We start from the raw sequence: 56,966 nt of genomic DNA, 5'->3' as shown, positions 1-56,966 counted from the left end.
GGCCTGCCATTACGGGCCCCCGTTGCCGGCTCCCATTAACGGCTCCGGACGAAGGCCAGGACGTCGCGCGGCACCCGCCTGCTCGATCCCGCCCGGAGATGGCCCCACCGCTCGTAGACAATCAGGGTGCAGTCTGGAATCAATCGCGCGGTCTCCTCCGCAACCGTCCTCGGGAAGAACGCGTCCCGCCCGCCGCAGAGCAGCAGGACGGGCGGGCGAATGAGCGGCAGCACCGCCCGTGCGTCGAACGCCAGCTCGGCACGCGACTCCGTCAGGATGTCCGCGGCGGGGCAACCGGCGGGGTCCAGCACGCGCCTGCCGACAACAGGTCCCAGCAGTTCCCGCAGCCACCGGGTCCGCGGGCCGGGTAAGAGGTACTCGGCCAGGACCGTGCCGGCGCGGCCCGGGTCTCCGGCCGCGACGGCGGCGGCCATCCGCTCGTCCACGTCCTTGCCCCACGCGCTCAGTTCGGCCGCCGTGACCACCATCGCGATGTGCCCGAAGGACCGCGGATGGCGGGCGGCCAGGTACTGCCCGATCATCCCGCCGAATGACTCGGCCACCACCAGGTCAACCCGGCCGCCGAACTCCTCGGCGATCAGCCGGGCATAGTCGGCCGCCATGTCGGCGCTGGTGTGCGACTCCGGCATGTTCCGCCGGCGGGTGACAATCCAGATGGCGTACCCGGCCTCCTGATAGGCGGCGAACTCCCGCCGGAACACCCCGCGCAGCACCCCCTGGGGCACAAAGCTCCCCGGTCCGCCCTGGACGAACAAGAGCGTCTTCGGGCCCTGGCCCCACGTCAGGTAGTCCATCCCGTTGGGGAACGTCCCGCTCCGGTATTCCCGAACCCGCCGGGCTGCCCGCGCCATGACGACGCCTGCCTACGGCGTCGTCGTGGGCTGCGGCTGCGGCTGCGGCTGCGGCTGCGGCTGCGGCTGCGGCTGCCGCAGCAGTACCGCGAACTCCGCCGGCCGCGATGCCGGCCACCAGTGGCCGCTGTCCACCCGGATCACCGTGAGGTCATCCACCCAGGATTCCAATCCCTCCACGAGGTCCGGCGACAGGAAGGAATCCTTCAACGGCACCACCACCTGGACAGGCAGCGTCACGCGGCCGCCCGGCGGCCAGTTCACGGCCGAGAAAAAATTGGCGCGGTAGAGGGCCAGGCCGCGGATGGGATCATCGCCGACGTCGCGCTTCGCTGTCTGCGCGTAGCGTTTGGTGAGGAACAGGCGCCAGGCGGCCTCCGGCAGCTTCGGCACAAGGAACGCGGCGATGTACCAGCTGCGGGCCAATTGACCGGCCAGCTGCGGCCACGCCCGTGGACGTGCATACCGGCTGCGCACCCAGCGGGCGAAGTGCCGCAGGTCCGGGCCGGAGATGGACGTGTACCGGCCGATCAGCCCCGCGGCCCTGGGGTCCTGGACTGCGGCCCAGCCCTGGATCGATCCCCAGTCATGGCCCACAAGATGGACGTCCCTGGCTCCGACGGCGGCCAGCACGGCGAACATGTCATCCACGAGCGTCTTCAGGGTGAAGTCCCCGGGGAGGCCGGTGACGGCGGACGCGCCCGCGTTCCGGGTGTCGTAGGCGACCACGTGGTGGCTTCGGGCCAGATCACGGATGGCCGGCAGGTAGACCTGATGGTTGTCCGGATAGCCGTGTACCAGCAGCAGCGTCGGCACGTTCGGTCCCCGCTCCCTGCCATACTCAAACACGGCAAGCTCGGCCCCGTTGGACGCGACGGTGCGCCGCCGTTCGTTGATCATCTCCATGCCGCCCTAGCTTAGGGCCCCGGGGTGAGAATAAGCTCATGGGCGCCCGCCGCCGCGGCGCCCATCGACTCCAGCACGGCCGTGGTGCGCCGGCGCGTGGCCGCGTCCGCCGCCGTTCCGGCACAACGGCCCTGCGGCGCGTCGGCCGCCACCGAACACCAGCGGTAGGGCCCGCGGACCATCACCGACGGCGCCCAGGCCAGGTCCGAGGCGGCCCAGGACCCGGCCGCGTCCTGGCTGAACTGCACCCGGACCAACAGGCCCTCGTTGTTGACGACGAACGACGGCGAGAGCTCGGTGATCCCGTTCCCGAGCCCGTACACAATCCAGGTTCCCTTGTACTTCTCGATCGGCAGCACCGAGTGGCTGTGGTGGCCGTAGACCAGGCTGAACAGGCCGCTGTCCACGAGCGCATGGGCGACGTCGCGCTGCTGGGCGTCGGGCCCATTGGACTACTCCTGTCCGGCGTGCATGACCCCCAGCACGATGTCCGCGCCCAAAGCCCTGGCCTTGCGTGCTTTGGAAATCATGGCATCGGGATCGAGCAGGTCAACCTGCCAGGGCTGCTCGGCGCGCCGCCCGTTGAGGCCATACGTGGCATCAACGACGGCGATTTTGGCCGCGGCGGTCTGCAGGATCAGGATGCCCTGCGACTCCGCCTCGGTCCGGTACGAGCCCGTGTGCCGGAGTCCGGCGGCGTCGAGGGCGTCCAGGGTGCGGATAAGTCCCGCGGTGCCGCGGTCAACGGTGTGATTGCTGGCCGTCGTGCAGGCCTGATAGCCCACACCCCGCACGGCGGTGATGATCTGCGGCGGAACGTTGAAGGAGGGATACCCGGAGTACGGACCGTCCGGGCCGGCCACCGGTGTCTCCAGATGGCAGATCGCCACGTCGCTCTGCTCGATGTAGCGCCGCTGGCCCTCCAGCAACGGGCCGAAGTCCAGCCGCGCCGCGCCGGCAGCGCGGGCGTCCTCGCTGGCCTGCCGCCAGAGCTGGGGGTGGACCAGCATGTCCCCGGTGACGAGGACGGAGGTGCACCGGGCGGCCGCACAGCCTGGACCCTGCCCGGGCGTCGGGGTGGCAGTCGGTGTGGCAGTCGGTGTGGGCGTCGGGGTGCCCGACGGCGGCCGGGCAACGTCAGCCGCTCCCCCGGTACCGCCGGCTCCCGCCGTCGGACCCGGGGGGTTATCCGGCCCGGCAAAGAGTCCGCAGGATGCCAGCAGAAACGCGAGAACAACGGCCGCGGCGACAGCCAGCATCCGGCCCCGCTGCCTTGCGGTCGTGTTCCCCATGCCGCTCATCCTATGGTGGCCGGCATCACAACACACGGAGGCGATCGTTGAGAAGCGGCCGCCTGCATGAAAGAGTCATTTCATGACCAATCCCCTCCTGAGCCCCAGCACCCTGCCCTACGGACTGCCGCCGTTCGCGGATATCGAAGACGCGCACTACGCCGAGGCCGTCGAGGCTGGCCTGGCCGAGCACCTTGCCGAAATCCAGGCCATCGTGGACACCCCGGCGGCCCCGACCTTCGAAAACACGGCCCTCGCCATGGAGCGCTCCGGCCGGCTCCTGGACCGGGCCGCCGCCTCCTTTTTCACCCTGGTTTCCGCGGACGCCTCAGACACCATCAGGGACCTCGAGACCCGACTGTCCCCGCTCTTTGCCGCCCACCAGGACGCGGTCTACCTCAACCGCGGGCTCTACGAGCGCTTCGCGGCGCTGGACGCAACGGTCCTGGACGCGGAGTCCGCCCGGCTCGTCGAGGAATACCTCAAGGAGTTCCGGGCCTCCGGCATCCAGCTCGACGACGCCGGCCAGGAGCGCCTCAAGGAAGTCAACGCCGAGCTTTCCCGGCTCGGCACCGAGTTCGGCCAGCGCGTCAAAGAGGGCATGAAGTCCGCTGCCCTGCTGCTGGATGACGCCGCCGACCTCGCCGGCCTGCCCGCCGACGACGTCGCCAGCGCCGCCGAGGCTGCCCGGACCGCCGGGCACGAGGGTAAGTTCCTGCTGACCCTGATCCAGCCGAGCAACCAGCCCGCCATGGCCGCGCTGGCGAACCGGGATGTCCGCCGTCGCCTCTATGAGGCCTCCATCGGCCGCGGCAGCGACGGCGGCAGCTTCGACGTGCTCGATCTGGTCAAGGACATGGTCCGGCTCCGCGCCGAGAAGGCCAAGCTCCTGGGGTTCGCGAACTTCGCCGAACTCAGCGTGGACCGGCAGACGGCGCCGGACTTCCAGGCCGTTCAGGCGATGATGAGCCGGCTGGCCCCGGCCGCCGTCCGCAATGCCGATGCGGAGGCTGAGGCGCTTGCCGAGGCCGCCGGCCACCCCCTCGAGGCCTGGGACTGGGCGTATTACTCGGCCAAGGTCAAGCGGGAGCGGTATGCCGTGGACGAGCAGGCCTTGCGCCCCTACTTCGAGCTTGACCGGGTTTTGAATGATGGCGTGTTTTTCGCGGCGAACGCCCTGTACGGCGTCACCTTCCACGAACGCGCCGACCTCGCCGGCTACCACCCGGACGTGCGCGTCTGGGAGGTGAAGAATTCCGACGGCACGGACCTGGGCCTGTTCCTGGGCGACTACTACACCCGTGACACGAAGCGCGGTGGCGCGTGGATGAATTCCCTCGTGGAGCAGTCCGGGCTGCTGAACACCCGTCCTGTGGTGATCAACAACCTCAACATCTCCAAGCCGCCGGCCGGCGAACCCACCCTGCTGACGCTGGACGAACTGCGCACCACCTTCCACGAGTTCGGCCATGCCCTGCACGGCTTGTTTTCCGCCGTCACGTATCCGCGGTTCTCCGGTACGAACGTGCCGCGGGACTTTGTGGAATACCCTTCGCAGGTCAACGAAATGTGGATCATGTGGCCTGAGGTCCTGGCCAACTATGCCCGGCACCACGCCACCGGCGAGCCCCTGCCGCAGGAGACCGTGGACAAACTCAACGCCGCGCAGCTGTGGGGCGAAGGCTTTGGCACCACGGAATACCTCGGCGCTGCGTTGCTGGACCTGGCGTGGCATGTCCTGGACGGCTCCGACATCCCGGACGACGCCGTCGAGTTTGAAGCGAAGGCCCTGGCTGCGGCCGGCGTGGCGCACAGCCTGATCCCGCCGCGCTACCGGACCGGCTATTTCCAGCACATCTTCGCGGGAGGCTGGTACGCAGCCGGCTACTACTCCTACATCTGGAGCGAGGTCCTGGACGCCGACACCGTGGAATGGTTCAAGGAAAACGGGGGCCTCAGCCGCGCCAACGGCGACTTCTTCCGCGCCGAACTGCTTTCCCGCGGCAACAGCCGGGACCCGCTGGAGTCCTTCCGCGCCTTCCGCGGCCGGGACTCGGATCTCGGGCCGCTGCTGAAGCGCCGCGGCCTCGACTGACCCGTCTCTTCTGACCCCTCATCGACTGACCCGTCTCGACTGACCCCTCATCGACTGCCCCCTCATCGACTGCCCCGTAGATGCCCTTTTGAGGCCCGATAACGGCAGTTACGGAGCAATCGACGGGGAAAACGAACGACGCCGGGCGGCCACCCAAGAAGGTGACCGCCCGGCGTCGTGGTTATTGCTCTGGCGAGAATCGCGCCCAACTCTCTTGGCTTAATAAGAGAGGGCGCAGAGGCTCAACGTTCGGGGCGCTCAGCGCCACGAACGTTGAGAAGCGCCCGAACGCTACCAGCCGCGCTCGGCGAGGCGGTGCGGCTGGGGGATCTCGTCGACGTTGATGCCGACCATGGCCTCGCCCAGGCCGCGGGAGGCCTTGGCGATCTCGTCCGGGTCGTCGTAGAAGGTGGTGGCCTTCACGACGGCGGCGGCACGCTGGGCAGGGTTGCCGGACTTGAAGATGCCGGAGCCGACGAACACGCCGTCGGCGCCGAGCTGCATCATCATCGCGGCGTCGGCCGGGGTGGCGATGCCGCCGGCGGTGAACAGCACCACCGGGAGCTTGCCGGTCGCGGCAACTTCCTTGACCAGTTCGTACGGGGCCTGCAGTTCCTTGGCCGCGACGTAGAGCTCGTCCTCCGGCATGGAGGCGAGCTTCTTGATCTCGGCGCGGATCTGGCGCATGTGCGTGGTGGCGTTGGAGACGTCCCCGGTGCCGGCCTCACCCTTGGACCGGATCATCGCCGCGCCCTCGTTGATGCGGCGCAGGGCCTCGCCCAGGTTGGTCGCACCGCAGACGAACGGAACGGTGAAGTTCCACTTGTCGATGTGGTTGGTGTAGTCGGCCGGGGTCAGGACCTCGGACTCGTCGATGTAGTCCACGCCGAGGGACTGCAGAACCTGCGCCTCGACGAAGTGACCGATCCGGGCCTTGGCCATGACCGGCACGGACACGGCCGCGATGATCTTGTCGATCATGTCGGGATCGGACATGCGGGACACGCCGCCCTGCGCGCGGATATCGGCCGGAACGCGTTCCAGCGCCATCACGGCCACGGCACCGGCGTCTTCGGCGATGCGGGCCTGCTCGGCGTTGACGACGTCCATGATGACGCCGCCCTTGAGCATCTCAGCCATGCCGCGCTTGACGCGGCTGCTGCCCGTGACGTTCTTCGCGGACGCGCCGGCTTCGCTGCTTACATCAGGTGTAGACACAAAAACCCCTATGGGTAGATAGATGACCTCGCCGGGGGCGCGGACGGCACGTTCATGCCGCGTCTCGCACACACCGGATTACCGGATCCATTGGCCGGTAAGGCTAATACTATCCCCCGGCCGGGGCACGGCAGAATTCGGGTTACAGCAGTCGAATCCCGCGCGGGTACAGGGATTCGGCGCGGCCGTCAGGGCACCGTGTGGCGCGCTCAGGCGGGACGTTCCGTGGCGGTACCTTCGGGTTCCCCAAGCGACTGGCGGTGCACTGTCACGATGCGCTGGATCACTGTCACCAGGCTCGCCGTCGCGAGCAGGCACAGCGTCACCAGCAACACCACGGAGGGCAGGCCCAGGCCGGTGAGACCCGTGACCACCAGCACGGACACGAGGCGCTCTGCGCGCTCGGCGATGCCAACGTTGGCGTGAAAACCCAGGGCTTCGGCCTTGGCCCGGGCATAGGAGACCACCATGCCAAGCACCAGGCAGAGAATGGCGGCGACGGCGATCGCCGGGTTGGCGCCGCCGGTGAAGAACCAGACGGCGACGCCGGCGAACAGGGCGCCGTCGGCCACGCGGTCAAGGGTGGAGTCCAGGAAGTTGCCCCACCGGCCGCCGCGCTGCTGCATCCGGGCCATGATGCCGTCGATGACGTCGGAGAAAATGAACGCCGTGATGAACACGGTCCCCCAAAAGAGCTGCCCGAGCGGGTAGAACACGAGGGCGCCGACCACGACGCCGAGCGTGCCGACCACCGTCACGGCGTCGGGAGAGACCCCGATCCTCAGCAGCCAGCGGGCAACCGGGGAAAACAGGGCGGTGAAGAAACCCCGGGCGTGCCTGTTAAGCATCCTTCTCCCCGGCGGTTTCCTGGTGCGCTGGTATTTGCTGCTTTGGTGTTTCCTGCGGCGCGGGCGTTTCCTGCGGCCAGGCGTCGGCGACCTGCTGTCGGACCTCGCCGAGGGTCTGCGTGACCGCCTTGGTCTGGGCAATGATGGGGAAGAAATTTCCGTCCCCGCCCCAGCGCGGCACCACGTGCTGGTGCAGGTGGCCGGCGATGCCCGCCCCGCCGGTGACTCCCTGGTTCATGCCCAGGTTGAAACCGGAGGGGTTGGCGACCTTCCGCAGCACCCGCATGGCCGTCTGCGTCAGTTCGGCGAATTCCGCCGTTTCCTCGACCGTGAGGTCCGTGTAGTCGGGGATGTGCCGGTAGGGGCAAACCAGCAGGTGGCCCGGATTGTAGGGAAAAAGGTTCAACACCACGTAGCTGGTGCGGCCCCGGTACACGATCAGGGAGTCCTCGTCCCCCCGCTCGGGTGCGGCGCAGAACGGGCAGTCGTTGGGGTCCTTGAACTGGTGCTGGCCGCCCTTGATGTACGCCATCCGGTGCGGGGTCCAGAGGCGCTGGAAAGCGTCCGGGACACCGGCCAGGCCGAAGTCGTCCGTCACGGCGTGGTCGCCCGGATACTCCGGCCCGGCCCCTGTCGATTCCTGCACGCGCTGCCCTTCCGTCTGCCTAGCTGGTCCGGTTGCGGACGGCGTCGACGATCCGCTGGACGGCCTCGGCGACGGGCACACCGTTGTCCTGGCTGCCGTCGCGGAAGCGGAAGGACACCGCTCCCGCCTCGGCATCGTCCCCGCCGGCGATCAGAACGAACGGGATCTTGTCCTTGCTGGCCGTGCGGATCTTCTTCGGGAAACGGTCCGAGGAGATGTCCACCTCGGCGCGGATGCCGGCCGCCTTGAGCTGGTCCACGACGTCGAACATGTAGTCGTTGAAGGCCTCCGCGACCGGGATCCCCACCACCTGGACGGGTGCCAGCCAGGCAGGGAAGGCGCCGGCATAGTGTTCGGTGAGCACGCCCATGAAGCGTTCCACCGAGCCGAACAGGGCGCGGTGGATCATCACGGGCCGCTGCCGGGTGCCGTCGGCGGCCTGGAACTCGAGTTCGAAGCGTTCGGGCAGGTTGAAGTCCAGCTGGATGGTGGACATCTGCCAGGTGCGGCCGAGTGCGTCCTTGGCCTGGACCGAAATCTTGGGGCCGTAGAACGCGGCTCCGCCCGGATCAGGGATGAGCTCGAGCCCGGAGGCTTCAGCCACCTCGGCAAGGGTGCGGGTGGCTTCATCCCACGCGGCGTCGTCGCCCACGAACTTGTCTTCGTTCTTGGTGGAGAGTTCGAGGTAGAAGTCGTCCAGGCCGTAGTCCTTGAGCAGGCCCAGGACGAAGTTCAGCGTGCTGGTGAGCTCGTCCTTCATCTGCTCGCGCGTGCAGTAGATGTGGGCGTCGTCCTGGGTCATGCCCCGGACGCGGGTCAGGCCGTGCACCACGCCGGACTTCTCGTAGCGGTAGACCGAGCCGAATTCGAAGAGCCGCAGGGGCAGTTCGCGGTAGGACCGGCCGCGGGAGCGGAAGATCAGGTTGTGCATGGGGCAGTTCATCGGCTTGAGGTAGTAGTCCTGGCCGGGCTTGCGGACCGTGCCGTCCTCGTTCAGCTCCGCGTCGATGTGCATCGCCGGGAACATGCCCTCCTTGTACCAGTCCAGGTGGCCGGAGACCTCGTACAAGTGGCCCTTGGTGATGTGCGGGGTGTAGACGAAGTCGTAGCCGGCATCGACGTGGCGCTGGCGGGAGTAGTCCTCCATGGCCTTGCGGATGATGCCGCCCTTGGGGTGGAAGACCGGCAGGCCCGAGCCGAGCTCGTCCGGGAAGGAGAACAGGTCCAGCTCCGCGCCGAGCTTGCGGTGGTCGCGGCGCTCGGCCTCGGCAATGCGCTCCTGGTAGGCCTTGAGCGCGTCCTTGGTGGGCCAGGCGGTGCCGTAGATGCGCTGCAGCTGTTGGTTGTTCTGGTTGCCCAGCCAGTAGGCCGCCGAGGACCGGGTCAGCGCGAAGGCGTTGGAGATCAGCTTGGTGTTCGGCAGGTGCGGGCCGCGGCACAGGTCGCACCAGACGCTGTCCCCGCTCTTGCGGTCCACGTTGTCGTAGATGGTGATGTCGCCGGCGCCGACCTCGACGCTGACGCCCTCGCCGGCATCGGCGGCGACATTCTTCTTACCCAGCAGTTCGAGCTTGTAGGGCTCGTCCTTCATCGCCTCGCGGGCCTCGTCCTCGGTCACGACGCGGCGCACGAACTTCTGGTTCTGGTTGATGATCTTCTGCATCATCTTTTCGAGCTGGCGGAGGTCTTCCGGGGTGAAGGGTTCAGCGACGTCGAAGTCGAAGTAGAAGCCGTCCGTGATGTAGGGGCCGATGCCGAGCTTCGCGTCGGGGCGCAGCTGCTGCACGGCCTGGGCCATGACGTGGGCCGTGGAGTGGCGCAGGACGTTGAGCCCGTCCGGGGAATCAATGGTGACGGCCTCAACGTTGGCGTCCTCGGGAAGGGGCTGGTCCAGGTCCTTCAACTCGCCGTTAACGCGGGCCACAACGACGTCGCGGCGCTCAAAGAAGAGTTCCGCGCCGGTGGTCCCGGTAGTCACCTTGGTCTCTTCGCCGTCGACGAGAAGGGTGATCTGCTGGGCATCTGACACGGGTGTCTCCTATTCAAAGTTAAGGCTTCGTAGCTTGTGGCGTACGGGGACCACAGCCAGCCTCGTCCATGCTATCGGTTTCTCCGGAGGCCAACCAACGCGCCACGGGCGCGGCCGCAACCCAGCAGCGGCCCCGCCGCGGGCCGGTCAGCCGCCCAGCCCGGTGATGGCGAGGTTCCTGCTGATCCCGTCCAGTGGGCCGGACAGGTGGCCGGACAGGGGGCCGGACAGGGGGCCGGACAGGTAAGGCTCCTGCTGGCCGTCGACGCCGGATTCCGGGGCCGGGAACGGCAGGCTCTTGGGGCGGCTGAGGTCCCAGGCCATGGAGGCGCTGATACTGATCCCCCGCGGCCCGGTCCGGCGGGTGGTGCCGCGGATCAGCAAAAGGCGGGTGCCGAACAGCAAGGATCCGGACTGCTCCTGCGCTTCGTGGAAGAAGACCGAATCCACGCAGCCCGTGCCGTCGTCGACGCTGATGAACACCACCCGCCGGCCGCCGCGCATGGGCGGAGTCTGGGTGGCCACCCGGACCCCGGCAACCAGCACCTCCGTGCCGTTGCGCAGGCCCAGCAGCTTGTCCGCGGTGGTGACGCCGAGCCGGTCCAGCAGCGGGCGGTGGCTGGTCATGAGGTGCTCGCTGACGTCCACGGCCATAAGGTCCAGCTCCGCACGGACGTTGTCCACCATGCTGGGTGCGGGCAGCGCCGGCAACAGGTTCGTCAGCTCCACGTCCCCCAGCGGCAACGCCAACTGGCCCTCAATGACCTCCACGCCCTTCCGCAGGGGGCGGGCCTGGAGTTTCTGCAGGTGCTGGACCAGATCCGCCCGGTTGGCGTCTCCCCCGGATGCCCGGTGCAGCGAATCGAAGGCCCCCAGCTGGGCCAGTCGTTGGATGCTGGGCCGGCTGAGCCGCGACCTGGCCCGCAGGTCCGCCAGGGAGTCATAGGGCTGGCCGGCCACAATCCGTTTCAGCTCGGCGCCGGAGAGTCCGAAGATGCCGTTCAGGCTCAGGCGGATGCCCAGCCTGCCCCGGTCCGGCCCGGATTCCACCCGCTCCACCCGGTACTCGGCCTGGCTCCGGTTGATGTCGAGGGGAAGGATGGGGATCCCCAGCCGGCGGGCCTCGGCCACGAGCAGGCGCTTGGGGTACATGCCGGGGTCGTGTTCCCAGAGCCCGGCGAGGAAGGCCTCCGGGTGGTGTGCCTTCAGCCAGGCGGACTGGTAGGTGGGCACGGCGAAGGCGGCGCCGTGGGCCTTGCAGAACCCGAAGCTGCCAAAGGCCTTCAGCGTGCCCCAGACCTTGTCCACCACCTCGGGACCGTAGTTCCTGGCCCGCGCCTCCTTCCGGAAGAACTCCTCCACCCTGGCCTCAAGCACCTCATTGCCCAGCGCACGGCGGAATTCGTCGGCGCGCGCCAGCCCGCACCCGGTCATGACGTCGAAGGTCTTGAGGATTTGTTCGTGGAAGACCGTGACCCCGTGGGTCTCTTTCAGGACCGGCTTGAGGTCGGGGTGCGGGTAGACCTCGGGGGCGAATCCGTGCCGGTGCTCCAGGAAGGGACGGACCATGTCGGATTTCATCGGACCCGGCCGGAACAGCGAGATGTCAATGATGAGGTCGTTGAATTCCCGGGGGGCCAACTTTCCGATCAGTTCGCGCTGGCCCGGGGACTCGATCTGGAAGCAGCCCAGGGTGTGGGTGCTGCGGATCAGTTCAAAGGTTGGCTCATCATCGAGCGGGACCGCGTTGAGGTCGATGTGCCCGTCCCCTGAGATGTAATCCGGCCCGGTCCCGTCAGGGCCGGCCGGATGCGCTCCGGCGGCCACCACCTCGGCCTTGGAGGGGTGGAGCCGGATGACTTCCCGGACGGCGAAGGCCATGGCGCTCTGCATCCGGACGCCCAGGACATCGAGCTTGAGCATGCCCATGGGGTCCATGTCGTGCTTGTCGAACTGGCTCATGGGCAGGCCCAGGCCGCTGGGCTGCACGGGGGTGCGGTCCAGCAGGGTGGCATCGCCGAGGATGACCCCGCACGGGTGCATGGAGATGTGGCGGGGCAGCCGGTCCAGCCGCTCCGTGAGGTCCACCAGCAGGTCCAGCTGCTGGTTTTCGGTGAAGCCGCGCTGCTCCACCCGGTCCGCGAATTCCTTCAGCTCGGGTTTCTCCACGAGGGCTTCGCGGAAGTGCCGGGCCGAGAACCGCCACAGCTGCTTGGCGATTTCCCCGACCTCGCCGTCGTCCATGCCCAGGGCCAGGCCGGCGTCGCGCACGGCACCGCGAGCGCGGTAACCGTTCTGCATGCTCATCAGCGTGACGCGTTCGGCTCCGAAGCGCTCAAAGATCTTCCGGTAGACGTTGTGCCGTTCTGCGCTTTCGACGTCGATGTCAATGTCCGGCAGCGTGGCGCGGTCCCGGGAGAGGAAGCGTTCAAAGATGAGGTCGTGCTGGAGCGGGTTCACCTGGCTGATGTCGATCAGGTAGTTGACCAGGCTGGAGGCGCCCGAACCGCGCGCGGCCGCCCGGACGCCCAGGTCCAGGATCATCCGGGAGACCTCTGCGACGGTCAGGAAGTAGGAGGCGAAGCCGAGTGAGTCGATGATCCGGAGCTCGTGCTCCAGCCGGGCCCGCAACTGCTGTTCCCGCTGCCCGGAAATTCCCGGGAAGCGGCGGCCGATGCCGGCCTCACAACGCAAGGTCAGTTCGGCGAGCGCGTCGCCGTCGATCCCGATCACGGAGGCCTCCGGGACCACGGGCTGTTTCCAGCCCATGTCGGCTTCTGGATCCATGCGGCAGCGGTCCGCGAGCGCCTCGGTCTGGGCCAGGAGCCGCTTGAGGTCCGCCGTGCCGTAGCCGGCGGCGTGGATGATCTCCTTGCCCAGCTGCAGCATCTGGGCCGCCGATTTCAGCCAGCCCTGCCCGTTGGGCTGCAGCAGCGGGGCGGCGGAGAGCTCGGGGAGGGATTTCAGGGTCCGGGCCGAGTCCAGCACATCGGCGGTGGCCGCGCCGTCCTCGGCCACATACCGCACGGCGTTGCTCAACACGGCGGGCACCCCGTGTTCTGCGGCGAGTTTAAGCATGCGCACCGCATGGGCGGTGCTCAGCGGCTCCCCGGGCGGGCTGAGCTGGGACACAACCTCCGCCGCGAGGGTTCCGGGAGGCATGGCGTCCAGCCAGCGTTTGAACAGGGTGCGGGGCCGCAGGTAGCGCCGGCCGCCCATGGCCCGGCCGACGTCGGAGTCCGGGCCGATCAGCACTGTCAGGACCGGTTGCAGGGTTTCCGGGTGCAGGGTGCGGGAGGCCAGTTCCGCCCGGGTGACGGCCACCGGCACTATTCCCCCGGCCTTGCCCGTAGTGCGGGCATGGGCGTCGGAGATCAGCCGGCACAGCGCCCGGTAGCCGGCGCCGTTGTTGTGTCCATGCGCCAGCACGACGACGCGTCCCCCGAGCTGGGTGCGGTGGTCGCCGTCGTCGTCGAAGACCGCAAGGTCCACCCCGACGACCGCATCCAGCCCGGCGGCCATGCACGCCTTCAGGTGCTTGACGGTCCCGTACAGGCCGTCACGGTCCGTGCAGGCCAGCGCTGTGGCGCCGTCTGCGGCGGCCGCGGCGGCGAGTTCATCCGGCCAGGAGACGCCATAGTGGGCGCTGAAGGCGGTGGAGACGTGCAGATGGGTGAAGTTCATGCTGATTCGGACTTCCGGAGGGGCTGCAGGGCGTCGTGGATCTTCAGGAGCCGCCACCGGCCGCTGCCTACGTGCCGGGTCAGGTCCAGGGTGAGGGTCGAATCCGCGGCGTGATCCCCGGCGGCTCGCACCTGGACCCGCCAGATCTCGTAATCCACCAGGCCAGGCCCGCTCCCGAGCGGCGCCCGGCGTTCCTCCGCCCACCACTGGCGGCGTTCATACCAGCGGACGGGTTCCGCGCAGACCGTATAGCGCCGGCCGGCCCAGTCCAGGCGCAGGGGCTGGCCGGAGGGCGTGCAGACGACATCCACGGACTCGCTGAAAATGCCCACGTTGCCTCCCGACCCAGTCCGGGCTGGAGCCGGCCCAGTCCCCGCTTCGACTTCCTACGTCTATTCCGCTTCCAGCGCCTTGTGTTTCAGCGCCTTCTGTTGCAGCGCCTTCTGTTTAAAGCCCTGTATTTATTCGAACATATCTTCGAATAAATACAGTCTACGTCGGAGAGGCGACAAAACCCAGATCGGGGGTGGACGGACGATTGCACAGGTAGCAGGATTGAGCCATGAGCTCCCATATCGCACTCCTGAAGCACGTAAAGATCGCCGCCAAGAATTCAACCTTGGTGGCGACCTTCGATATAGACGGAAATATCCCGGGGCAGGGCGCCTACGTGGTGGGCCTACTGGCAGCCGGGCCGGATTACTCCCATCAGCGCAGACTGGGCATTGAGTTCATGAACGGCGAGGCCGTGTCCTTCTACTACTTCAACCATGACGGCACGGAAGAGAACTTCGACCTCAAAGGCGTGGAACACTCAGGAAACACCATCACCGGGAACTTCCCCATTGCAACTGTGCTTGGCCTGCCCAAGGGCCATCTCATGACGGCCTTCAGCGACTGTGACGGCCGGGATTACCAAGCCAACGTGCCTGTTGAAGAGGCCCTCTAGGCAACTTCTTATGGGCTCCCGCTAGGAAGTGGACTTGTACACTTCCAGCTCGAGCGTGATGAAGGCATCGATCATCGCCCGGTAAGTCTTCTCGACAAGTTCGACGTCGATGTCCTTCTTTTCCGCCGTGGCGCGGACATGTTCGATGACCCGCTCCACGCGCCCGGGCGCACGGACCTCGGCGCTGTCCGCCTTGAGGGTCCCCGCGATCCGGATCAGCCGCTCGCGGCGCCCGATCAAGGACACAATCTGCTCGTCCACCTCGTCAACAGCCACCCGCACGGCGGCGAGCTGTTCGCGGTCGGCCTGGGCGGCCTTGTCGTCTGCGTGATTTGTGGGCATGTGCATGACATTATCGAAAGATGCAGCCACGAGTCGACTTCATATCGCTAGGTGTCCGCAGTGTTGACGCCTCACGCCGGTTCTACGTTGAGGGCCTCGGCTGGCCCGCCCACCGGGAAGTCCCCGAGGAGGTGCTCTTCATCCAGGTCAACCATGGGCTCATCCTCTCGCTCTGAGACGCGGGCCAGATGCAGTCCGAAGCGGCCACCGATCCCCCTGCCGGCATTGCGAGCATTACGCTCAGCCACAACCTGGCCAGCACGGCGGAAGTCGACCGGGTGATGGCCGAAGCCGAGACCGCGGGAGCCCGCATCGTTGCGGCACCGAGGACCCAGCCCTGGGGCGGCTATACAGGCTACTTCGCCGATCCCGACGGCTACCGCTGGGAAGTCGCCTTCAACCCCGGCTGGTCGGTCGACGGCGGCGGCAAAGTGACGCTCTGACCTCAGGTGCCAACGCCTCCACGCGGGGCGGTCAATAGATGTGCCGGGGCAACCGCTAGAACAGGCTCCCGACCGGCTGGATGAGTTCCGGTGAGTCATTCTTGACGTTCCCGACGGCGGTGCCGACGGCGTCGATCGTCCAGCCTTCCGCCACGTCGTGCGCCCCGGCCCGGACCAGATCCACGAGGCCGGCCGCGTCATCGGCCTGCGGGTCCAGCCAGGTCTGCATGGTCTCGCGGTTCATGGGCAGCGGAACCCTGTCGTGCAGCGCGGTCAGCTCGGCCAGCATTCCCCCGGCGTAGCCCTCCGGCGGCGAGTCGGTGGTCATGATCGAGGTCGAGAGCATCCAGCGCTCCGGGTCGCCCTCCGCCTTGGACGGGTCCCGCCACCACTCATAAAGCCCAGCGAAGACAATGGGGCGTCCGTCCTTGGGATGGACGTAGTAGGGCTGCTTGGTGCGGCCCTCCCCCTTCCACTCGTAGTAGCCGTCCGCCGGGACGGCGCAGCGGCGTGCGCGGGTCGCTTTCCGGAAGGCAGGCTTCTCCAGCACGGTCTCGCTGCGGGCATTGATCATCTTGGACCCGATGCCCGGGTCCTTGGCCCAGGACGGCACCAGGCCCCAGCGCGCAATGTGCAGTTGACGGACCGGCTCCCCCTCCACCAACCGTTCGAGCAGGATCGGCACATCCGCCGTCGGAGCCACGTTCCACGACGGTGGAATCGCGATCTCATCCTCCAGCCCGGCATCGAATTCGGCCAGCAGGTCTCCGACGGCCCGGGCCATCACGTAGCGTCCACACATGGCACCAGCATGCCACCGCACCCATCCCATGTCATCCGCCCCAGCCTCCCGGCTGGGCCCCGCCGAGGTCGCCGGAAACCTGCGATTTCGCCGGAGCTTTGCGGCGACTCCGCTGCTTTCCCGCGAATTCGCATCCGCCCCAGCCTCCGTCACGCGCCTGCGGGAATAGCGGGCTGCGGGGTACGGTTGTTGGCAGTGACGTACGACTTCAGTGGGCGCCCGGCCCGACATGCCGGCCCCAACCACTTACTTGAGGAGAACTTCGTGGATTTCACCCCCGAATCCGGCACCATCACCATGTTTTCGACCACGTGGTGCGGCTACTGCAACCGGCTGAAGAAGCAGCTGGACGCGCAGGGCATCGGGTACACCGAGATCAACATCGAGGAAGTCGAAGGCACCGCCGATCTCGTCGAGCAGCTCAACGGAGGCAACCGCACGGTCCCCACCGTGCTGTTCCCGGACGGCACCGCCGCCACCAACCCCTCCGCAGCAGAGGTCAAGAGCCGGCTCGCCGCCTAGGCCCATCCTGCATCCAAGGACACCACCAAACCACGACGGCGCGGCCTCCCAAGGGCCGCGCCGTCGCCCGTTGCGCCAGTATGTTGCGCCAGCAACCAGTAAGTTGTGCCAGTAATCCGCGTTCCAGAGCAGAGGAGCTTGTTTCATGGTCCATAAAGTCAAGGCCGCAGTAGTCCGTTCCAAGAATGCCGACGTCACCCTGGAGACAATCCTGGTGCCGGACCCCGGCCCCGGCGAGGCCCTCGTGGACATCCTGACCTGCGGTGTCTGCCACACCGATCTGCACTACAAGCAGGGTGCCATCAACGACGACTTCCCCTTCCTGCTCGGCCACGAGGCCACCGGAGTTGTCAGTGCCGTCGGACCCGATGTCACCGAGGTCGCCCCCGGGGACCGCGTGGTGCTGAACTGGCGGGCCGTCTGCGGCGAGTGCCGCGCCTGCCGCCGGGGCCAGCCGCAGTACTGCTTCAACACCCACAACGCCACCCAGAAGATGACGCTGGAGGACGGCACGGAGCTGACGGCCGCGCTGGGCATCGGTGCCTTCGCCGAGAAGACCCTCGTGGCGGCCGGCCAGTGCACCAAGGTGGACCCCGACGCCGATCCCGCCGCCGTCGGCCTGCTCGGCTGCGGCGTCATGGCAGGCATCGGCGCGGCGATCAACACCGGAAACGTCCAGCGCGGCGATTCGGTCGCCGTGATCGGCTGCGGCGGAGTCGGCGTGGCCGCCGTCGCCGGCGCTGCGCTCGCCGGAGCCACCACGGTGATTGCCGTCGACATCGACGCCAAGAAGCTCCAGCGCGCCAAGGACCTCGGCGCCACCCACACGGTGGACTCCTCCGCCGGCGACCCCGTCGAAGCGATCCGCGAACTGACCGGCGGTTTCGGCGCCGATGTGGTGATCGACGCCGTCGGCCGCCCGGAAACCTACAAGCAGGCCTTCTACGCCCGGGACCTCGCCGGCACGGTGGTCCTGGTGGGTGTGCCGAGCCCCGAGATGACCCTTGAACTGCCGCTGCTGGATGTTTTCGGCCGCGGCGGCTCACTGAAGTCCTCCTGGTACGGCGACTGCCTGCCTTCGCGCGACTTCCCCACACTCATCAGCCTCTACCGGCAGGGCAAGCTGGACCTGGACGCCTTCGTGACGGAGCGGATCACGATCGACCAGATCGAGGAAGCCTTCACGAAGATGCACGCCGGCGCCGTGCTGCGCTCGGTGGTGGAGCTGTGAACGCCGGCTCTGAGAGCATCCGGATCGACCGGCTGGTGACCTCCGGGACGTTTTCCCTCGACGGCGGGACCTGGGATGTCGAGAACAACGTCTGGATCCTCGGGGATGACACCGAATGCGTCATCATCGACCCGGCCCACGATCCCGCTGCCGTGGCCGCCGCCGTCGCGGGCAGGAAGGTCACGGCAATCCTGCTCACGCACGGCCACGATGACCACATCCGCGCCGTGGGCGAGGTCCGGTCGCTCGTAAACGCGCCCGTGTACCTGCACCGGGACGACTGGATGCTGTGGGAGCGGGTCTTCCCCGGCACCGAGCCGGACCACGCCATTGCCGACGGCGACACGTTCGACGTCGCGGGGGCAAGGCTCGTGGCACTGCACACCCCCGGCCATTCGCCCGGGTCGGTGTGCTTCCTTCTCGAGAGCGAGGGCACCGTGCCTAGCGAAAAAACGGTGTTCAGCGGGGACACGCTGTTCCAGGGCGGCCCCGGGGCGACGGGCCGCTCCTTCAGCGACTTCCCGACCATCATCGAGTCCATCCGGGCCCGGCTTCTGCCGCTCCCGGCCGGCACGACGGTCCGGACCGGCCACGGGGATCCGACGACGATCGGCGCCGAGGCACCGCACCTTGAGGAATGGATCGCGCGGGGACACTGACCGCATCCAGGCAAAGGCCCGGTCCACTGCTTCCGGACCGGGCCTTTCCGCCATAGGATGTGACGCCATGAGCTCTCTCCCCAGCAAGGATCCGGCAGTACTGACCGCGGACCTACGGACCCAGTTCGATGCGTTCCTCGATGAGCATCGTGCGGACCTTCACGCCTGCCTGGACGGGCTCACCGAAGAGGAGGCCCGGGCCTCGCTGGTGCCGTCGCGGACCACCCTGCTGGGGCTGGTCAAACACGCCGCCTTCGTGGAGAAGGTCTGGTTTGATGAGGCCATCACGTGCCGGTCCCGGGCGGAGATCGGCATTCCGGCCACCCCCGACGAATCGTTTATCCTGGCGGAGGAAGACACCATCGCGGGCCTCCAGGCCGCCTACCTCCAGGCCTGCGAGGACTCACGCCGTCGGGCCGCTTCCCTCGATCTTGACGACCTTGTCAGGGGCAACCGGCGCGGACCGCTGCCGCTGCGGTGGGTCTACCTGCACATGCTCAGGGAACTCGCCCAGCATTGCGGCCACGCGGACATTTTGCGCGAGCAGATCCTCGCAGCGCGCACCTGACGGCACCGGCCCCCGGGCCGGGATCTACACCAGAAGAGCGGCAATGCACAATGGGTGCGGGTGAGCGCGGATGCGGCCACCCCCGATTGGTTTTCACAGGGCCGCATCCGCGCTGGTCTAGGGAAGGCCGGGTTCAAGCTCTAGTCCCGCGTGCCGGCGGCGTAATCGCACCCCGGTCGGCTCAGACACCACAGTGGGGGCACGCAAAGAACCAGGCCGGCCGGATGTCGTGCGCGATCCAAAGACGAACGCCGTGAACGGGGCGACGGCACTGCCGGCGACATCGACTCTGGTGGCCATGAGATAGGAACTCCCGCAACGAAGTGAGCGGCCTCTGCCTGACCAAAGTCAGAATATCAATTGCATTTGCCGCACAAAAGGAAAAGAGAGTAACAATCAATAGGCGGATTTTCCGGCCGGAAAGCCTGTAGCTCCCCCGTGCCGGCCTTCACCATCCGCCGAACAGACAACATGCTCCGTACTTCCTCGTCAGAAGACCGGGTGCTGTTCCAGACCCCAGCGCGAGCAGTGGAGTGAGCGCCACGGCTGCAATTCCAGTTTTCGTTCCCTTATTCGTGGTTCCCCAATTGGCCAGAAATATGTTGGCGAGCCTGCTGCACGGGTGTCAGGTTTCCCGGGCGACGGTGATTTCCCACTCGGGCGTGGAGTTTCAGCAGTTTGCCTCGCGGGAATCTCCAGTTCGGTCTTGATCGACTCTGCGGCCGTGGGAAACAATGTTCGCGGCGTAACGGTCCCCGGTGGAAGGGTTTTCAATGACAGCGCGGGATACCTCCTCAGTCGGTGTGCCGTGCTGGTGGCCGGCATCGGACAGGCGCCGCCGCAATCGCCGCCGGGGTGGATCACCCATGTGCGTGTCGACGACGTCGGGGAAGCCCTGGTGCGTGCCGAACGGGCGGGAGGCAAGCGCTTGGCGCCGTTTGATGCCCGCGCGGATGACCGTCTTGCTGTGCTCGTCGACGCCACCGGTGTCCCGTTCTGCTTGCGTAAGGCAGGCGGGAACGACGGCGCCGAACTGGCGAACGAGGCGAATTCCTGGGCCATGAGCTCGCTGCGGGGCGGCACCTTTGCTGTCAGCGCAGCCGCCGGCTGACGCTTGCTGGAGAGCATGAGCGCCACACCCGATTTGCGGCGCTGGTAGGGTCAGCGCATGGATGAAATTTTGGGGAAGTTCATCGACAATTTCGCACGGCTCGTGGAGCTTGCGCAGTCCGGGCAGCAGCGGGTGCAACCGGGAACCCAGCTGCTGACTACGCTGACCGAGCATTTGGCGGTCCGGGCCGAATCAGTGTCCGTAGTGGTTGAGGAGATTCCGCCGCACCGGTTCGTGGACGCAGACATCCTCATGGAGGAGCTCGCCGCGGAGGATCCTGAGTTCCGGCTCGTGGGCATCGGCGGCGGCGACCAGCGCCACCATCACTCGCTGAGCGACATGCTGCAGCAGTCCCAGCTATTTCCGCAATTCCCCCTGTCCCAACCGGACTACGCCAACCTCGCTGTCGGGCCGGACGAACAGCGGCAGGCCGTGGCCCTGGGGCTGTGGCTGTTCAGCCATGGAGGCAGCCCCATCGCCGTGCTGCAGCGGGACGCCAACCCCCGGTATGGCCGGCAGTCAGCGTCCCTTGAAGTTTTGGCCGGCGCCACAGATAGGGCCGCCCTGTTCCTCTCGGAGTTCCGGCGGCGGATGCAGCACCGCAGCGTGCTCAAGGGGCAGGTCATTTCCCTGGTGATGGGTGAGTATGGTCCCAGCGCGGCCGGGGTGACCTTTCATGCGCGGCCGGTCCTTGCCGCGTCGGATGTCATCCTGCCGGACGGCCTGCTGGAGAAAGTGTCGGACCACGCACTGGGTATCGCCGAGCACCGTGAGTCCCTAATCAAGTACGGCCAGCACCTCAAACGCGGCGTCCTGCTCTATGGCCGGCCGGGAACGGGCAAGACCCATACGGTGAGGTATCTGTTGAGTCGGAGCGAAGGTGTCACAGCAATCCTTCTTTCGGGGGGATCGCTCGCCAGAATCTCAGAAGCCGCCACCATGGCCCGGGCACTGCAGCCCTCCATCGTGGTTCTTGAGGACTGCGACCTCATCGCCGAGGACCGCAGCTTCGGGCACGGACCTCAGCCGCTGCTGTTCGAGGTGCTGGACGCCATGGACGGTCTGGCCAGCGACGCCGACGTGGCGTTCGTCCTCACCACCAACCGCGTGGACATGCTCGAGCGCGCCCTGGCACAGCGCCCGGGCCGCGTGGACCTGGCCGTGGAAATTCCCATGCCTGCCCAGGCGGAGCGGGTTGCGCTGATCAAACTGTATGCCCGTGGTATTCCCTTCAGCCCGGGCGCGATCGAGAATGCTGCAGCCCGCACGGATGGTACAACCGCGTCGTTCGCGCGCGAACTCGTCCGCCGGGCCGTGGTGGCTGCAGCATTGGACGGCGTGCCGGTGGCGGACATGCATCTCGGAAAGGCAGTGGATGACCTGATGGCCGACAGCGCCGCCCTCACTCGAAGCCTCCTCGGCAGCGGCGCCGGGAGCGACGCTGAGGGCATGGGAGGACCGTTCCCCGGACCGCCGGCGACCTTTCATCCCGGGGGCTCGGAATGACCGCGCCCAGTGTCTGGGCCGTCAGCGCCGCCACCGGTACGGCGTGGTTGTGGACACCCGGCGCAAACCATAGCGCTCCAGGATTGGTCGCGAATATTCGGTCGAGTCACTGTGGATAAGAGTCTTGCCGAGCGCTAGCGCGGCCCGGGCCCGGGCGGCGGTGAGGGCCCGGTAAATACCCTGGCCGCGCCATTCGGCCCGGGTTGCCCCGCCCCAGATGCCCGCGAAGTCCGTATCCGGTACCGGCTCGAGGCGGCCCGCGCTCACGATCGCTCCTTCGTGTTCGGCGACCCACAGTTCCATGCCGTCCTCGCGTGCCACGCGCCGCAGGATTGCGTCGGCGTTTCCGTCGGAGGCGTCCACGCCGAAAACCTCATCCTGCATTGCGCTCATGGCGCGGATGTCCCGTTCTGCACTCACCCGCCGCAGGCTGACGCCGGGCGGGAGCTGAACCTGCACATTCAGCGAGTGGGCCGGCCCGATCATGATCGATTCGGTCTCATCAGGTTCAAATCCGTTGTCGAGCAGTGCGCCATGGAGTCCGGGCGCATGATCGTGACCACGGGTTTTCCACTCGACCCGCGCGATCGCGGGATCGCTGCGATAAAACGCGAGCGCTTCGGCCACCCAATGCGAGATCGTGCGGGCGCTGGCACCAGCGAGGTCCTGATACGTCACGAAGCCACGACCGCCCGCGAAGGTCACCAGGCGCAGCGGGCCCAGCCGTTCAATGCCGATGGCACTGGGTGTCTCGGCATCTGTCCGGAGCTGCCGGTCGTAGGCCATCAGAAGTTCTTCAGAAAGAGTCATCGGCCTCCACGGTACAGCCAGAGAACTACCTCTTCCACGGCCAGCCCCCGGGGCTTAGACTCGATTCGCTTGACCAAACAGGGAGAAGTCCGGCATGAGGCTCGTCGTCGATCTCACAAAATGCCAGGGTTACGCACAATGCGCCTTCCTCGCCCCGGACGTCTTCACCATCCAGGGGGACGAGGCCCTGACGTACGACCCCGACCCTGACGACGCCCAGCGCACGAGGATCCGGCGGGCCGCCGCGGCCTGCCCTGTACAGGCCATCCGACTTGACCAGCTTGAGGAGCCGCCCAGCCCGCGGCCTCCCATAGAAGCCCCGGGAACGGCCGCCGCAGGCGCGGGCAACGGGGGCATGTTCAAACGATCCGGAAGGATCGTCATCGTGGGCACGTCACTGACCGGGCTCCGCGCGGCGGAGCGGCTGCGCGAGGAAGGGTTCGCAGGCTCGCTGACCCTGATCGGCGAGGAAACGCACGAACCCTATGACCGGCCGCCGCTGTCGAAACAGGTCCTGACCGGTACGGTGCGCTCCGATGACACGTCGCTGCCACGCCGCCGGACAATCGACGCAGACTGGCGTCTGGGCGTCGCCGCCACCGGTCTGGATCTGGCCGCCAGGCAGGTGCATCTCGCCGACGGCAGCCGGATCGGATTCGACAAGCTGTTGATCGCCACCGGTGTGCGGGCCCGTTCCTGGCCAAACGCGGCGGAGGCGGCGCTGGCAGGCGTGCTGACCTTGCGGACCCGGGAGGACGCCGCATTGCTTCGGCAGCTCCTGGCCGCCCACCCTCGCCGGGTCCTGGTCATTGGCGCCGGGTTCATCGGCTGCGAAGTCGCTTCGGTGTGCCGCGAACTTGGCCTGCCGGTCACCGTGGCGGAGGCTGGTCCGGCACCGCTCGGCGCGGCGCTGGGCAGCGTGATCGGTGCAATTGCCGGAGAGCTGCAGATCGAGAACGGCGTGGATCTGCGCTGCGGCGTCAGGGTCGTCTCGCTGGAAGGCGATGCCGGCGGACAGCTGCGCCGCGCCCGCCTCTCCGATGGCACCACCCTTGACGTGGACATCGCGGTCGCCGCGCTCGGGACCGTCCGCAACGGTGACTGGCTCGCCGGTTCCGGGTTGGCGAGCGGTGTGTGGGGCGTCGCGTGCGACGCCGGCTGCCGCGCTTTCGACGCCAACGGGCTGGTCACCGATGACGTCTTCGTCGCCGGCGACGTGTCCCGCGCCCCGCAGCCGATGTTCGGCTACCAGTTCCTCGCCGTCGAGCACTGGGGCAACGCGATCTCCCAGGCCGAGGTTGCGGCGCACAACATGGTGAGCGGCGAGACCGAACGGTGGCCGCACCTGGCGGTGCCTAAGTTCTGGTCCGTCCAGTTCGGCACCGAAATCAAGAGCGTGGGCGTACCCTCGGTCGCCGATCAGGTCGCCATCGTGCAAGGATCGGTGGCCTCGCGCCGGTTCCTGGCGGTTTACGGCTACAAGGGCCGCATCGTGGCCGCGGTGGCCTTCAACCAGAACAAATGGCTTGACTTCTATGAACCGCTGATCGAGCAGGCGGCGTCCTTCCCACCCTCGTTCCACCATGTTGACGAGCCCGCCGATGCGCAGCCGGTGCCGGCCGGGTTCCAGCCCGCCGCCAGCCCGACCCAGGATGCGACCGTCGTGGTGACCGGCCACTATCCCAATGAGCGGCGCGCCAGATTGACTGACCGCCGCCTCCCGTAACGCGCCGCCCGGAGACCGGCACCCACCGGCCCCACGACCCTAGGAGCCTTCGCCATGGCCCAACCCACCATCTGGGAGCAGATCCTCGACACCGCCAACCGGGCGAACCCCTACCCTTACTACGAGGAGCTCCGCAAGACCCCTGTGACACGTCTTCCGGACGGAAGCTATCTGGTGAGCACCTACGCGGAAATCGCCGCCCTGTTGCACGATCCGCGGGTCAGCTCAGACATCACCAAAAACCCGGCAGCCGCCGCGGCGGGCGCCGCCGCCACCGGCGAGGACGGGGACGGGGACGGGGCGGGCATGACGCCGACTTTCCTCAGCATGGATCCGCCAGATCACGACAAGTTTCGACGGATCACCATGCGGCACTTCGGCCCGCCTACGACTCCCGGCAGGGTGGCCGGGATGGAGGAGCGGATGGCGGAAATTGTCACCGACCTTGTCGACGACATGGCGGACCGCAGCCGGATCGACGTCGTCGATGATCTGGCGTATCCGCTGCCCGTCACGGTGATCTGCGAACTTCTCGGTGTGCCCCCAGGCGATGAACAGCGCTTCCGGATCTGGGTGGACGTTGCCCTGCAATCCACGGATCCAGGTCTCGATCCCGAGACCCAGCAAAAGAAGAGACTCGAGGCCGGCAAAGAACTGCGTGCATTCATGCAGGAACTGGTCGACACCCACCGGCGGGCACCGGGGAATGACCTGCTTTCAGCGATGGCCACCGATGATGGCCCCGAAGGGCGCATGCCGGACGAACAACTGGTGGGCACCGGGCTTCTGCTGCTCATCGCCGGACACGAAACCACCGTGAACCTGATCTCCAACGGCGCACTGACGTTGCTCCGTCACCCCGCCGAGCTCCAGAGGCTGCGCGATGACCCGGGTCTGGCCATCCCGATGGTCGAGGAACTGCTCCGCTACGAGCCGCCCGTCCATTTCATCCCGTTCCGCACCGCGCTCGACGACATCGAGATCGCCGGCACCACCATCCCGGCCGGCGCCTCCTTGACCCTGGTCCTGGCCGCGGGCAACCGCGACCCCGCCCACGTCACTGACCCCGGCCGCTTCATCCCAGACCGGCGCAACAACCAGCACCTCGGCTTCGGTGGCGGCGTCCATCTTTGCTTCGGGGCGCCGCTGGCCCGTCTGGAAGCGCAGATCGCCCTCACCCAGTTCGCCACCAGGCTGGAGAACCCGCGGCTGGTCTCCGACCCGCCGCCGTACCGGCCGAGCCCTTTCCTACGCGGCCCCTCCCACCTTCCAATAGACATTGACGGCGTCCTCGCCCCTGGCCATACAAGCTAGTCGCAGGCGGCAGCGATCAACTGTCGCGCCAGGGCGAGTCCCTGCCTGGCCGGGCCGTCCGCCCCCAGGACGGCGGCCGTTGACAGGGTGCCGTTGAGTACCAGCAGGAGTTGCTCCGCCAGGACCTGCGGGCTGTTTGCGCCGGCGCTCTCAGCGAGGGCGCGGAACCAGTCGCAGACCTGCCGTTTGTGGACCACCGCTACGGCGTGGGCGGGGTGGGCCGGATCGGGGAACTCCGTGTGGGTGTTCAGCATCGGACATCCCCGATACATCGCGCCGCTGATATCCCCCGCCGTGACCTCGAAGACGGCCAGGATCTTGCCGCGGGGATCTTCCACTTCGTCGGCAGCCGCGTGCATCCGCTCGAACCAGGCGTCCGCGCGCTCCTGGACGTAGGCCGTCGCCAGATCGTCCTTGGTGGGGAATTGACGGTAAACGGTGGCGTTGCCAACGCCGGCTTCCTTGATGATCTGGTCCATGCCGACTGCCCGGATGCCCTGGCGGTAGAACAACGGGCTTGCCGAGGCCAGCACATGCTGTCGGTTTTCTGCGGCCGTCTTGCGCGCCATGCTCTTCCCTCCGTCTCTCTGGGTCACTGTCTTCGCTCCCCTCCGGCCCGCGCCGGGCGGAAGAAGTTCTCCTACAGTTTGACAGACGGAACGTTCCGTCACAAGATGAATGAGAACGTTCCGTCACATAGTCGGAACGCAACCGAACTGAACGGATTCCTTTCCATGACTGCTGTTTCACAGAACCTGCCCTCCGCCCCCGTTCTGGCGGGCAAGCACGTCGTCGTCGTCGGCGGCACCTCCGGCATCGGCCGAGCCGCCGCGGAACAGGCCTTGGCTGCCGGCGCGAGCGTCACGGTTGCCAGCCGTGACCCGCAGCGCGCAGAGTGCACCTTCAGCGCGCCCGTGCGGACCGAGCAGGTCGACATTTCGGACACCGCCTCGGTTGAAGCACTGTTCGAACGGATCGGTGCGTTCGATCACCTGGTCCTGTCCGCCGGGCCGGGCGCGATGGGTTCGGTGCGCGAACTTTCTTCCGCCGCCGCCCGGCCGTTCATGGACATCAAGTTCTGGGGCTACTACGACGCCGTCCGGGCAGCGTCCGGCGCGATCGCCCAGGACGGGTCGATCACCATGGTTGGCGGCGGCGCCAGCCGCAAGCACGCCCCCGGCCGGCCCGTCATGGCCGCCGTGAACGCCGCCCTCGAGGCATTCGGCAAGGCGAACGCCCTGGACCTGGCCCCGGTCCGCGTCAACGTGATCGCCCCCGGCCTCGTCGACACCCCGGCATACGCCGGCATGCCCGAGGAAATGCGCCAGGGCATGTACGCCGGCTACGGCAGCGCCGTTCCTGCCGGCCGCGTGGGCAACGCCCAGGACGTGGGATCCGCCGCGCTGTTTCTGATGACCAACACCTTCGTCACGGGGACGGTCATCGACGTCGACGGCGGCGTGCACGTCAGCTGAGGCTCCCCACCGACCCTGCGCCACACCACCTGCACCCCGAATGGAGAACCCCCTCATGACCCAGCCCAAGATCGCCGTGATCGGCGCCGGCATCATCGGACGCACCATCGCCCGCCGCTGGACCGAAGCCGGCTTCCCGGTGACGTTCGGCGCCCGCTCCCCTGAGGACGCAGACCTCACCGACTACGCCGAAAGCATCGGAGCTGCACGGGACACTATCAACGCCGCGATCACCTCTGCAGACGTCGTCCTCCTTGCCATCAACGGTGCCGCCATGGAACAGGCCGCACCTGCCATGGCCGCCGCCATGGGCCACAAGATCGTCATCGACGCCACCAACAACACCGGCGGCACCACCATTAGCAGCATTGCCGTGATCAACAAGCATGCGCCGGCCGCGCGTGTCTACCGGGCGTTCAACAGCCTCGGCTGGGAAAACTTCGCCGACGCCAACTACGACGGCGTGAACGGCGACATGCTCTACGCCGGCCCCGCGGGCCCCGGCCAGGAAACGGTGGAACAGCTCATCAGCGCCACCGGCCTCCGGCCCATCCGCGTCGGCGACGCCGCCAAGGTCGGCATCGTCGATGACTTCGTCAAGCTCTGGTTCGCCCTGGCATTCGAACAGGGCCTGGGCCGCGGTGTGGGCTTCAAGATCCTCACCCGGGACCTCAAGGAGTAAGCCTCTGCTCGCGACACCCGCTGGGGAGTGGACTTCAGCGGGTGACCGTCAGGGGCTTCATTGGCGCCGCACAGGACACCAGTGCAAAGCCGACCTCGCCAGCGCCTGCCACGCGGTTGTTCCTGCCGGTGTCATCGCACCAGTCAACGTTGTAGGGCATAGCGGTTACGACGGCATCCCCCACGGCCGTCCGGGCGGGTACGACAAATGTGTACGTGAACCCGCCGGTGTCGTTCATGGCGGCGGTGGTGTTGACGACTTCCACCCCTGTTGCGTCGGTGACGCTCACCTGGATGCGCGCGTTCTTGCCGTAGCGGGGATTGCAGTCAGCGTCCGGCGCTGCGACCGTCACGCTTTGCCCAGGCGCGGCCGTCGTCGGGGTCAGCGAATAGGCGGGCGGGAAACACGGCGGCTCCCCGTCAGTGGAGGACGCGCACCCCGGGATCGAGGCGAGGAGTGCCAATGCGCCCACCGTGGCACTGATCGCGGAGCGCCGACCACGGTCCTTCCAATGGAGAGCCATCCCGTCAGTGTCGCTGCTACGGCACCCGCCGCCTACTGCTGTGCTGAATTCGTGCCCGGATCGTTGCCTGCGCGTGTCCGCCACCGGCTGATTGCGCTCATCACCCGCCCGCATAGCGCCCAGTAGGCCACGCCCGCGGCCAACGAGCCAGCCACGGCCAAGGCGGGGCTGATCGCTGCCAGCGGCGGGTAGACCACCCAGTGGACCAGATACGCGTAGAGGGAGGCGCTGGCGAGCACCACCATGAGGCGGCGGAGGACCTTCGGCACCGGAATGCTGGGCAGCCAGATGAGCAGCAGGATCCCGGCGAGCAGCGTGGCCTCCCGGCCCGGATTCTCGAAGAATCCCGGAACGGTCGCTGCCGCAACGACAGAGACGAGGCAACGCTGGGCGATGGTCCGGGACCGTGCAATAGCCCAACCCAACGCGAAGAGCCAGAGCGCAGGCGCCGTGTGCGGCACCCCGGGGTTCACCAGCTCATACCGGGTCAGGAGCCCCACGCCGGTCAGCGCCAGCGGAAAGAGCAGGGGGAAGCGCCGCTCGGCGCGGTCCGCCCACGGAATGGCCAGCAGTGCCGTCGCCGCGAGAAGCAGGTAGAGGAGAATTTCGATGAACCAGAAATGCCACTGGGTGGTCACCGCCTCCGGCCCGAGGACGGCGTTGAGCAGCAGGATATTGGCGGGTGCGTAGTTGTCGGTGGTCAGGTACGCCACCGCAATGAACGCCATGCTCGGCACCACGATTCTTGCCACACTCGACAGCTGCCGCCGCAGCCGCGGGACCCGCTTCCCGGAGAGCTGGAAGCGGGCGAAATTGTAACCGGCTACCGCCATGAGCACGTGGGCCGCACCCTGCCAGCTGAACAGACCGACGTGCGTGCTGACGATCAGGACGATCCCGACGGCCCGCAGCACGACGCTCGTTTCCACGGGCGCAACGAACCGCCGGCGCTTCCGGACCGGTGCAGTGCGCGGCGGCCGCTCCAGGTCCCGGACCGGCGTCACGTGCCAGTTGGGCGGGAGATGGCCCAGGGCCTGTTCCAGCCGCACCGAGGCGGCCACGTAGGACAGTGAGTCCCCTCCCAGGGACACGAACGTGTCATTGGGCGCGATGTCGGCGCACTCCAGGGCGTCCTGGAAGATCCTCCGGACGCTGTCCGGAGGACTATTGTCCGGGCCGCCGGTTTCCGCCGTGGGGGCGGGTGCCGGCCGTGACAGGGCCAGGACGGCCTGGTAGTCGAGCTTGCCCGTTGCCAGGCGCGGGAGATGTTCGACGGCGTGGACCTCCAGGGCCGCCCGCGGCAGCCCCATGCCCTGGGCGAGGACCTTGCCCAGCAGGTGCGCGTCGTGGTCGCCTTCGACGGCGACGACGACGCCGTCGTCCGTCCCGGCGCTGGCAGCCTGCACACCGAGGTCGGCCAGGAGCCGCTCGACCTGTCCCAGGTCAACGCGCAGCCCCACGATCTTGACGAACCGGCTGCGCCGGCCCACGACTTCGTAGACGCCCGCCGGGTGCAGCCGGGCGAGGTCGCCGGTGCGCAGCTCCTCAACGGACCGGCCCGCGGCGAGGTCCGCCGGGCATTCGGCATAGCCAAGCATGACGTTGGCGCCGCTGTAGACAAGTTCGCCGTGTTCCAGCCCCGGCACGGGGTCGATCCGGAACGAGCCGCCGGGCACCGGGATGCCCACCGCGCCCGGGACTTCGGCCGCCAGTTCCGGAGGCAGGTACGCCATCCGGGCCGTCGCTTCGGTCTGGCCGTACATCACGAAAAATTCCCAGCCGTTGCGGCGGCCCAGTTCGGCGTATTTCCACACCGATTCCGGCCCCAGCCGGCCCCCGGCCTGGGTGACGTAGCGCAGGCCGGGCAGGTCCATGTCCGCGAACCCGACCCGTTCCAGCAGGTCAAAGGTGTACGGAACTCCCGCGAAGGACGTAGCTGCCCGGCGTCGGAAGAGCTGCCAGAAGCATGGATCAACCACGGAAAGGTCGGTCAGGACCAGCCCGGCGCCGCGGAGCAGGTGGCTGTTGATCACGGACAGTCCGTAACAGTAGGACGTCGGCAGCGTCGTCGCGGCACGGTCGTCGGGCCCGATGTTCAGGTACTCGGCAATGGACTCGGCGTTGGCCTGCAGGTTCGCATGAGAGAGCCGGACGAGCTTGGGCGAGCCTGTGGATCCGGACGTGCTGAGCAGGAGGGCCAGGTCCGGGTGAAGCTCGTGGCGGGTGCCGGTCCGGCGTTCGTCCATCAGGAGCTGCCCGGTGCCGGACCGGACAACGACGTCGGGGTCGTAGGCCGCAACGAGGGACTCCAGGGCGGCCGGCTTGTCCTCCGGCAGGAGAATCAGCGGGTGGCCGCCGGCCAGGGCCGCCAGATAGACCACAAGGGAGTCGAGGTCGTTGGCGGCGGCGAGCGCCACGAGGCGCCTTGTGGCGCCTAGACGGAGGGAGAAGGCATCGACCCTCTCCGCCAGCTCCCGGTACGTCATTGCCAGGGTGTCGGTGAGGATGGCAGGGCTGTCCCCGTGGCTCGCAAGATCGGCGGCAAAGGGCACCCGCATGAAGTCAAGCTGCGTGGTCACCCGGATGACTTTATTAGATTAGGCTTACCTAAACCAAATTAGGGTATGAAAGGTTTGCGTAATCCCCGCCGATGGGTATCCTCCTTACTTAGGGGTGCCTAAGTAAGGCTTGCGTCGGCGGTATTGCCGAGGGAAGCCCACACGGTCCCCCACCCCCGGCTTCCGCACTCCCGCACAGCACTGTTCCACCCGTCCGATCCAAGGAAAGACCCATGCCCAGCATCCCCCTGCCCAAAACCACTCCCCGGCTCCGGAAGACGCTTGCCCTGTTGGCCGCGGCAACCGCCGTTCCGCTTGCCCTGGCCGGCTGCATGGACACCCCAAAGACCCCGGGCGACGCCGCCGCCGGCCCCGTCCAGGTCAGCAGCAGTCCGGCCGTCGACGCCAAACTCCAGGCCCTGCTGGACACCGGCACCCGGCAGTACTCCGCCTATGTCAAGGACCAGACCGATCAGCTGCTTGACGGCACGAAGGCGTTCGCGGCCGCTTACGCCGCCGGGGACGCAACGAAGGCCCGCGGGCTCTATGCCGAGACGCGCATGCACTGGGAGCGCATCGAGCCGGTGGCCGAGTCGTTCGGGGACCTCGACCCCAAGCTCGATGCCCGTGAAGCCGACCTCGAACCCGGCCAGGAATGGACCGGCTGGCACCGGGCCGAAAAGGACCTGTTCCCGCCGGCCGGCTACACCCCCCTCACCGCGGCGGCGCGTGCCGCCATCGCTACGCAGCTCGTTGCCGACACCGAGGACCTGGCCCAGCGGACCCGCACCGTGGAACTCTCCGCGGACAAGATCGGCAACGGCGCCAAGGAGCTCCTGGACGAAGTAGCTACCGGCAAAGTCACCGGGGAGGAAGAAATCTGGTCCCACACCGATCTCTGGGACTTCCAGGCGAACGTTGACGGAGCCCGGACCGCCTTCGACAGCCTGAAGCCGGTGCTGGCGCAGAAGGACCCGGCCCTGGCCGCAGCGCTCGAGACCAAGTTCGCAGCCTTGCAGGCCGGGCTCAAGCAGCACTCCACCGGCGACGGCTTCACCTACTACAACAAGCTCAGCCAGGCCGAAGTCCAGCAGCTCGCCTCCCTGGTGGATGCCCTGGGCGAGCCCCTGGCCAGGCTCACGTCGGCAGTAGTCCTGTGACCGGCTGCCCCTTCGGCGGCAGCCCCGGCCAGACCCCCGACGGCGGCACTCCGGAATCAGCCAAGGCACCGGGAGCCCCGGCCTCGCCCGCGCCGCCCGCAGCCCCCGGTCCGGGAAAGGGCCGGCTGTCCCGCCGCGGGCTCCTGTCCCTCGCAGGAGCCGGCGGCGCGGGCGCCGTCGCCGGCCTGGCGGCGGGCCTCCTCAGCCACGACGCCGTGACGGCAGCGGCCGCGCCGCTGGCGGCGCCCGGCGACATCATCCCCTTCCACGGTGACCGGCAGGCCGGCATCGTCACCCCGGCCCAGGACCGCCTTCACATTGCAGCCTTCGACCTCGTCACGGAGGACCGCGCCGAGCTCATCCGGCTCCTGAAGGACTGGACGGCGGCCGCCGCGGCCATGACCGCGGGGCGCAGCACCGGCAACAGCGGCGCCGTCGACGGCCCCTACGACGCCCCGCCCGAGGACACGGGAGAAGCCCTGGACCTGGGGGCCGGCAAACTCACCCTCACCTTCGGGTTCGGCCCCGGCCTGTTCGAGAAGGACGGCAAGGCCCGCTTCGGACTCGAGGGGCGCCGCCCGGATGCCCTGATCGACCTGCCGCACTTCTCCGGCGACGACCTCCAGCCCGGACGCACCGGCGGCGACATCGTGGTGCAGGCCTGCGCCGACGACCCCCAGGTGGCCGTCCACGCGATCCGCAACCTTGCCCGCATCGGCTTCGGGCAGACCCGCGTCCGCTGGTCCCAACTGGGCTTCGGGCGGACGTCCTCCACGTCGCGGGCCCAGACCACCCCGCGGAACCTCTTCGGCTTCAAGGACGGCACCAACAACCTCAAGGCAGAGGACACCGCGCTGCTCGAGGAGCACGTGTGGGCCGGCCGGGGAACGCGCCCGGAAGAGGGCTGGATGGCCGGCGGCACCTACCTCGTGGCGCGCCGGATCCGGATGCACATCGAAATCTGGGACCGCACCTCGCTGCGCGAACAGGAAGCGCTGATCGGGCGTACCAAGGGCGCAGGGGCCCCGCTCTCCGGCGGCGAGGAATTCACCGCCCCGGACTTCGAGGTTCCGGGGCGCAGCGGGGAACCGCTGATCCCGCTGGACGCCCACGTCAGGCTCGCGCACTCAAGCCAGAACGACGGCGTCAAGATGCTCCGGCGCGGCTACAACTACACCGACGGCTCGGACGGCCTGGGGCACCTCGACGCCGGACTGTTCTTCATCGCGTTCGTCACGGACCCCAGGACCCACTATGTGCCCATGCAGCTGGCCATGGCGAAGGAAGACACCTTGGCTGTGGAATACCTCAAACACACCGGCTCGGGCCTGTTCGCGGTTCCGCCGGGCACCAGGGCGGGAGGCTTCATCGGCGAAGGTCTCTTCACATGACGGATTACTTCGGCGACCGCACGGCAGGAAAGGTCCGGCTGTGGCGTCTCTCGGCCACAGCCGGATCGAAGCTCGTGTCTTCCAGTGTCCCGCCGTCGTCGAGCCACCGGCGGTTGGTGTAGAAGCTGATGGCCCGGTCGTTGCCTTTCTCCACCCAGAGAAAGGCCCGGTCGTAGCCGAGGGCGATAAGCTGTTGTTCCGCGGCCGCGAACAGGACGGAACCGACGCCCCGCGCCCACCAGTCCGGGTGCACATTGATCGCGTGGAGCTGACCGGTTCCCGGGTCCGCGTCGCCGGCAGCTGGGCCGAGGATGGCGAACCCTGCAACCTCATCGGCACTTTGGACGACGAGGTGAATGGTGGTCCCTTGCCTGGGTTCAAGGATGTTTCGGCGCCAGGCGGAGGCTGCGCGTCCGACGTCGAGACCGTCAAGGTACTCATCGGTCATCACGCCGCGGTAAGTGGCCCGCCAGGCTGCAATGTGGATCTCGGCCAGCCGTGCGGCGTCGTGCACGGTTGCGGCCCTGACGCTGATGTCCGGAGTGGTCATGGTCCAGAATCTATCAACTGGGGTCACCGGTGCCGTGCATCGCGCACAAGGCGGCGGGCCAAGTAGCCGATGACGACGACGCTGGCTGCGGCGAGGAGCCACGTGCCCGCGGATCCAAGGGCTGGGCCGCTCGCACAAGGGCCGCTTCGTTCAGCGCGGTACCCTGCATTAACACCGTGCCGGCCTCCCCCGGCCAAGTCGCCCTCCTGCGGTCCCGACCGGCTAACGGAACCGTTTCTTGGAAAGGTCCACGCAATGTCAGAATCTGATCTTTCGGCACTCCGGGAGCGGGCTGCCCGCGGTGACAACGACGCCATCGGCCAGCTCATCGAGCTGGCCGCGGAGCGGGAAGACTTCGACGAGCTGCGGCGCCTTGCGGACGGCGGCAGCAAAGACGCTGAGGATCAACTCGTTGAACTCGCAGCCGAGAAGGAAGATTTCGAAGAGCTCCGGCGCCTGGCATCCGCCGGCAATACGGACGCCGCCGACATCCTGGCCGAACTCAATGAGTAAGCACTCCCGTGCCCCGGGAGAATCTCCGCAGCTGAAAATTGACTAGGTGAATATTCGCTGAAGCACCTATGCTGCGCTGAGTCGTAAACACGGCATCGATACTGGGGGTTTGAAATTGGATCTTGGCTTGCTCGTTGCGGCCCTTTACTGGGCTTTTCCCGTGGCAGCGTTTTTCGTTCTGGCGCGAACCGTGTTCCGGCTGAACACGTTTCTGAAGTTGCGGATCGCCCAGCTTAGAGCCGAAACAGAGTCCGTTGAAAAGGCCCGGCTGCCGCAATAATTTCACTTCACCCACTATGTCGGCGATGGCTCAAGGGAAAGGAGCGCCCGTGACTCCTAAAGGGCTGGTGGTGCGCGCAGCGAGGGCTGAAGACGCGGCCGAGGTGCGCCGGTTGTCCATTGCATTCACCCCAGCCGCACAAGAGGTTCCGCCGGGAGTTTTCCATAGCCGTTTCGCTCAGTTCGTGGCCGACGCTTCATGGTGCCTCCCCGTGGCACACGCACAGGCAAGCGGCAGTCTGATCGGCTATGGCCTGGCGCAGGATTTCGGGCCAGGCCTGCGGGCTACGTACACCACAGGTCGCGTACATGACCTCTTTGTCGATCCTGACACACGCCTGGGCGGCACCGGCAGGGCCCTCATGGACTTCATCTTCGACTGGTCACGCGCCAGACCGCAGCCAATGATCCTGGACTGGCAGGCAAGTCCCTCCGCCATCGGCTTCTACGGGGCCCTTGGGTTCACGGCCGATCGAGTTGGCGACTTTCCCGAGTACCCGGGTTTCACCCTTGACCACCGAGTCGGACACCGCGTGCGGTAGATTGCACTCATCCCGGCCAAGGCTCGGGCAATGGAGGGGGACGATTGAAAGCATCACAAGAGCAGCAGCACCCGCCGCAGGCGGGCCGTGCGGGCTCCGCCCGTGGAGGCAAAACGCACCGCTCGGCGTCGGGCCGCCCAGTGGCCGCTGCCGTTTGGGCCGCGGCCGCGGGCACCCTGTGGTGGCTGATGGCCGGCGGAGAAACCCGGGCCGCGATGGACGCTGCACCTTGGCTGGTGCTGGTGTCCTGGTTGGTCTATGTAGCCCAGTGGCGGCCGTGCCTGCGCGCTGATGGCGGCGGCTTTACGCTGATCAACGGCCTCCGCGACCACCGGATACCTTTCGAAACGGTCCAGGACGTCGAAGTCCGCTACGCCGTCACTGTCAGGGCCGCCGGCAAGAAGTATGTGAGCTGGGGCGCTCCCACCCCGCCGGGCTCGTTCGAATCCGGCTTTGAGCACGTCAGCGACCTGAAGAGCCGGCCCCACAGCATCTCGCCTAGCAATGAACGGTTCAGGCCGGCACAGCCCGCGGTGACCACCGGCCGAGACGAGATCGCCCAGGCGTGGCAGGACGCCCGCGCCGCCGGGCTCCGCTCCTCCGACGGCACAGAGACCACAACCACCGTTGCCCCAGCCACCGTATCCACGACATGGAACCGCCCGATGATCGCCCTTGGCGTCGTGGTGCTCCTCTGGGTGATCGCTGCCCAACTGTTCTAGACCGAGCGGTACCGGAGCGAGCCGGGAATCTCGCCGCGGGACCCGAGGCCTTCCCCGTAGGCGAACCGTGCCCACAGTGCCCGCATCGCCCGGCCGTGGGCATTGATCTCGTCCCACGTCGCTCCCGCCAGGAGCCCGGCACCCTCCCACGTGCGCTGGTGGCCGAACAGCAGGGGCAGGTCTACCGTGTGCGCGGCGCCGTAGAGATTTCCCGGCGCGCGCCAGGACAACAGGTAGCTGTGCGCCCGGCCGCCCGCCCGTACATGCCGCCTGGCGAACTGCCTGGCCGCCTTGCCGTACACCATTTCCGTGACCACCCATGTGACCGCCTTGAGCACCGCGCTGCCGACCACGGGAATCCTCGCCACCCGGCCCAGGCGCGGGCTGCGCGGCAGAAACAGCCGGGCCTCCTCCGCTGTGTAGCCGATCAGGATGTCGATCGCCGGGGCAGCGGCATTCCAGGCCCGGTCAAGCCCGGACTCCTCGGGCAGGGGTGAATGCCCGTACTGGATCCCGAACGGCATGGCAGCCATCAGCCCGAACTTCCTCGCCGCCCGGGCCACGTCCTCTTCGAGAGCGACGACGTCCATCGCCGGAGTCGCGGCGGTAACCGCCTCGGCGGCCACCCCCATGGCGGCGTTCATCCGTTCCCGCCCCCGGGTGATGCCCAACGGAGCACTTTGAATGATGGCGCGCTGGAAGAGCGACGCCGCGTCAGGGGTCGCCATGAGGTGCGCGACGGCGTCGCCCCCTGCGGATTGCCCGAACGCCGTAACGCGGCCCGGATCGCCGCCGAAGGATGCGATGTTGCGCTGCACCCACCGGAACGCCTCGATCTGGTCCAGCAGGCCCAGATTGGCGGGCCGGCCGGTGCTGGTGGACAAATATCCGAAGAGGCCCAGCCGGTAGGTCACCGAAACGACAATCACCCGGGTTTCGGCAACCAGCGCGGCCGGGTCGAAGATCGCCAGATCCCCGGAACCGGACGTGTAGGACCCGCCGTGCAGCCACACCATGACAGGCAGCCGTTCACCGTCGTGGAGATCGGCAGGCAGGGTGATGGTCAGGCGCTGGCAATCCTCGCTGCCCGGAAGTTCGCCGTAGCGGGTGCCGAGCACGTCATCCAGGAATGGCACCGGCGCCTGCGGGCACGCCGGAGACAGCGATGTCGCCTCGAGCGTCTCGGACCAGTCGGGTGCCGGCGCGGGCGGCTGAAAGCGTTCCGCGGTGGCGTAGGGAATGCCGGCGGCACGCACGACTTCGCCGTCGCGCCATCCGGCGATCGGGCCACACGGCGGATCGAAGGAAAGGTTCACGTTTATTCCGGTCTAGCTGTTCTTCAGGAGGGCAACGTCGGAGACAAGATCAATGTGCTCGAGCATCGCCGCCGCGGCGGCAGCCGAGTCCCGGGACCTGATCGCGTCGGCGATCTTGCGGTGGGAGGCGAGCGACTGCTCCGGCCGGCCGGGCTGTCCGAGTGATTCGAGGCGCGTTTCCAGGACCATGCCGGCAATGAAGGTCATGAGCTGGGCCAGGACCGCCGAGTGGGCCGCGGCGGTGACGGCCTGGTGGAACAGTTCGTCGCCGCGTGCGCCGCGGTCTCCCGAGGCGACCTCTTCAGCCATGGCTTCGAGGGCGTGATCGATCGCGCTCATGTCCTGCTCCGTGCGGCGGGCCGCGGCCAGTTCGGCCAGCTTGACCTCCAGCGTGCTCCGCGCCTCAACGATCTCGGGCAGACGGCTCCGGTGCTCGCGGAGGCCTTTGATCACGGAAGGAACGTTCGGCCGGTAGACCAGCACCGCTCCGGTGCCGTGCTGGACGTCGATCACGCCAAGCACCTCGAGGGCCACCAGGGCCTGCGCCAGGGTGGCACGGGAAACCCCCAACCGCTCGGCAAGTTCCCGTTCGGCCGGCAACGTGTCCCCGGGGCCCAACTCTGCGGATTCGATGAAGTCCATGATCTGCTCCACCAGCTGCTCGTAGAGCCGGGGCCGCGAAACGCGGGAAATCTGATGCGTTGCCGCCTGCTTTGCCATGCGCGTCCTTCCAGCCTGCCCTGACCTCTAAGACTACCGGAGAACTATTGACAAAGACACCTGGTGTCTAGGAGGCTAGGCCACTAAGCCAGTAAGTGACCCACTTCGATCCGGAGGAACAACGATGTCCGCTCCCGTCCTGTCCATCATCATCCTGGCGGTGATGTTCCTTCTGGCCACGGTGCTGCCGCTGAACATGGGCGCCTTAGCCTTTGTTGGCGCCTTCCTGCTGGGCTCCGTGGTGCTGGGGATGTCCACCAACGAGATCCTGGCCAACTTCCCCGGCGGCCTGTTCCTGACCATCGTCGGGGTCACCTATCTGTTCGCCATCGCGCAAAACAACGGCACCATCGACCTGCTGGTCCGGGGCGCCGTCCGGCTGGTCGGCAACAAGGTTGCCCTGATCCCGTGGGTCATGTTCGGCATCACCGCGGTGATTACCGCCGTCGGCGCCCTCTCCCCGGCCGCCGTGGCCATCATCGCGCCGATCGCCCTGAGCTTCGCCGCCAAACACAAAATCAATCCGCTCATGATGGGCATGATGGTGATCCACGGCGCGCAGGCCGGCGGCTTCTCCCCCATCGCCGTCTACGGCGTCACCGTCAACAGCATCATTGCCAAGACGGAGCTGGATGCCAACCCGATGGCGATCTTCCTGGCGAGTTTCCTCTTCAACCTGGCCATCGCGCTGGTGCTGTTTGTCGTCCTCGGCGGCGGCAAACTGCTGTCCACCCCGGGCGGGCGGTTGGTGGAACAGGCCGCAGAAAAGCGCATGTCCGTCAGCGTGGGTGCCCGCGCGGCCGGCGTCACGCTGCAGGGATCCGGATCCGACATCTCCGCGGCCGGCGTCTCGGCCAAAGGCACCTCAGGCTCCGGTGCATCCCCGGCAGCCGGTCCTGCCGGGTCCGGTGCGCCCCCGGCCAGCGGTGCCCGGGCATCCGTGCCCCAGCTCATCACCATCCTTGGCCTGATCGCCCTGGCCGTCATCTCGCTCGGATTCAAGGTGGACGTCGGCTTCGTTTCGATCACCATCGCAATCGTCCTCGCCCTCGTGTCCCCCGCAGCGCAGAAGGGCGCCGTCAACAAGATCAGCTGGTCCACCGTCCTGCTCATCTGCGGCATGCTCACCTTCGTGGGCGTCCTCGAGGAAGCCGGCACCATCGCCTTCGTGTCCGGCGGCGTGGCGGATCTTGGCATGCCCCTGCTCGCCGCCCTGCTGATCTGCTACATCGGCGCCATCGTCTCGGCCTTCGCCTCTTCCACCGCCATCCTCGCGGCCCTCATTCCACTGGCGGTGCCGTTCCTGGCCACCGGCGAGGTCGGCGCCGTCGGCGTGATCGCCGCCCTGGCCGTGGCCTCCACGATCGTGGATGTGTCCCCGTTCTCCACCAACGGCGCCCTGGTGCTGGCCAACGCGCCAGAGGACGTGGACAAGGACAGGTTTTACAAGCAGATCCTGGCCTACAGCGGCATCGTCGTCGCCGTCGGGCCGGCCATCGCCTGGCTGGTCATGGTAGTCCCCGGCTGGATGTGACCGCTGGATGTAGCCGGCAAATCAACCAGCCGGGGCGAGCACACCGCCGCACCCGCCAAGACCGACCAGAGCCCGCAAAGACTGACCAGAGAAGGAACACGCCAATGAGCACCGAATCCCTGCCCGACGCCGAAGGCCCCCTCACCGGCTATCTCGTGGTGGACCTGAGCCGTGCCCTCGCCGGCCCGCACGCCGGGATGATGCTGGCTGACCTCGGCGCGCGGGTGATCAAGGTGGAGAACCCCGGCACCGGAGACGACACCCGCGGCTGGGGTCCGCCCTTCGTGGGCCCCGAGGATGATCCGCAGGCCACGTACTTCCTCTCCTGCAACCGCAACAAGGAATCCATTGCCCTGGACCTGAAGAGCGACGACGGGCGGGCAGTGCTGCGTGAGTTGCTGGAACGCGCCGACGTGGTCATCGAGAACTTCCGTCCCGGAGTCCTGGACCGGCTCGGGTTCTCCGCTGCGCAGATGCATGCCCTGAATCCGGCGCTGGTGGTCCTCTCCATCACCGGATTCGGGCACGACGGGCCCGAATCCCAACGCAGCGGCTATGACCAAATCCTGCAGGGCGAGGCCGGGTTGATGTCGCTGACCGGACCCGGGCCGGACGATCCGCAGCGGGTCGGGGTCCCCATCGCCGACCTTCTCTCCGGCATGTACGGGGCGTTCGGCACCCTCGCGGCGCTGCTCCAGCGTGAGCGGACCGGCCAGGGCCAGATCGTCCGCACCTCACTGCTCGCGGCCCTGATCGGGGTCCACGCCTTCCAGGGCACCCGGGCCACTGTTGCGGGCGAAGTGCCCAAGGCCCAGGGCAACCACCACCCGTCCATCGCCCCTTACGGACTGTTCCACTGCCGGCAGGGCAGGGTGCAGATCAGTGTGGGAAGCGAAAAGCTCTGGAGAACGTTCGCGTCGACGTTCGGGATCGACGCCGCGCGGCCGGAGTTCGCCACCAATGCGGACCGCGTGCGCAACCGCGAGAAAGTCATCGAAGAGGTGGAGCGGGTGTTCTCCGATTTTGAGGCGGAGCCGCTGCTCACCAAACTCAACGCCGCCGGCGTCCCGGCCGGCAAGGTCAGAACCCTGGACGAAGTCTACGAATGGGAACAGGTCCACTCGCAGGGTCTGGTGATCGACGTCGAGCACAAGATCCTCGGGACCGTGGCGCTGCCTGGCCCGCCGTTGCGGTTCTTCAGCGCCGCCGGCACCACTGAAACGACGTTAACGTCCCACACCGCACCGCCGCTGCTGGACCAGGACGGGGAGCAGATCCGGCGGTGGCTGGGGCTGACAGCCGGCACCCGGGCCGGTGCGGCGACAGTCACAGGCCAGAAGGGTTCCCGGGCATGCTGACCCAGCAGAAGGTCCGGCACCTGGACGCCACCGAACTCATCGCCGAGGTCCTCGATCCCGGGTCCTACCGCAGCTGGGACACTCCCGTGCTGGACCCTGATCCCGGCCCCGGGTACCGGCAGGAACTGGCCGCCGCCCGGGCCAAGTCCGGTGTGGACGAGTCCGTCCTCACCGGCGAAGGCCTTATCCGCGGCCGCCGGGTGGCCGTGATCGTCAGCGAGTTCCGGTTCCTTGCCGGCTCCATCGGGCAGGCCGCCGCGGAACGGATCGTCACCGCCGTCGAACGGGCCACCCGCGAGGGCCTGCCCCTCCTCGCCGGTCCGGCGTCGGGCGGGACCCGCATGCAGGAAGGGACCGTCGCGTTCCTCTCCATGGTCAAGATCAGCGCCGCCGTCCGCACCCACCGCCACGCCGGGCTGCCCTACCTGGTCTACCTGCGCCATCCCACCACGGGAGGCGTCATGGCCTCGTGGGGGTCCCTCGGCCACATCACCGCCGCCGAGCCCGGCGCCCTGCTCGGCTTCCTCGGACCCCGGGTCTACGAGGCCCTCCACGCCACCCCGTTCCCGGAGAACGTCCAGACGGCCGAGAACCTCTTCGACAAAGGGCTGATTGACGCGGTGGTCCCGCCCTCGCAGCTGTCCGACGTCGTCGACCGCGCCTTGGGCATCCTGGTCACCGGCCCCCGCCCGACGGTGCCCGGGCCCGCCACGCTGTCCGTGAAGCCGTCCGGCGCCGGTGCCTGGGAGTCGATCGGCATCTCCCGCGACCCCCGCCGGCCGGATGTCCGGCAGTTGCTGGCGCACGGGGCCCGGGACGTGCTCCCGCTCAACGGCACCGGCCAGGGCGAAAAGGACCCCGGCCTTCAGCTGGCCCTGGCCCGTTTCGGCCGGGAATCCTGCGTCGTGATCGGCCACACCCGGCCGCGGGCCGACCGGCCGACGGCAATGGGGCCGGCGTCCCTCCGGGAGGCCCGGCGCGGCATGCGCCTCGCCGAGGAGCTCGGGCTGCCGCTGGTCACCATCATCGACACCGCCGGCGCCGCCCTGTCCCGGGAAGCCGAAGAAGGCGGCCTGGCCGGCGAGATCGCCCGCTCCCTGCACGACCTCATCGGGATCAACGCACCCACGGTGTCCGTGCTGCTCGGGCAGGGGGCCGGGGGCGGGGCACTGGCCCTCCTGCCCGCGGACCGCACCATCGCCGCGCAGCACGCCTGGCTGTCGCCCCTGCCGCCAGAAGGCGCGAGCGCCATCGTCCATCGGAGCACCGGCTTCGCCGCGGCCATGTCCGAGGCCCAGGGCGTCAACGTCGCGTCGCTGCACGCCAACGGACTCGTGGAGCACATCGTGGACGAACGCCCCAATGCCGCCGACGAGGCTCTGGCCTTTTGCAGCCGCCTCGGCCGCGCCATCGAATACGAACTCGCCGCGCTCTCTAAGGCAGGAGTCGACGAACTGCTGCCCCGGCGCCTGGCAAAGTACCGAAACCTGGGCAGCGTCCTAGCACCGGCGGAGGGACGCCGCCCGGCCGGGTCCGGTTGACGGGCGCACTCAGCGCAGGCTCGAGAACTCCGCGTAGCTGAGCGGGGCGTAGCGTCCGTAGGCGGCAACCACCGCGGCCTCGACCGCATCGACGTCGAGGCCCGGCACCAGGTCATCGGCCGCGCCGGCCGTCGCCGGGTCCCAGTCGAGGCCGAGGGCGGCGTAACTGGCCTCCAGGACCGCGCGGATCGGGGCCGAGTCCGCCACCACGATCACGGAGCTGAAGAGCCAGCCACCGGCGACCACGCGCTGGGCGGTGCCGACCAGCTTGATCCGGTGTTCGGGGAACTCCGGGTCGCTGCCGTGCACGCTGAACTCCCCGGGGCAGTACTCCCCCGGGATCTCACCGACGCCGGCATCCACGCCGGCGTCGCGCAGTGCCCCGGCGAGCAGTTCGCCGAAACGCGAAAACCGTCCCTTGGCCCCGGCTATCGCGTCCGCATCGGGTTCCAGGTGGTCAATGACGAGCGTTCGCTCGTGGTACGCCGCCGCGCGGCCGCCGGCCTTGCGGACCAGCGGCTCGAAGCCCAGCTGCCGGCAGGCGTGGGCGGCTGCCTCGAAGCCGGGCAGGTGCGCGTCGCGCTGGCCGAAAGCGACCGTGGGAACCGGCCGGTACAGCCGCAAGATGGGACCGAGTGAACCGGTCTTGACCTTCTGAAGGAGCCCGAGCGCGAAGTCGAGGTCAGCCGCGGCGCCCAGCGATTCCTGCTGCCGCACCACCGTCAGTGTCCGGGACCCGGCAGGCGCCTGCGGCATGTTGTTATGCTCCCTTATGGTCATTCTGCAATTCCTCGTCGTAGCCGCCGCCTTCGCCGTCATCGACGCCATCTGGCTCAAGACGATGAACCCGTTCTACCGCCGCCAGATTGGTGGCCTGATGGCCGACAAGCCCAATCTAGGTTACGCGGTGGTGTTCTACGTGATCTACATTGCCGGGATCGTGTTCTTTGCCCTGACGCCAGCGCTCGACGGCGGCAGCTGGCTCAGCGCTGTGGGCTACGGTGCCGCGCTGGGCGTGTTTGGCTACGCCACCTACGACCTGACAAATGCCGCCACGCTCAAGACGTGGCCGTGGCAGCTGATCGTCGTCGACATCCTGTGGGGAGCTGTGCTCACGGCGTTGGCCACGCTGGCCGGCTGGCTCGTCTTCCACACGAACTAGGACTTGCGCAGCGTCAGGATCTGTTCCGCGCGTCCGAACGGGCCTGTGAGGTCATGCAACACCGTGGAGGTGAGCCCGATCCCGTCCGTGCCGAACGTGACTTCGTTGTCCAGCCCCAGCCACTCCCCCTCCGGCTGCCGGTACATGTGGATCTGCAGGTCCAGGTTGGGGAAGGCGTAGCTGCCCTTGCCCGGCGGGACCCGGGCGGCAATGCCGTTCGCTGTGTCCACGAGGCCCACCAGCCGGGCGAGGTCGCCGCTGTCCGCCCGGTCGGTCAGCGGATAGTCGGTGCGGAGCCACACTGTCCCCGAGCCCGCCCGGTGGCCCTCGGCGATCCGCATGTGCAATGAGGCGATATAGCCGCCGGGCCAGACGGCCGCGGCGTCGTACGGCTCGCAGTCCTCAGGGGCCGGAATCCGGGGATCCTCGAAAGCCGCGATGGCGGACGTGTCCGAGGTGATCATCCGCCAGGCCGTGGCGCGGATGGCCGTGCGCCCGCCGGCGACGAGCTCGGCCTGCACCAGTTCGATGGTCCGGCCCGGGCGCAGGGTGGAGGTCACGATCTCGAACTCACCGCCGGGGATCAGCCCGAGGATTTCGTAGCTGAGCCGCGCCATGCGCATATCCTCGCGGGGCTCATGCCGGGCCAGGCAGTCGGCCATGATGCCGGATGCGGGGGCCATGTGCTGCTCGTGTTCGTTCCAGGCGCCTTGGGCGTGGATGGTGGAGCGGAACCGCCCGTCCCCCAGGACCTCGTAGTAGAAATCGCCCTCGGCAAGATCCGGTAGTGCAGCAGTCAACGTCCGCCCTTTCGCATGGCTGGTGATTCCAGAACACACTATCCTGCTGCGCTTTTCGCAGCTCCCGGCCGCTGTGTTTCCGGCTCCGGTCCGGCGCAGACCCGGGACGCGCGTTGCGTTTGTTCCCACTCGATCCGCTCTGACTGGGTAGACTCGGGTGAGGTTTTAACGACTATTCACCGAAGAGGTGCTCCCCCTGCTTAGAGTCATCAGCTACAACCTCCGCAAGCACGCGGCCAGCGGCGAGCTGGTCGATCTGGCCCGTGATTTCGAGATTGATGCTTTGTGCCTCCAGGAGTGCGACACGGACGATCTGCCCGAAACCATCGGGGATCTGCATCTGGCCGATTCCACCAAGGGCAACCGGCTGGGCCTGGCGATCTATTACCGCATGAGCCGTTTCACCGCCTACGAGACCAAGACCTTCGCCCTCAAGAAGTCCTTGCACGACCGGGTCCTCTCCCCCGCGCACGAGCGGCTCATCGGCACGCGGGTGACCGACAACGAGACCGACCACGGTCTCGTCATCGCATCGTTCCACGCAGCGCCGCTGACGGCGTCCAACTCACTGCGCCGGAACCAGATCCATGCCGCCCACGCCGAGCTGCTCAGCATGGGCGGCGGACTGATGTCCCTGATGGTGGGTGACTTCAACTATCCGTTCTTCACCAAGTCCCTGACAGCGCAGATGAAAGACGCCGGCTACGACCTCACCATGAGTGACCGACGGACCTACACCCGGTACAAAGTCTTCAAGGGCCATTTCGACTTTGCCACGTCCCAGGGCCTCGAGATCGAAAGCGTGGAGACGCTGGCCCGGGGCGCCTCGGACCACCTTCCCATCCTCATCACGGCCGAATATGGCCAGGATGGCAACGGCAACGGTGCGGCACCCGCGCCCAGCTGACGGGCGCTCCTGCCGGGTAGGTCCTGAGGGGTCGGTCGTGCCGGGCGGGTCCTGCCGCTAGGAGCCCGCATTGAAGACGTCCCCGCCGAAGCCGTTCAGCCCAGGCGCCCCGGCGTAGCCGAGGCGCGGGAGCTCAAACGCGTCTTCGATGCTGGCCAGGAGGCTGAAGTGGTTGTAGGCCCGGTCCGACGTCGTGCCGCCTTTCGTGAACGGCGAGAGGACCAGCGCACCAATCCTGCCGCCGGCCGTCCCTCCGGGCAGCAACCCTGAGGGCCCAACTGTCTTGCCCTCGGACTCGTCGAAGGTGATGACCAGCATCCCGTCCTGCCGGAAGGCCGGGGAGTCCAGGATGGCCGGGACCTGCTGGCTCAGCCAATGGTCTGCGGTGGCCAGTCCGCCTGCGCTGCCATCGACGCAGGGGTTGTCGTGGCCGTCATTGCAAAGATTGGGCGAGATGTAGGACAAGTTCGGGGTGGTGGCTACGGACTGGAGGTCGCCGCGGAGTTCGCTGAAGTCCACCACATTGCTCTGGCAGTCCGGTGACGAGGTGATGGCCTGGAAATACACGAACGGGTTGTGCCGCGTTGCGTATTGGTCCCCCACCTTGGCGCCCTGGCTGGTGTCCTGCCCGCCGAGTTCGGGATGCCGGCACGGCGTGCCCATGTCTTCCATGTAACCCTTCCAGGTCTTGCCGGCGGCGCTGAGCTGCCCGGCGACCGTGGGGACCGAGGCCGGATAGACGCAGCCGGTGCCCTCCGCCAAGCCGAACGCGCCGGTCCCCGTCAGCTCAAACGCGGCGTAAGTAGGGCAGTCGGCGCGGGTCATCGCGTTGGACGCCTGCCCGGAGATCTGGGCAAGGTAGTTCGGGTTCGAATTGTGGGCGATCCCGTAGTACTTCGAAAGCAGGACGCCCTGGCTGCGAAGCGTCTGCGACAGGTAGGGGGCCTCAGAACCTGCGCCCCACACCTTGTTGTAGCCCTTGTTCTCGAGATTGATGACGAACACGTGCCCGGGCTTCGACGCCGCCCCCGTGGTGGCCGTGCCCCCGGCCGTGGGACCCGGGTTGCTCCCCGGCGGCGCCGGCTCGCACGCCGCTGCCGACACCAGCAGGACTGCTGCAGCAAGCAGCGCGGCGATTCGCCGATGAGTTTTCGTGGCAGTCCGGCTCATGGATTCCGGCTTTCTGATTGACCGATCAGCGTGGCCTTGGCGGCTTCAGTGTTTGCACTCTTTCACACCGCGGTCAAGAAAACCCGCGAGGCCCCTGCACAGTTGCTGGGAATGAGTTCCGTCGTGAATGCTGCGGTGGCCCCGGCGGCTACGCTCAGGCCTTTCGCTGTGCGACGGCGCCGGCCAGCGAGGCCAGGCCCTTTTCGAAGTCGGCGCCGACCATCTTGTCCATATTCATGAACAGGGCAAAGACCTTGCCGACGCCCTTGTTCTCCCCGGTCATCGTCCAGGTGACCAGAGTGCCGTCACCGGAAGGCGTGAACGTGAAGGAAGTGGGGTTGACCGCTTTGAAGGGCTTGGTGAACTCCAGACGGATCTTGATGTTGCGCGGCTCGGCGGTGTCCACGATTTCCATCGTGCCGGAGCCGGCCTTGCGGTTCCCGCTCCAGGCGTACTTGGCGCCGACCCCGGATTCGGTGCCGGAGTAGCTCCGTTCCATGGCAGGATCAACTGACTCCCACGGCGACCACTTGGTCCATTCGCGGAAGCTGTTGACCAGCGGAAAGATGTCCTCGGCCGGTGCGGGAATGACTGCGCTGCGGGTAACTTCGTAGGTAGACATGCCGCAATCCTAGGGGGTGATCGGCCCCACCGGGCGCAGACAGGCAGGTCAGCCCTGCAGCGGGATTACCTCAATCCCCCCGTGCTGATCGGCAACGACCAGGACACGGGCCGCCGCCACACCCTCCAGTGCGGCCGCCAACCGGTTCTCCGGGGACCCGGCATCGCCCGCGGCTTCCCCACCGGCAGCGCCGGCAACGCCGGCAGCACTGGCAGCAGCACCAGCAGCGCCGTCGGCCCGCTTCCACACGGTGACGCCGGCCCCGGTGACCTCGTCGATGACGCGCCGCAGCGGTGCGGGGTCGGATCCCGCCACGAGGAACACGTGGCCGATGGTTCGCGGACGGACCGGACCGGCCGCGGCAAGTACGGCGCGGTCCTGCCGCCACACGGCAAAGTGGTACCCGAACACGAGTCCCGTGGCGACCAGAAGCCCCAGGGGTGCGCGGATCCGGTCCACCAGGCTTCCACCGCTGACCTCGCCCAGGAAGAACTCGAACATCCGGAACCCGATCACCAGCAGCGTGACCACCGCCACCACCGCGCTCAGGCCGAACACGGCCACCAGGTAGATCCGTCGCGCGTTCAGTCCGGCGCCGGTCGCCGCCGGCTGCTCCACGGGACGCCACGCAAGCCACCAGACCGGCCCGCCAACCAGGAGCGAGCTGATTCCCGCAAGCAGCAGCGTCCGCGCCCCGGCGCCGGCCAGCGGCGTCGCCGTCATCGCGAGGACCGAGTTGACGATCACGCCGATCCCGGACGCTGCCGCGACCAGGGCGACGCCGGAGGTCACCAGCCTGCCGCCCTGCAGCGTTGCCTCTGTGCGCCCGCGCGCGATGTTGCGGTGGTAGACCCAGACGAGGCAGCCGATGGCGGCCGCGGACACAGCCGGCGCGAGGGGCTCCAGCAGGAGCTCCAGCGGTTCGGAACGGTCGAACAGCAGGCGAAGGACCACGAAGAGCGCGACGCCGGCTCCGCCCAGGGTGAGAATGCCGGCGCCGAGCACCCCGACCGTGATGAGCGCGACGTCGGCCAGCCCGGTCTGCAGCCTCCGGCCGCCGTCGTGCTTCCAATGCCACCACCAGATAATGGTTCCGCCGACGGCCCAGACCAGGGATTGCAGCGCCGAAACCCACCACGGCTTGCCCACCGACACCTCAGTCGCGGCTCCCCGCAGGGCGGCATCCAGCAGTGTGGATAGGGCTGAGACGGCGCCGCCCACGCCCAGCACGAGCCCCAGCACCGAGCCGAGCACCGTGGGGACGTCGGCCAGGTCTGTCGGATTCTTCCGGGGGTTATGCCACATCCACCGGTGCCAGGCCCAGACCGCGGCCCACACCAGACCGGTGGCCAGCGACAGCCGCCATTCCAGCCCCTGCCCGCCGATCAGCGAGGACAGAGAGTTCAGCACGTTGGTGGCGGCGATGAGCAAGGCGAGCAGGTAGGCGCCAGCCAGGTAGAGACCCCAGCCGATGGCGGACCGCTCCTCCGGGTCGTCGAGCCGCCGCCATACCGCCCACCACAAGAGGGCAGCGAGCGGCCCGCCAATCAGGGCGAAAGCCAGCGAGCGCGCGAGCCCGGCGACGTCGTCCGAGGCCAGCTCCGTCCCCGCCACCAACAGGCGGCCCAGCAGTCCGCTGAGCCCGACGGCGGTGATCACCACCAGCGCGAACAGCAGCGCGTAGGTGATGAGCCGGCGCACAGTCCGTTGGGCGCTCACTGCTTCACCTGGCCCGGGCACACTGTCAGCTGCCAGGGTGCGGCGTCGATCAGCCAGCCGTTGCCCGACCGAACGAGGTCGAACGCGTCCTCCACCTGATATTCGGCGCTGCCGAAGGGGCCGCCCGGCTCGGAAACAGTGACGAGCACCCTCACGTCCGCGGATTCCGGCCGCTCGGTGGTGGATACCAGCGTGACGCGCAAATTCCGGGCCGTGGGGCGGGCGTCGGGTGTGCACTTGCTCCGGGCGGCTGGCGTCAGGTAGGCGGAGGCGGCCGCTTCATCCCCGGCAATGACGGCGGCGGCATAGCGCTGTGCGACGCCGGCGGGCGTTGACTCGGCCAGGGGCGCAGGTTCCCCGCGGGTGAAGACAACTGCCAGCGCGATGATCACGATCACCGCGATCGCGGCCAGGATGGCCAGCAGGGTCCGGTCGGGCCTGGTGCGGCGCGGCTCCCCCGGCTTCTCCGGGCCGGGTTCCTCCGGCGGTCCTTCAGGCTGCGGGCTCATGCCGCAAGTATGGACGCCGGTCCAGCGCACGGTCACGATGTCTTTCGTCCCCTTTCCGCGGCGTCCGCGTCGACGCAGCCGAAGCCAGCCACTACGCTCGGAAAATGGGATTCATGCGCAAAGCCCTCGCCGCTGCGGTTGTGCTGATGGCCGGCCTTCTCGGCGGGGCCCCCGCGGCGCTCGCCGTGACGCCGACCGCCGTCGTGGTTGAAGACCGCGCCGGGGTATTGGACCAGCGGACGCTGCTGCCGGCGGTACAGGCCACCGACTTTTATGAGCCCACCAAAGTTGCGGTCTACACGTACAACGGCACGGCCGCCGACAATCTGAACGAAGAAGTCCTGAGGTTCGCCCGCACCGAACATCCCGAATGGATCAGCGCCGACGGGCAGAAATGGGCAGACGGGCTGTTCATCTTCGCCCTCGACCCGGTGGGCCGGCATGTGGGGACGTACATGGGCGAGGACCGGAAGGTCTCCCTTGAACAGCGCGAGGACATCCAGAACGCCGCCAAGGAGCTCCTTCGCGATGCGCAGTGGACCGAGGGCACCATTGCCGGGATCCGCCGCGGTGCCGAACTCATCAACCAGCCGTGGTACCGGTCCACGGCTTTCCTCGTCACAGCCTGGGCGGCAGTGGCCGCCGCAGTCTGCGCAGCCGCGGCATGGCTGATCGTGCGGTGGCGGACCAGGGTGTCCAGCCGGAAGGAACTGGCCCGGGGCGACGCCAGCTACGCCAATGTCAGCATGGACCTGCAGGTGACCGAGCTCAACGCCAGCACTATTCCCGAGTCATCCCGGTACGGGGGCACGGTGCTCGAAAAACACCGCACATTCGTGAACCACTACGGTGCAGCCACCGAACTATCCAACCAGGTACACGCCCTCAGCAGCCGGGACCTGAGCCGCCGGCCCAACCTCAAACTGGTCCGGAGTTACGCCGACACCGCCGCCGAACTCGACGCGCTGGACGACGTGATCGCCGATACCAATGCCTTGCTCAACCGAGGCTCGTCCTGGCCTGCCGCCTGGGACCGCCAGCTCGCGCCGTTCCGCAGTGACCTGGACGGCGTGGAAGACCTGCTGAGCCAGCGCCGCGCCGAGGGAACCTCAGCGACGGCGGCGGCCCTGAGGTCCTTCCGCGACGAAAGCCGCCGTGACATGGAGCGCTGGTCGGCGGAACTGGCGGACGGCTCAATCACACCCGAAACGGCGCTGGACCGGTTGCGTGATGCCCGGACCCACCTCTCGGAGCTGTTGAAGGAGCACGCCGACACCCTGATCCAGGCCTTTGCCCGCAATGATAAGGAAGCCGGGCTGATGCGCGAGGAAATGGACAGCGCTCAGGCGGGAGCGAAGGCACGATACGGCCGCACATACGAGCCAAGCATCCTCGGAACGGTGTACCCGTCCTACTACTTCTTCTCAGTCCCGAGCTTCAACACCGGCTTCACCAGCGGCGTCAGCAGTGTCAGCAGCGCGCGCGGCGGCGGCACCACCACCGGGTACGGGTCCAGCGGCGGAAGCTTCTCCGGGTCCGGGAGCTCATCAAGTTTCTAAGGCCACGTTTCCGGGGCCCTACTCCTTGGGGCCTAACTCCTGGGGCCCTTACTTGGAGCCTTACTCCTAGGGGCCCGAACTCCTAGGGCCCGGTCCCGGGCCGTTCGACGACGAAATCACCGCCGGGAAACATGATCGTCTCGTGCCCGTCATCGAACCTGACGAGGTACGGCGGCGCCCCATCGGCGCCCCTGACCTCAAGGATCAATCCGTGCCGGTCCGTGGACTCGACCGTGGTCCCCCGGATGACGATGCGGTCCCCTGCGACTGCCTTCATGGCCACCACCTGTATCCCTATTGACGCCTGCGTGCCCGAAGATCATTATGACTCTTGACGGTGGGGGGCGCCATGGCCTTGGATCGAGGAACCGTGCCGTGAACACCATCCGGTCATTTTCCACAGCAGAAAAAACATTCAGCACCCATTTCTCCGAGTTCGGCTCCGCCGCCGGACCGCGTCGCCCGACCTCCTCGCTTCCCGGGCTCGTCGGTCCGGGCCACCGGCGACGCCGTCCCGGTGGTCGCCACTCCGCGGGCCCGGGCAACATCATGGAGTTTGCGGGGTACCGGCCATGATGAGTGCAATCGTGCGCTGGACTCTGCAGTTCAGGCTCTTGGTCCTGGCAGCGGCCGCGGGAATCCTCGCCCTCGGGCTCACCAGCCTGCCGAGCATGTCCGTGGACGCCTTCCCGGAATTTGCCCCGCCCCAGGTGGAGATCCAGACCGAAGCCCTGGGACTGTCGGCCGCCGAGGTTGAGCAACTCATCACCTCACCCATGGAAGCCGACCTGCTGAACGGGGTCGCCTGGGTGGAGGCCATCAGGTCCAAATCCGTCCCCGGCCTGTCCTCGATCCAGATGGTTTTCAAGCCGGGAACGGACCTCCTTCGCGCACGCCAGCTGGTCTCGGAACGGCTGACCCAGGCACGCGCACTGCCGAACGTTTCGGCGGCGCCGGTGCTGATGCAGCCGCTGTCCTCGACCAGCCGGGTCATGATGATCCGGCTGACCTCCAAGGACATGTCGGCCATCGACATGTCCGTCCTGGCCCGCTGGACCATGAAGCCCGGGCTCCTGGCCGTGCCGGGCGTCGCCAACGTGGCGATCTGGGGCCAGCGCGACCAGCAGCTCCAGGTCCTGGTGGACCCGGCGCGGCTCGAAGCCAAGGGCGTCACGCTGGACGAAATTATCAAGACGACCGGCAACTCCGTGTGGGTCTCGCCACTGAGCTACCTGGAGGCATCCACACCCGGCACCGGCGGCTTCTTCGAGACGGGCCACCAGCGGATCGGGGTCCAGCATGTCCTGCCGATCACCACACCGGAGGACCTGGGCCAGGTCCCCGTCCAGGGTGCGCCAGGCCATCTCCTGCTCAAAGACGTCGCCACGGTGTCAACGGATCACCAGCCGCTGATCGGCGACGCCCTGCTGAGCAAGGAAGCCGAGCTGTTGCTGGTCATCGAGAAATTCCCGGAGACCAACACGATGGACGTGACCCGGGGCGTTGAAGAGGCCCTGCACGCCCTCCAGCCCGGCCTGCCCGGCGTCGCGATAGATACCAGCGTCTACCGGCAGGCGTCGTTTATCGACGAGGAGATCGGGACGCTCGGCGCCGCCCTGCTGGTGACGCTGCTGCTCATTGTCGCCATGTTTGGGGCCTTCTTCCGATCCTGGCGCACCGCCTTGATCAGCCTCATCACGATCCCGGTGTCGCTGACCGCGGCGGCGCTGGTGCTCGATGGGCGCGGCACCGGGATAAACACCATGGTCATGGCCGGCCTGGTGCTGGCCCTGGCGGTCATCGTGGGAGACGTCGCGGAAGACCTCAGCGGCATCGCCCGGGCACGGAGGGCCGAGACCGGGTCCCGCCGCGAACCTTCCGACGGCGGGACGGAGTCTACGCCGGCACAGGATAGGCAGCCGCGCGATTCAGTGATCCCGGCCGCCCTGCGGGCAGCCCGCACACCAATGCTCTACTCACTGCTGATCATGGCTTTGGCCCTCACGCCCGCGCTGTTCATCCCCGGTGAGAACGGTGCCCTGTTCGGACCTCTGGTCCAGAGCTACCTGATTGCCCTGGTTGTCTCGATGATCATCGCCCTCACGGTCACTGCAGCCCTCGCGTTCGTCCTTCCGGCGGCATCCAAGGCCCCGGAGCGGCGGTCCCTCCGGCGGCTTGAAGGCGCGTACGGCAGGTATGTGAAGCGTTTGGCAGGGAAAACCCGGTGGGTATTCGCCGCCGCCGCGGTGGTGGCGCTGGCCGGACTGGCGCTCGCTCCCCAGCTGGCCGGAACCCATCCCGTGGTGCCCGTCCTGGCGGACAAGACCCTGGTGGTGCACTGGAGCGCGATAGCCGGCACCTCGGACCAGGAAATGAGCCGGATCACCGAGGCAGCAGCCGACGAACTGCGCACGGTGCAAGGGGTGGCCAACGTTGGAGGACACATCGGACGCGCGATCACCTCCGACCAGGTCGGCGACGTCAGCTCCGGCGAGCTGTGGGTGACCGTCGCCCCGGACGCCTCGTACGCCGACACGGCCGCCGCCGTCGACCGCGTGATCGCCGGCTATGCGGGCCTGACCAGCAAAGTCTCCACCTATCCGCAGGAACGCATCGACCAGATCCGGGATGAAGCCGACAGCGGCTTCGCCGTCCGGGTCTTCGGACTCGACCCGGCGATCCTGCGGCAGAAGGCGGCGGAGGTCCAAACAATCCTGGAGCACACGGCCGGGGTGGCCAATCCCCACGTCGACCTGCCCGCCGAACAGCCCATCGCGGAAGTCAAGGTGGACCTCGCCGCGGCCCAAAAGGCCGGCGTCGTCCCCGGCGACGTCCGCCGCGCGGCCGCCGCCCTGCTGCAGGGCATTGAAGTCGGCAACCTTTACGAACAGCAGAAAGTCTTCTCCGTCATTGTCAAGGGCGCCGCTGCCACCCGCAGCAGCCTGGACAGCGTCCGCAACCTGGTCATCGACACCCCGAACGGCGGCCACGCCCGCCTCGGCGACGTCGCCCAGGTGACCATGGTCGGGAATGAATCCGTGATCCTGCACGATGACACCTCGCGCCGCATTGACGTGAAGGCCGACGTCCAGGGGCGGCCCCTGGGCGACATCCAGCGTGACATCAACGCGGCCCTGCAGCAGATGCAATTCCCGATGTCCTACCACGCCGAGATTCTCACCCAGTACGCCCAGCAGCAAAGCAATTACCAGTGGCTCTGGCTGCTCGCGGCGGTCGCCGCGGCCGGCATCCTGGTCCTGCTGCAAACAGCGACGGGGAGTTGGCGGCTCGCCGCCCCGCTCTTCCTGGGCCTGATCCTGGCACTGTCCGGCGGCGCGCTCGCCGCCCAGGCCACCGGCGGCGTCAACGCGCTGGTCGCCCTGGTCGCCTTCGCCGCAGTCCTGGGAATCGCCGTCCGCGGCGCCCTTCTGCTGGCAGGCCACGTCCGGGGCCTGCGGGAAACAAATGCTTCGGCCCCCTGGCAAGCGCTGGTGGTCCGCGGAAGCAGGGAGCGGCTGGGACCTGTCCTGATGTCGACCGTGATAACGGCGCTGGCGCTGGTGCCCCTGGTCCTGCTGGGCGGGGTCGTCGGAACGGAAATCATCCTGCCGCTTGCCGTGATCATCTGGGGCGGCCTGCTGACAACAACCTTCTTCACGCTGTTCGTGGTGCCCGCTGTGCTGCTTCGGTTCGAGCCCCAGCAGGCACCCAGCCCGCCGGCCGGCCAAGGCACCGCCGCACCAGCTGAAAGCCGGGATGCGTCATGAACTCCACACTTTCGCCGCGGGGCAACAAGGTCGCGGTTTTCATCGTTGCGCTGATCGTGACGGTGTTTACGGCGCTCTCGGCCACAGGTTGCGCCCAGGCGCCGGAGGCCGCACCGTCCGAAGGCGAACCGGCGGAGATCGCTGAAGTCCCCGGCACGGATCTTCACCGGCTCACCCTCACCGACCACGCCGTCGAACGGGTCGGGATCGCGACGGCGGTGACCGCAGTGGACCCCCAGACCGGGAAACTCACTGTCCCCTACGGGGCCATCCTGTACGACAGCTCGGGCAAGGCATGGGTCTACACCAACCCTGAGCCCCGGGTCTACGTCCGCCAATCCATCACGGTCCAGCGCATCAACGGCGACGTTGCCGTCCTGACGGACGGGCCGCCGGCAGGGACCGTGGTAGTCACCACAGGTGCCGCGGAACTTCTCGGCACCGAATTCGATACGGCCGAGTGACATGCGCTGGCTCATCGGGATCAGCCTCCGTTTCAAGACGGTTGTAGTCGCCCTCGCATGCGCCGTGATGCTGCTGGGTTCCCTGCAGTTGGGCGCCGCATCCGTGGATGTCTTCCCGGAATTCGCCCCGCCACGGGTGGAAATCCAGACCGCATGCCTCGGGTTGACGGCCCAGGAAGTCGAAGAGCTCGTCAGTGTGCCGATCGAGGCCGCCGTGAGCGGCATGCCGGGCCTGGACGAGATCCGGTCCAAGTCCGTACCCCAGCTGTCCTCGATCGTGCTGCTCTTCCATCAGGGCACTGACCTGCTCAACGCCCGTCAGCTCGTATCGGAACGGATGGCTTCGGTGACCGCGGCGCTGCCCACGTGGGCGGCCCCGCCGGTGATGCTGCAGCCGCTGTCCGCGACCAGCCGCGTGATGAAGATCGGGATGACGTCGTCGGAACATTCGCTCATCGAAATGTCCATGCTGTCCTACTGGACCATCCGGGCCCGGCTCCTGCGGGTCCCCGGGGTGGCCAACGTGGCCATCTGGGGCGAGCGGCTCCAGATGCTGCAGGTCCAGGTGGAGCCTGCCAAGCTCAAGGCCCAGAACGTCTCCCTGAACCAGGTCATGGAAGTCACCGCCGGAGCCCTCGACGCCGGGCTGCTGAAATACTCGCCCGGACGCTTCATCGGCACGGGCGGCTTCATTGACAGTCCGACCCAGAGGATGGGGATCCGCCACGTCCAGCCGATCCAGACGCCCGCGGATCTGGCCCAGGTGACCATTCGGGAAAAGAACGGCGTGGCGCTGCATCTGGGCGACGTTGCCCAGGTTGTCGAGGACCATCAGCCGCTGATTGGTGACGCCGTGATCAACAACGGCCACGGGCTTATGCTGATCGTCGAGAAGCTGCCCTGGGGCAACACACTGGACGTGACCAAAGGTGTAGAGGAGGCCCTCCACGAGCTGCAGCCGGGTCTGAGCGGCATCAACTTCGACACCACGATCTTCCGGCCCGCCAGCTTCGTCGAGGAGGCGATCTCAAACCTCAGCGTCGCGCTGCTGCTCGGCTGCCTGTTGGTCGTCATGATCCTCGTCGCGTTCCTGTTCCAGTGGCGCACGGCCCTGATCAGCATCGTCGCCATTCCCTTGTCCCTGCTTACGGCCGCGCTGGTGCTCTACTTCACGTCCAGTGCCATCAACACGATGGTCCTGGCGGGTCTGGTCATCGCCGTGGGAGTGGTGGTGGATGACGCGATCATCGACGTCGAGAACATCATGCGCCGCCTACGGCAGCGGCGCGCCGCGGGCAGTGATGAATCTGCGGCATCGGTGGTTTTGAAAGCCTCCCTGGAGATGCGGAGCCCGATCGTCTACGCGACCCTGATCATTGTGGTCGCCGCCGTACCGATCTTCTTCCTGGAAGGGCTGACCGGCGTCTTCTTCCGGCCGCTGGCCGTCTCCTACACCCTGGCCGTCCTGGCCTCCATGCTCGTGGCGCTGACAGTGACGCCGGCCCTTGCCCTGATTCTGCTGGGCAACGCCAAACTCGAAGAACGCGATGCGCCGCTGGTCCGGGTGCTCAAACGCGGCTACCACGCCGCCTTGTCCAAGGCCATGAACCGGCCCCGGTTCGGTTACGCAGGCTTTGGCGTTCTGGCGGTGGTGGGCCTGGTCCTCGCTCCCCTGATGGGTTCGTCCCTGTTCCCCACGTTCAAGGAACGGGACTTCCTGATGCACTGGATCTCCGAACCGGGAACCTCTGCCGCCGAAGAGTTCAGGATTTCCCAGCGCGGCTGTGAGGAATTCCTCAAGGTCCCCGGGGTCCTGAACTGCGGCACGCACATCGGGCAGGCATTCGCCG

General features: G+C 67.6%; 51 protein-coding genes and 2 pseudogenes (1 of these 53 running past the window's edge). 28 read left to right on the top strand and 25 right to left on the bottom strand.

The annotated features are described in order from the left end of the window. Positions 1–35: 35 nt before the first annotated feature. The 3 genes and pseudogenes from C560_RS0104100 to C560_RS21215 all read right to left on the bottom strand — a co-directional run bounded on the left by C560_RS0104100 (position 36) and on the right by C560_RS21215 (position 3,070). Positions 36–872, bottom strand: a complete 837-nt coding sequence (locus C560_RS0104100; RefSeq protein WP_081801616.1) for an alpha/beta fold hydrolase — start codon at positions 870–872, stop codon at positions 36–38. Positions 873–884: 12 nt separating this feature from the next. Then, entirely contained in the window at positions 885–1,778 is an 894-nt protein-coding gene (locus tag C560_RS21220; protein ID WP_269320013.1) for an alpha/beta fold hydrolase, read from the bottom strand. 11 nt (positions 1,779–1,789) lie between these two features. Continuing rightward, positions 1,790–3,070 (bottom strand): annotated as a pseudogene (locus tag C560_RS21215) (CapA family protein). A gap of 82 nt (positions 3,071–3,152) precedes the next feature. Between C560_RS21215 and C560_RS0104085 the strand changes: the two are divergent. After that, positions 3,153–5,165, top strand: a complete 2,013-nt coding sequence (locus tag C560_RS0104085) for a M3 family metallopeptidase (RefSeq protein ID WP_026537230.1) — start codon at positions 3,153–3,155, stop codon at positions 5,163–5,165. A gap of 291 nt (positions 5,166–5,456) precedes the next feature. Here the strand turns inward: C560_RS0104085 and pdxS are convergent, their stop codons facing one another. From pdxS to C560_RS0104055, 6 genes are all read right to left on the bottom strand, one after another. Then, positions 5,457–6,383: a pyridoxal 5'-phosphate synthase lyase subunit PdxS gene (gene pdxS, locus C560_RS0104080; RefSeq protein ID WP_026537229.1), complete on the bottom strand. Its 927-nt coding sequence runs from the start codon at positions 6,381–6,383 to the stop codon at positions 5,457–5,459. A gap of 209 nt (positions 6,384–6,592) precedes the next feature. Continuing rightward, positions 6,593–7,231, bottom strand: coding sequence for a phosphatidylinositol phosphate synthase (pgsA, locus tag C560_RS0104075; protein ID WP_018773189.1), 639 nt, complete (start codon positions 7,229–7,231; stop codon positions 6,593–6,595). Then, positions 7,224–7,877: an HIT family protein gene (locus tag C560_RS0104070; protein ID WP_018773190.1), complete on the bottom strand. Its 654-nt coding sequence runs from the start codon at positions 7,875–7,877 to the stop codon at positions 7,224–7,226. Before C560_RS0104070 ends, pgsA begins: the two co-directional genes overlap by 8 nt. Before the next feature lie 19 nt (positions 7,878–7,896). After that, positions 7,897–9,906: a threonine--tRNA ligase gene (gene thrS / locus C560_RS0104065; protein ID WP_026537228.1), complete on the bottom strand. Its 2,010-nt coding sequence runs from the start codon at positions 9,904–9,906 to the stop codon at positions 7,897–7,899. Between the two features lie 147 nt (positions 9,907–10,053). Beyond that, complete coding sequence (locus tag C560_RS0104060; RefSeq protein ID WP_026537227.1) at positions 10,054–13,590, bottom strand: DNA polymerase III subunit alpha; 3,537 nt, start codon at positions 13,588–13,590, stop codon at positions 10,054–10,056. Then, positions 13,587–13,922 carry a DUF6504 family protein gene (locus tag C560_RS0104055; protein ID WP_026537226.1) on the bottom strand — a complete coding sequence of 112 codons (336 nt, stop codon included), beginning with the start codon at positions 13,920–13,922 and terminating at the stop codon, positions 13,587–13,589. The genes C560_RS0104060 and C560_RS0104055 overlap by 4 nt, the downstream gene beginning before the upstream one ends. 230 nt (positions 13,923–14,152) lie before the next feature. Here C560_RS0104055 and C560_RS0104050 point away from each other — a divergent pair, with 230 nt between their 5' ends. Next, positions 14,153–14,539, top strand: coding sequence for a hypothetical protein (locus C560_RS0104050; protein WP_018773194.1), 387 nt, complete (start codon positions 14,153–14,155; stop codon positions 14,537–14,539). 21 nt (positions 14,540–14,560) lie between these two features. Here C560_RS0104050 and C560_RS0104045 read toward each other — a convergent pair whose 3' ends face one another. Next, the gene (locus C560_RS0104045; protein WP_018773195.1) at positions 14,561–14,887 is read right to left on the bottom strand and encodes a chorismate mutase; all 327 of its coding nucleotides are present in this window, start codon (positions 14,885–14,887) and stop codon (positions 14,561–14,563) included. A gap of 14 nt (positions 14,888–14,901) precedes the next feature. Here C560_RS0104045 and C560_RS21210 point away from each other — a divergent pair. Then, a pseudogene (locus C560_RS21210) lies at positions 14,902–15,324 on the top strand (VOC family protein). A 55-nt stretch (positions 15,325–15,379) separates the two neighbouring features. On the opposite strand, the gene C560_RS0104035 reads toward C560_RS21210, so the two are convergent. Further along, complete coding sequence (locus C560_RS0104035) at positions 15,380–16,126, bottom strand: SOS response-associated peptidase (RefSeq protein ID WP_081801615.1); 747 nt, start codon at positions 16,124–16,126, stop codon at positions 15,380–15,382. 264 nt (positions 16,127–16,390) lie between these two features. Between C560_RS0104035 and C560_RS0104030 the strand changes: the two genes are divergently transcribed. From C560_RS0104030 to C560_RS0104005, 6 genes are all read left to right on the top strand, one after another. Then, positions 16,391–16,648 (top strand): mycoredoxin, encoded by a 258-nt coding sequence (locus C560_RS0104030; protein ID WP_011692168.1) that lies wholly within the window; start codon positions 16,391–16,393, stop codon positions 16,646–16,648. Between the two features lie 145 nt (positions 16,649–16,793). Next, complete coding sequence (locus C560_RS0104025; protein ID WP_018773198.1) at positions 16,794–17,879, top strand: S-(hydroxymethyl)mycothiol dehydrogenase; 1,086 nt, start codon at positions 16,794–16,796, stop codon at positions 17,877–17,879. Then, positions 17,876–18,538: an MBL fold metallo-hydrolase gene (locus tag C560_RS0104020; protein ID WP_026537224.1), complete on the top strand. Its 663-nt coding sequence runs from the start codon at positions 17,876–17,878 to the stop codon at positions 18,536–18,538. Before C560_RS0104025 ends, C560_RS0104020 begins: the two co-directional genes overlap by 4 nt. 67 nt (positions 18,539–18,605) lie before the next feature. Beyond that, positions 18,606–19,106 carry a DinB family protein gene (locus C560_RS0104015; protein WP_026537223.1) on the top strand — a complete coding sequence of 167 codons (501 nt, stop codon included), beginning with the start codon at positions 18,606–18,608 and terminating at the stop codon, positions 19,104–19,106. 868 nt (positions 19,107–19,974) lie between these two features. Further along, complete coding sequence (locus C560_RS0104010; RefSeq protein ID WP_155855739.1) at positions 19,975–20,217, top strand: VOC family protein; 243 nt, start codon at positions 19,975–19,977, stop codon at positions 20,215–20,217. Positions 20,218–20,274: 57 nt separating this feature from the next. Then, the gene (locus C560_RS0104005; protein ID WP_051532995.1) at positions 20,275–21,723 is read left to right on the top strand and encodes an AAA family ATPase; all 1,449 of its coding nucleotides are present in this window, start codon (positions 20,275–20,277) and stop codon (positions 21,721–21,723) included. 21 nt (positions 21,724–21,744) lie between these two features. Here the strand turns inward: C560_RS0104005 and C560_RS0104000 are convergent, their stop codons facing one another. Further along, a complete protein-coding gene (locus C560_RS0104000; protein WP_026537220.1) occupies positions 21,745–22,533 on the bottom strand; it encodes a GNAT family N-acetyltransferase in 789 nt (262 codons plus the stop codon). 94 nt (positions 22,534–22,627) lie between these two features. Between C560_RS0104000 and C560_RS0103995 the strand changes: the two genes are divergently transcribed. Both C560_RS0103995 and C560_RS0103990 read left to right on the top strand, forming a co-directional pair. Beyond that, a complete protein-coding gene (locus tag C560_RS0103995; RefSeq protein WP_026537219.1) occupies positions 22,628–24,259 on the top strand; it encodes an FAD-dependent oxidoreductase in 1,632 nt (543 codons plus the stop codon). Positions 24,260–24,313: 54 nt separating this feature from the next. Then, positions 24,314–25,573: a cytochrome P450 gene (locus tag C560_RS0103990; RefSeq protein ID WP_026537218.1), complete on the top strand. Its 1,260-nt coding sequence runs from the start codon at positions 24,314–24,316 to the stop codon at positions 25,571–25,573. Here C560_RS0103990 and C560_RS21205 read toward each other — a convergent pair. Then, positions 25,570–26,142, bottom strand: a complete 573-nt coding sequence (locus tag C560_RS21205; protein ID WP_043422475.1) for a TetR/AcrR family transcriptional regulator — start codon at positions 26,140–26,142, stop codon at positions 25,570–25,572. The genes C560_RS0103990 and C560_RS21205 overlap by 4 nt on opposite strands. Positions 26,143–26,307: 165 nt before the next feature. Between C560_RS21205 and C560_RS0103980 the strand changes: the two genes are divergently transcribed. Beyond that, the gene (locus tag C560_RS0103980) at positions 26,308–27,048 is read left to right on the top strand and encodes an SDR family oxidoreductase (RefSeq protein WP_197026103.1); all 741 of its coding nucleotides are present in this window, start codon (positions 26,308–26,310) and stop codon (positions 27,046–27,048) included. A 55-nt stretch (positions 27,049–27,103) separates the two neighbouring features. Continuing rightward, on the top strand, positions 27,104–27,730 hold the full coding sequence (locus C560_RS0103975) for an NADPH-dependent F420 reductase (RefSeq protein WP_026537216.1): 627 nt from the start codon (positions 27,104–27,106) through the stop codon (positions 27,728–27,730). Positions 27,731–27,764: 34 nt separating this feature from the next. Here the strand turns inward: C560_RS0103975 and C560_RS0103970 are convergent, their stop codons facing one another. Together C560_RS0103970 and C560_RS0103965 are read right to left on the bottom strand one after the other, a co-directional pair. Next, positions 27,765–28,253, bottom strand: coding sequence for a hypothetical protein (locus C560_RS0103970; RefSeq protein ID WP_231494258.1), 489 nt, complete (start codon positions 28,251–28,253; stop codon positions 27,765–27,767). A gap of 32 nt (positions 28,254–28,285) precedes the next feature. Beyond that, positions 28,286–30,832, bottom strand: a complete 2,547-nt coding sequence (locus C560_RS0103965) for an AMP-binding protein (RefSeq protein ID WP_026537214.1) — start codon at positions 30,830–30,832, stop codon at positions 28,286–28,288. Positions 30,833–31,044: 212 nt separating this feature from the next. On the opposite strand from C560_RS0103965, the gene efeO reads away from it, so the two are divergent. Together efeO and efeB are read left to right on the top strand one after the other, a co-directional pair. Continuing rightward, positions 31,045–31,971, top strand: coding sequence for an iron uptake system protein EfeO (gene efeO / locus C560_RS0103960; RefSeq protein WP_026537213.1), 927 nt, complete (start codon positions 31,045–31,047; stop codon positions 31,969–31,971). Beyond that, the gene (efeB, locus tag C560_RS0103955) at positions 31,968–33,362 is read left to right on the top strand and encodes an iron uptake transporter deferrochelatase/peroxidase subunit (RefSeq protein ID WP_026537212.1); all 1,395 of its coding nucleotides are present in this window, start codon (positions 31,968–31,970) and stop codon (positions 33,360–33,362) included. Before efeO ends, efeB begins: the two co-directional genes overlap by 4 nt. A 4-nt stretch (positions 33,363–33,366) precedes the next feature. Here efeB and C560_RS0103950 read toward each other — a convergent pair whose 3' ends face one another. Further along, a complete protein-coding gene (locus C560_RS0103950; protein ID WP_026537211.1) occupies positions 33,367–33,912 on the bottom strand; it encodes a GNAT family N-acetyltransferase in 546 nt (181 codons plus the stop codon). Between the two features lie 255 nt (positions 33,913–34,167). Here C560_RS0103950 and C560_RS0103945 point away from each other — a divergent pair, with 255 nt between their 5' ends. The 4 genes from C560_RS0103945 (at position 34,168) to C560_RS22590 (ending at position 35,968) form a co-directional block, all read left to right on the top strand. Then, the gene (locus C560_RS0103945) at positions 34,168–34,425 is read left to right on the top strand and encodes a hypothetical protein (protein WP_026537210.1); all 258 of its coding nucleotides are present in this window, start codon (positions 34,168–34,170) and stop codon (positions 34,423–34,425) included. A gap of 109 nt (positions 34,426–34,534) precedes the next feature. After that, positions 34,535–34,705 (top strand): hypothetical protein, encoded by a 171-nt coding sequence (locus C560_RS23300; protein WP_155855738.1) that lies wholly within the window; start codon positions 34,535–34,537, stop codon positions 34,703–34,705. Positions 34,706–34,721: 16 nt separating this feature from the next. Then, positions 34,722–35,246, top strand: a complete 525-nt coding sequence (locus C560_RS23945) for a GNAT family N-acetyltransferase (protein ID WP_081801612.1) — start codon at positions 34,722–34,724, stop codon at positions 35,244–35,246. Between the two features lie 140 nt (positions 35,247–35,386). After that, the gene (locus C560_RS22590; protein WP_051532992.1) at positions 35,387–35,968 is read left to right on the top strand and encodes a hypothetical protein; all 582 of its coding nucleotides are present in this window, start codon (positions 35,387–35,389) and stop codon (positions 35,966–35,968) included. Here the strand turns inward: C560_RS22590 and C560_RS0103925 are convergent. Then, the gene (locus C560_RS0103925; RefSeq protein ID WP_026537209.1) at positions 35,965–37,284 is read right to left on the bottom strand and encodes a carboxylesterase family protein; all 1,320 of its coding nucleotides are present in this window, start codon (positions 37,282–37,284) and stop codon (positions 35,965–35,967) included. The genes C560_RS22590 and C560_RS0103925 overlap by 4 nt on opposite strands. Before the next feature lie 12 nt (positions 37,285–37,296). Further along, entirely contained in the window at positions 37,297–38,004 is a 708-nt protein-coding gene (locus tag C560_RS0103920) for a FadR/GntR family transcriptional regulator (protein WP_018773216.1), read from the bottom strand. Between the two features lie 124 nt (positions 38,005–38,128). Here C560_RS0103920 and C560_RS0103915 point away from each other — a divergent pair, with 124 nt between their 5' ends. The 3 genes from C560_RS0103915 to C560_RS0103905 all read left to right on the top strand — a co-directional run bounded on the left by C560_RS0103915 (position 38,129) and on the right by C560_RS0103905 (position 42,437). Next, positions 38,129–39,538, top strand: coding sequence for an SLC13 family permease (locus C560_RS0103915; protein ID WP_026537208.1), 1,410 nt, complete (start codon positions 38,129–38,131; stop codon positions 39,536–39,538). A 104-nt stretch (positions 39,539–39,642) separates the two neighbouring features. Beyond that, positions 39,643–40,896 carry a CaiB/BaiF CoA transferase family protein gene (locus tag C560_RS0103910; protein ID WP_026537207.1) on the top strand — a complete coding sequence of 418 codons (1,254 nt, stop codon included), beginning with the start codon at positions 39,643–39,645 and terminating at the stop codon, positions 40,894–40,896. Next, positions 40,890–42,437 (top strand): carboxyl transferase domain-containing protein, encoded by a 1,548-nt coding sequence (locus C560_RS0103905; RefSeq protein WP_026537206.1) that lies wholly within the window; start codon positions 40,890–40,892, stop codon positions 42,435–42,437. The genes C560_RS0103910 and C560_RS0103905 overlap by 7 nt, the downstream gene beginning before the upstream one ends. Before the next feature lie 9 nt (positions 42,438–42,446). On the opposite strand, the gene C560_RS0103900 is transcribed toward C560_RS0103905, so the two are convergent. Continuing rightward, complete coding sequence (locus C560_RS0103900; RefSeq protein ID WP_026537205.1) at positions 42,447–43,193, bottom strand: lipoate--protein ligase family protein; 747 nt, start codon at positions 43,191–43,193, stop codon at positions 42,447–42,449. Positions 43,194–43,209: 16 nt separating this feature from the next. On the opposite strand from C560_RS0103900, the gene C560_RS0103895 reads away from it, so the two are divergent. Next, on the top strand, positions 43,210–43,599 hold the full coding sequence (locus C560_RS0103895; protein WP_018773221.1) for a DUF2177 family protein: 390 nt from the start codon (positions 43,210–43,212) through the stop codon (positions 43,597–43,599). Here C560_RS0103895 and C560_RS0103890 read toward each other — a convergent pair. Continuing rightward, the gene (locus tag C560_RS0103890; protein ID WP_026537204.1) at positions 43,596–44,399 is read right to left on the bottom strand and encodes a thioesterase family protein; all 804 of its coding nucleotides are present in this window, start codon (positions 44,397–44,399) and stop codon (positions 43,596–43,598) included. The genes C560_RS0103895 and C560_RS0103890 overlap by 4 nt on opposite strands. A gap of 187 nt (positions 44,400–44,586) precedes the next feature. Between C560_RS0103890 and C560_RS0103885 the strand changes: the two genes are divergently transcribed. Further along, positions 44,587–45,306: an endonuclease/exonuclease/phosphatase family protein gene (locus tag C560_RS0103885; protein ID WP_026537203.1), complete on the top strand. Its 720-nt coding sequence runs from the start codon at positions 44,587–44,589 to the stop codon at positions 45,304–45,306. Positions 45,307–45,363: 57 nt separating this feature from the next. Here C560_RS0103885 and C560_RS0103880 read toward each other — a convergent pair whose 3' ends face one another. The 4 genes from C560_RS0103880 to C560_RS0103865 all read right to left on the bottom strand — a co-directional run bounded on the left by C560_RS0103880 (position 45,364) and on the right by C560_RS0103865 (position 49,326). Next, complete coding sequence (locus C560_RS0103880; RefSeq protein ID WP_026537202.1) at positions 45,364–46,476, bottom strand: phosphoesterase; 1,113 nt, start codon at positions 46,474–46,476, stop codon at positions 45,364–45,366. A gap of 154 nt (positions 46,477–46,630) precedes the next feature. After that, entirely contained in the window at positions 46,631–47,098 is a 468-nt protein-coding gene (locus tag C560_RS0103875) for an SRPBCC family protein (RefSeq protein ID WP_026537201.1), read from the bottom strand. A 48-nt stretch (positions 47,099–47,146) separates the two neighbouring features. Beyond that, a complete protein-coding gene (locus tag C560_RS0103870) occupies positions 47,147–48,817 on the bottom strand; it encodes a DUF5671 domain-containing protein (protein ID WP_081801611.1) in 1,671 nt (556 codons plus the stop codon). Continuing rightward, a complete protein-coding gene (locus tag C560_RS0103865) occupies positions 48,814–49,326 on the bottom strand; it encodes a hypothetical protein (protein WP_026537199.1) in 513 nt (170 codons plus the stop codon). Before C560_RS0103865 ends, C560_RS0103870 begins: the two co-directional genes overlap by 4 nt. Before the next feature lie 104 nt (positions 49,327–49,430). On the opposite strand from C560_RS0103865, the gene C560_RS0103860 reads away from it, so the two are divergent. Next, entirely contained in the window at positions 49,431–50,885 is a 1,455-nt protein-coding gene (locus C560_RS0103860; protein WP_026537198.1) for a DUF5129 domain-containing protein, read from the top strand. An 82-nt stretch (positions 50,886–50,967) separates the two neighbouring features. Here the strand turns inward: C560_RS0103860 and C560_RS0103855 are convergent, their stop codons facing one another. Then, entirely contained in the window at positions 50,968–51,162 is a 195-nt protein-coding gene (locus tag C560_RS0103855) for a DUF1918 domain-containing protein (RefSeq protein ID WP_043422568.1), read from the bottom strand. Between the two features lie 295 nt (positions 51,163–51,457). Here C560_RS0103855 and C560_RS0103850 point away from each other — a divergent pair, with 295 nt between their 5' ends. The 3 genes in view from C560_RS0103850 to C560_RS0103840 are tightly spaced (at most 1 nt apart) and all read left to right on the top strand, a layout consistent with a single transcriptional unit that may run on beyond the window. Next, a complete protein-coding gene (locus C560_RS0103850; RefSeq protein WP_231494256.1) occupies positions 51,458–54,652 on the top strand; it encodes an efflux RND transporter permease subunit in 3,195 nt (1,064 codons plus the stop codon). Beyond that, a complete protein-coding gene (locus C560_RS0103845; protein WP_026537195.1) occupies positions 54,649–55,116 on the top strand; it encodes a hypothetical protein in 468 nt (155 codons plus the stop codon). The genes C560_RS0103850 and C560_RS0103845 overlap by 4 nt, the downstream gene beginning before the upstream one ends. Before the next feature lies 1 nt (position 55,117). Next, a protein-coding gene (locus C560_RS0103840; RefSeq protein WP_026537194.1) for an efflux RND transporter permease subunit crosses the window boundary here: on the top strand, positions 55,118–56,966 show its 5' portion. The gene runs 1,292 nt beyond the window's last position; the window shows 1,849 of its 3,141 coding nt (coding positions 1–1,849); its start codon is at positions 55,118–55,120; the stop codon falls past the right edge of the window.

This window comes from Arthrobacter sp. 9MFCol3.1 (genome assembly GCF_000620385.1).
In the GTDB taxonomy this organism is placed as follows: Bacteria; Actinomycetota; Actinomycetes; order Actinomycetales; family Micrococcaceae; genus Arthrobacter.
Note: the sequence above shows the minus strand (reverse complement) of the source record. Positions and strands in the feature narration are given on the sequence as shown.

Bases quoted from the DNA above. Each gene is read 5' to 3' on its own strand.
- C560_RS0104100 (WP_081801616.1), bottom strand. From the start codon at position 872: ATGGCGCGGGCAGCCCGGCGGGTTCGGGAATACCGGAGCGGGACGTTC.
- C560_RS21220 (WP_269320013.1), bottom strand. From the start codon at position 1,778: ATGGAGATGATCAACGAACGGCGGCGCACCGTCGCGTCCAACGGGGCC.
- C560_RS0104085 (WP_026537230.1), top strand. From the start codon at position 3,153: ATGACCAATCCCCTCCTGAGCCCCAGCACCCTGCCCTACGGACTGCCG.
- pgsA (WP_018773189.1), bottom strand. From the start codon at position 7,231: ATGCTTAACAGGCACGCCCGGGGTTTCTTCACCGCCCTGTTTTCCCCG.
- C560_RS0104060 (WP_026537227.1), bottom strand. From the start codon at position 13,590: ATGAACTTCACCCATCTGCACGTCTCCACCGCCTTCAGCGCCCACTAT.
- C560_RS0104050 (WP_018773194.1), top strand. From the start codon at position 14,153: ATGAGCTCCCATATCGCACTCCTGAAGCACGTAAAGATCGCCGCCAAG.
- C560_RS0104045 (WP_018773195.1), bottom strand. From the start codon at position 14,887: ATGCACATGCCCACAAATCACGCAGACGACAAGGCCGCCCAGGCCGAC.
- C560_RS0104035 (WP_081801615.1), bottom strand. From the start codon at position 16,126: ATGTGTGGACGCTACGTGATGGCCCGGGCCGTCGGAGACCTGCTGGCC.
- C560_RS0104025 (WP_018773198.1), top strand. From the start codon at position 16,794: ATGGTCCATAAAGTCAAGGCCGCAGTAGTCCGTTCCAAGAATGCCGAC.
- C560_RS0104015 (WP_026537223.1), top strand. From the start codon at position 18,606: ATGAGCTCTCTCCCCAGCAAGGATCCGGCAGTACTGACCGCGGACCTA.
- C560_RS0104005 (WP_051532995.1), top strand. From the start codon at position 20,275: ATGGATGAAATTTTGGGGAAGTTCATCGACAATTTCGCACGGCTCGTG.
- C560_RS0104000 (WP_026537220.1), bottom strand. From the start codon at position 22,533: ATGACTCTTTCTGAAGAACTTCTGATGGCCTACGACCGGCAGCTCCGG.
- C560_RS0103995 (WP_026537219.1), top strand. From the start codon at position 22,628: ATGAGGCTCGTCGTCGATCTCACAAAATGCCAGGGTTACGCACAATGC.
- C560_RS0103990 (WP_026537218.1), top strand. From the start codon at position 24,314: ATGGCCCAACCCACCATCTGGGAGCAGATCCTCGACACCGCCAACCGG.
- C560_RS21205 (WP_043422475.1), bottom strand. From the start codon at position 26,142: ATGGCGCGCAAGACGGCCGCAGAAAACCGACAGCATGTGCTGGCCTCG.
- C560_RS0103980 (WP_197026103.1), top strand. From the start codon at position 26,308: ATGACTGCTGTTTCACAGAACCTGCCCTCCGCCCCCGTTCTGGCGGGC.
- C560_RS0103975 (WP_026537216.1), top strand. From the start codon at position 27,104: ATGACCCAGCCCAAGATCGCCGTGATCGGCGCCGGCATCATCGGACGC.
- C560_RS0103970 (WP_231494258.1), bottom strand. From the start codon at position 28,253: ATGGCTCTCCATTGGAAGGACCGTGGTCGGCGCTCCGCGATCAGTGCC.
- efeO (WP_026537213.1), top strand. From the start codon at position 31,045: ATGCCCAGCATCCCCCTGCCCAAAACCACTCCCCGGCTCCGGAAGACG.
- C560_RS0103950 (WP_026537211.1), bottom strand. From the start codon at position 33,912: ATGACCACTCCGGACATCAGCGTCAGGGCCGCAACCGTGCACGACGCC.
- C560_RS0103945 (WP_026537210.1), top strand. From the start codon at position 34,168: ATGTCAGAATCTGATCTTTCGGCACTCCGGGAGCGGGCTGCCCGCGGT.
- C560_RS23945 (WP_081801612.1), top strand. From the start codon at position 34,722: ATGTCGGCGATGGCTCAAGGGAAAGGAGCGCCCGTGACTCCTAAAGGG.
- C560_RS0103920 (WP_018773216.1), bottom strand. From the start codon at position 38,004: ATGGCAAAGCAGGCGGCAACGCATCAGATTTCCCGCGTTTCGCGGCCC.
- C560_RS0103915 (WP_026537208.1), top strand. From the start codon at position 38,129: ATGTCCGCTCCCGTCCTGTCCATCATCATCCTGGCGGTGATGTTCCTT.
- C560_RS0103910 (WP_026537207.1), top strand. From the start codon at position 39,643: ATGAGCACCGAATCCCTGCCCGACGCCGAAGGCCCCCTCACCGGCTAT.
- C560_RS0103905 (WP_026537206.1), top strand. From the start codon at position 40,890: ATGCTGACCCAGCAGAAGGTCCGGCACCTGGACGCCACCGAACTCATC.
- C560_RS0103900 (WP_026537205.1), bottom strand. From the start codon at position 43,193: ATGCCGCAGGCGCCTGCCGGGTCCCGGACACTGACGGTGGTGCGGCAG.
- C560_RS0103895 (WP_018773221.1), top strand. From the start codon at position 43,210: ATGGTCATTCTGCAATTCCTCGTCGTAGCCGCCGCCTTCGCCGTCATC.
- C560_RS0103880 (WP_026537202.1), bottom strand. From the start codon at position 46,476: ATGAGCCGGACTGCCACGAAAACTCATCGGCGAATCGCCGCGCTGCTT.
- C560_RS0103875 (WP_026537201.1), bottom strand. From the start codon at position 47,098: ATGTCTACCTACGAAGTTACCCGCAGCGCAGTCATTCCCGCACCGGCC.
- C560_RS0103865 (WP_026537199.1), bottom strand. From the start codon at position 49,326: ATGAGCCCGCAGCCTGAAGGACCGCCGGAGGAACCCGGCCCGGAGAAG.
- C560_RS0103860 (WP_026537198.1), top strand. From the start codon at position 49,431: ATGGGATTCATGCGCAAAGCCCTCGCCGCTGCGGTTGTGCTGATGGCC.
- C560_RS0103855 (WP_043422568.1), bottom strand. From the start codon at position 51,162: ATGAAGGCAGTCGCAGGGGACCGCATCGTCATCCGGGGGACCACGGTC.
- C560_RS0103850 (WP_231494256.1), top strand. From the start codon at position 51,458: ATGATGAGTGCAATCGTGCGCTGGACTCTGCAGTTCAGGCTCTTGGTC.
- C560_RS0103845 (WP_026537195.1), top strand. From the start codon at position 54,649: ATGAACTCCACACTTTCGCCGCGGGGCAACAAGGTCGCGGTTTTCATC.